This window comes from Pseudomonas sp. NPDC086112 (assembly GCF_044746425.1).
GTDB lineage: Bacteria > Pseudomonadota > Gammaproteobacteria > Pseudomonadales > Pseudomonadaceae > Aquipseudomonas.
This window is the reverse complement of record NZ_JBIVCD010000004.1, coordinates 113761-171299: the sequence shown is the minus strand read 5'-3', so window position 1 is coordinate 171299 and position 57539 is coordinate 113761. Positions and strand designations below refer to the sequence as shown.

Here is a 57539-nt window from a genome sequence, read left to right as displayed (position 1 = left end):
CGACACTTCTTCGAATTGCCGAAAGAAGCACTCCAGGCGCTGGGCATCCTTGGCCGTCGCGCGCTGCAGCATCACCGGTGCAGGGCACTCAGCGATGTGCAACATGGGGTCTAGCTGTTCAGCGAACAATGTCAAAAGCGGTCCCGGGCCGCGAGAAGGAAATGGCCAGAATCTGCCGATAGGCCATTTCGTGAGCGTGGGTGTTGCGTGCCGGTGTCACGTAGTGACGCATGTCGCGATCGAGGAAGTAGGTGGTGTCGAGGATTTCCAGATAGGTCGTCGCCGCCAATTGTTCCTCTTGGGGCGAATACAAACGGCTCTCCGCCCCATCCACGTTATTGCGACCCCAGAAATGCACACCGCTGAACGGATAACCGTCGCAATGAATACCTTCAGGGGTAATTTCCAGTTGCTTGCCTGGCTTGATTTCGATGCGGATCTGATGGATCTGGCATTGCCAGATTTCGTCGTGCAACTCCGGCGGCAATACGTTCTTGTACACCTCGAAATCCGCATCGATGAGGCTGCGCATCACCGGCGAATTGATGACTTCGTTGGAGAAATCCTGGAAGTGCCGCTCCAGTCCGCCGACGTAGCTGTTGTTGGCCTTCGATTGCACGTAGGCGCGGTGTTCCAGCTGCGTCAAGTCACGGGTGACCGGGTTGTATTCGAAATCGCTGTAACGACGGAAACGCATGCCCGCATCGGCCTGGCCGTAATAACTGTCCGGCTCCATGCTTTCCCAACTTTTGGTCAATCTGACGAAGTCGGAAAAATGACCGAACAGATTAAAGTCAGCTCCCTGGACGTTGACATATTTGTCGCGCCGTAGCGATTCGCCAACTTCTCTGTTTAAAACGATCATTACTAGGTCTCCGCTGCATTTAGCGGCTTAATCTAGTAGGTGCAGGATTTGCGGCCCATGAGAAAGAATTTCAGGCATATCAAGCGTTGATTGAAACGCAGTATGAAGTTGCTTTAATTCGACTTTCCGCGATCGAAAACAGCCATTTTTTGTATTTCCCTACGGTCATGAGGCGAAAAAAACCCTGAACCAGTCAGGGTTTTTATCGAGTCTGAACAACTCAGCCAATCATCAGAAGATGTTGATCGGGTAATCCACGAATACGCGCAGTTCGTTGCCGCTGACGTTGTACTCGCTGGATTTGTGCGACACGCGCAGGATCGAGCTGCGTACCTTCACGCTCAGGTCTTTGGCCGGGCCACTTTGCACGACGTACTTGAACTGGTTGAAGATCTCGCGCTCGGTGCCGCCTTCGCTGGTGGAGGTGGTGATGTTGTCACCGCGCACGTAGGCAACGTTGTAGCTCAGGCCAGGAACGCCGAATGCGCTGAAGTCCAGACCGTAGCCCAACTGCCAGCTGCGTTCGTCTTCAGCGTTGAAGTCAGACCAGTAGGAATTCGCCAGATAGATGGTGTTGCCACCGTCGCCGACGCGACCTTGATCCTTCTGGTAGCCACCGTAGGCGTAACCCAGGTTGCTGTCGCCGGTACTGCGCTGGTGAGCGAGAGTGAACGAATGCGGGCCGGTGGCGAAGGTCGCTGCCAGGCTCCAGATCTTGTTGTCGTCGCCGGTAGCACCGCTTTCACGGACGTAGGAATCGTCCAGCTTGGTGCGGTAGCCGTTGAAGTCCAGCGTCAGGGACTGATCCTTGTCGATCGGGAACACGTAGTTGGCGTTCACGTACTGTTTCTTCAGCACGTCTTCGACGTCGGACGCGTACAGCGCGGCCTTGAACTGTTCGGTGAACTGGTAACTACCGCCCAACACGTTGATCGACTTCAAGCCACCGCTGTCACGGCCTTCAGCACTTTTGCGCGATTCGGCGGTGAAGCGACCGGCGTTCAGTTCCAGGCCTTTGATCTCCTTGGAGGTGATCAAAGTGCCGGTGTAGCTTTCTGGCAGCAGGCGCGAGTTGTCGTAGTTCAGCACCGGCAGGGCCGGCATCTGGTCGCCATAGGTCAGCGTGGTGCTGGAGAGACGGAACTTGACGGCCGCGCCACCCTTCGACAGGTCGTCAGCCGCGTTGCCGCTGTCGCCCTGTTTGAAAAAGTCGATACCACCGGCGCCGCTGCGGCCTTTGCCGCCATCCAGACGCAGTGCGTACAGACCGAAAGCATCCACACCCACACCAACGGTGCCTTGGGTGAAGCCGGACGAGAAAGTACCGATCGCCGCTTGGCCCCACTCGGCTTTGTCCTGTCGGCCGTCCTTGTAGTCACGATTGATGTAGGCGTTGCGCAGCAGCACTTTGAGGCTGCTGTCTTCAACAAAACCCTTGGATTCGGCCTGGTCGTTAGCCATAGCCTGAGTGGCGCTCAACATCCCCAATGCGATCAGGCTGATTCGCTTGTTCAACATGTTATTTTCCTTATTACGGGTTGATACGCGCTGTGTCGAACCACTGAAATGGCGCTATCGCGCTCTTTTTTCACCCAAAAACAAAAAGGCCCGCCCACGAAAATTCGCGGCGGGCCTTTTATTGTTTTGTGAGTCATGGCGGTTAGCCACAGGCGTGGGGCGCATCCTATCTGCGCCCTTAATAAGGTGTCAATTTCAGGAATCGTCTGTGAATAGGCGAAAATCGTCTAAGAAATCACTTGTCAGCGATAGCCAATTGCACGGTGTGGCTGTCGACGAATTGTTCGAAATGCGTGACTTTGCCCTCGGCCAGGGTCCACAAGTGAGCGACCCGAGCATTCATCGGGCGCCCGGTGGCTTTGTAGATTCCGCTGTAATTGCCGTAGGCAAACACCTTGTCGCCCTGTGCGACGTAGTGCTCGACCTTGAACTGAAAATCTTCCCACTCGGTGGCCAGGCGCTTGAACACGTTTTCGACGATAGCGTCGAAACCGACATAGGTCCCGGCGTACGGGAAACCTGCGGCCTCAGTCCAGCGAGCGTCATCGGCCAGTGCCGCGGCGGTATTGCGAGCGTTCTCCTGGGAGTTGGCGCCTTCGTAGGTGCTTTTAATCAGGCTCAGGTTATCCATGGTGACTCCAGGTGAATTCAATGGGCGCAGCCGTCGAGGCCACAGGTTTGAAACGCGGATGAAGACTCTTTCGCCGCAAACGACTGACCCAGCCATTGGGCGAAGGCTTGCGGCTTGCCGAGCCAAGGGCCGATGTCGACCAGGGTGAGCTGGCCATCCTGTTCCAGCGCAAAAGTCGGAAAACCCTGTCCACCGACCTTGGCCAGGAGTGCGCGGCTGTCCTTGATATGGCGCTCGGTGTCAGCTTCATTAAATGCCTGTTGGAACGCCTCGGGTTCAAGGCCGGTCTGTGTGGCGAGTTCCAGCAGCACGGCGTTATCAGCGATACGTCGACCTTCCACGTAATGAGCCGTCTGCAAACGCCCCAGCAATGCTAGCCCGCGGCCAGCGATCTGCTCGGCTGCCAGCACAGCGGCAATCGGCGGCGCGGAATCGAACACTGCCGTCTCATCGCGCAGCAAACCTTCAAAATACGCCTCACCAAACGGCTGGCCGGTGTACTCGGCGATGCGTCGGTCATGGGGCATGACGTAATTGCGCAGTTGTGACGAAACGGTCTGGCGGTTGGCGCCGGTCATCATGCCGCCACCGTGGGCGATTACCGGCAGAACACTTTGGGCGGCCTGCACCAGTGGCTTGGCGCCGTAACACCAGCCGCACAATGGGTCGTAAATGTAGTGAAGGATCATGGGAAGACTCCGGCAACAAAGTAGGAAAACTCAATGCCGGCAGGTTAATCCCCAGACAGTTTCGGAAAAACGCTGGAATGGCTTTCAGTCTGTTTCATGAATCGGTCGAATACTTTCTGTTTCCGCCAGGTTATGGCCGATGTGATCGGAACCTATATCTTCTAAACAATGCAAAACCTTGTGGGAGCGGGCTTGCTCGCGAAGGGGCCATCATGTTCAACATCTTCATTGACTGGCATATCGCTTTCGCGAGCAAGCCCGCTCCCACATTTGATCTCCAGTGTTCATAAAAATCTTCGCCCATAAAAAAGCGCCGCCTTCCCGGCAGCGCTTTTATCAATCCGTTGTTTTTCTTCTTATCCTTCCATCACATCCCACAGTGCGTCCAGTTCCGCCTCGCTGAATAAACCAGCAGGGTAGCGCTCGATCATCATCCGGCGCGGATCAGGTTCTCTGATCTGACGCGTTCCATTGGACTTCAACCATTGCGCCAAGACCTGGAGCGATTCGCTGTTAACTGCCAGGGGATGCATTGCCCGCTCGCTCACGACGTTCATTTCGGCGTTCATCTCAGCGCTCTCTCCTGGTTTGTGAGCGGCTAACTTATCCAAGGTTTATGACAGAACATCGAAGTTCTCTCCCTCCCCATGTTGCGCCATCGAAGATACAAGAGCTGTGCCAATGTTTTCGAAGTGTCGACAAGTGGATACAAAAAAGCCCGCAGTCCTGATGGGCTGCGGGCTTTCTGTGAAATAACGAGGCTAAAACGTTGCTCAATCGATTCTTCAATCAACTCAAGCTGTTACGACCTCACTCACTCCTTGTGCGGGGCGGGCTGTTGTTGGGTAAGGCAGTGGATGTTACCGCCCCCCAGTAACAGTTCGCGACCCGGCACCATGACCACTTCATGCTGCGGGAACAAAGTCTGCAAAATCTCTTTGGCCGGACCGTCCAATGGGTCGTCGAAGCTCGGCGCGATAATGCCGCCATTAACGATCAGGAAGTTCACGTAAGAGCCGGCCAGACGAACAGTCGGATTGCGTTCCTGAGTGCCATCCACCGGATCGACACCTGCGCACTCTTCTTCGGTGGCATACAGCGGCCCCGGAATCGGCATCTTGTGCACCGTGAACGGGCGCCCCTTGGCATCGGTGCTGTTTTGCAGCACGTTCATTGCCGCCTGGCAGCGCGGGTAGTTCGGGTCCTGCGGATCGTCGGTCCAGGCCAGCAGTACTTCGCCCGGACGCACGTAGCAGCAGAAGTTATCCACATGGCCGTCGGTTTCGTCGTTGAACAAACCGTCCGGCAGCCAAATGATTTTATCCACAGCCAGATTAGCGCTGAGCACCGCTTCGATTTGCGCACGGTCCATGTGCGGGTTGCGATTGCGGTTGAGCAGGCACTCTTCGGTGGTAATCAGGGTGCCTTCACCATCGACATGGATCGAGCCGCCTTCGAGCACAAAACCTTCGGTGCGGTAGCGCGGGCTGCGCTCGATTTCGAGGATCTTGCCCGCCACTTGCGAGTCACGGTTCCACGGCGAATAAAGACCACCGTCAAAACCGCCCCAGGCATTGAAGTCCCAATCCACACCACGGACTTCGCCGCGATTGTTGATGACGAACGTCGGGCCAGTATCCCGAACCCAGGCGTCATCGCTGGACATCTCTACCAAACGAATATTCGGCACGTCGAGACGGGCGCGAGCATTTTCGTACTGGCCGGCGGAAACCGCCACGGTCACCGGTTCGAAACGCGCGATGGCCTTGGCCACCGCCACGTGCGCGGCTTGCGCCGGTTTGCCGCCCAGGCGCCAGTTGTCCGGGCGCTCGGGCCAGACCATCCAGGTCTGGGTCTGTGGTGCCCATTCGGCGGGCATGTAAAAGCCGTCGGTGCGAGGGGTACTGTTCAAAGTGGTCATGGTTCAGGACTCCAGGGAACCGTCGAGGGTTTTGATCGCGCCGTACAAGTTCGGACGACGGTCGCGGAATGAGCCCCATGCGCTGCGGATATGCTCCAGCTCATTGAGGTCAAAACTGTGAACCAGAATGCCTTCTTCTGTTTCGTTCAGCTCCTGGACTTTCTCGCCAAACTGGTTGGCAATGAACGACGAGCCGTAGAAGGTAATGTCGTAACCGTCCTGCTCTTCGTTGCCGATGCGGTTGCTGGCAATCAGCGGCATCAGGTTGGCACCGGCATGGCCTTGTTGCACGCGCTGCCAATGGTCGCGGGACGAAATGGTCTTGTCGTGTGGCTCGCTGCCGATGGCGGTCGGGTAGAACAGGATTTCCGCGCCTTGCAGCGCCATGCTGCGGGCGCACTCAGGGAACCACTGATCCCAGCAGATGCCCACGCCGATTTTCGCGTAGCGGGTATTCCAGACTTTGAAGCCGGTATCGCCCGGGTTGAAGTAGTACTTTTCGTGGTAGCCAGGACCATCCGGGATATGGCTTTTACGATAAATCCCGAGGTTGCTGCCGTCGGCATCGATGATCGCGATGCTATTGAAGCGTGCGCGGCCGGCCAGCTCGTAGAAGCTGATTGGCAGAACAACCTGCAATTCTTTGGCGACCTTCTGGAAATGCTTGATGGCGACGTTGTCTTCTACCGTCGTGGCCAGCTGCAGGTAATCAGGGTTCGGTTTCTGGCAGAAGTACGGTGCCTCGAACAGCTCCTGGATCAGGATGATTTGCGCGCCTTTCGCCGCAGCCTCACGGACCAGCTTCTCAGCGGTCTCGATGTTGGCTTCAAGGTCCCAGGAACAGGCCATCTGGGTAGCGGCGACGGTAACGATACGGCTCATGAATCATCTCCTGGGCAAGTGTGAAGGTCGAGGGTGGCATCGACCGATGACAGAAAGAGGCAGCACCGGGCGTGGTTCATCCACACCGTGGGCAGTGGCGACTTTATAGCCGATAAAAATCGGCTTTTAAAGCGATAAATATTCTCTCCGTCGAAAAAACCTCACGCAAACCCGATAACAATCGAATTTCAGGTATGTCTTTATGACGCTTTCGCGGGCAAGCCTCGCTCCTACAGGTTCGTGTCGTGCGCATATTCCGCGAACGACATAGATCCGTAGGAGCGAGCGGTGCGGCGATCCGACTTGCCCGCGAAAGCGATATCGAGTCTTACAACCCCTCGTCCAACACCTTCGACAGCATGTCGACAAAGAAATCCACGCTCTGACGCGACGTAACCATCGGCGGCTTGATCTTGAGAATGTTCAGGTAATCGCCCGTCGGCTGCATGAAGATCCCCAGCTCACGAAGGCGATCGCACAACGCTGTGGTTTCTTCGGTCGCGGGCTCCAGGGTTTCTCGATTGCGGATCAACTCCACGCCCAGATAGAAGCCGGAACCATGCACCGCGCCCACCAACGGATGCTGGTCAATCAACGCTTCAAGGCGTTCTTTGAAATACCCGCCCACAACCTGCGCGTTCTCCCAGAGTTTTTCTTCTTCCATCACATCCAGCACCGCCATGCCGATTTGGCAACTGACCGGGCTGCCACCGGCCGACGAGAAGAAGTAACCCTCGGCCTCCAGCGCTTCAGCAATTTCCCGTCGGGTAATGACTGCGCCCAACGGTTGGCCGTTACCCATGCCTTTGGCCATGGTGATGATGTCCGGCACTACGCCCTGCTCTTCGAAGCCCCAGAAGAATTTGCCCATGCGGCCGTAACCGACTTGCACTTCATCGGCGATGCACACCCCGCCCTGAGCGCGGACCAGCGCATAGACCTGCTTCAAATAGCCCGGCGGCAGCGAGATACCGCCGGCATTGCCGTACACCGGCTCGCAGATGAAACCGGCCAGTTGGCGTTTCTGTTCGGCAATTTTCGCCAGGTTATGTTCGACGCTGCGCACGTAGTCCGGTGCGCTGTCGATGCCACGAAATTCACCGCGATAGGTGTTCGGCGCGGTCACTGGATGCACCCAGTCCGGACGGCTGCTCAAGGCCTTGGGGTTGTCGGCAATCGAGGTCGAAACCGCGTCCGCCGCGACTGACCAACCGTGATACGCCTCCAGCACGCTGAGCATGTCGCGACCGCCGCTGTAGGCCCAGGCCAGACGGATCGCCAAGTCATTGGCCTCGGTGCCGCTGTTGACCAGAAATACGCGATCCATGTTATCCGGCGCCAGCTTGAGCAAACGCTCGGAAAACTCGGCAATCGCCGCGTAGTGAAAACGCGAGTTGGTGTTGAGCAACGACCACTGCCGGCTGGCGACAGCAGCCATGCGCGGATGGCCATGACCCAGGACCGCGACGTTGTTGAGCATGTCGAGGTAAGAACGGCCCTGCATGTCGATCAGGTGATTGCGCCAGCCGCGCTCGATGCGCGGCGGGTCAACGTAATAGTGCTTCTGGGAGCGAGCGAAACTCGCGTCACGGCGGGCGAGCAATGTCTGCGGGTCGAGCTCTTCTTGCGCATCACAGGCCAGGCCCAGCAACACGGCAGGTGAAGGACATAACGCCTGCCAGGCTGCGGCGCGCGAAGGTGTGCAAAACAACGGCGCATCTAGCTGAGCGCTTCGGCACAACTGCACGATCAACGGCCCGCTGACTGAGCCCAGCACCTGGCCTTTGACCAGCGCCGCGCTACTGCGTACCGATGGAGCCACACCCCACAATCGGACGCTGAGCTCCGGGCCGTCCAGTTGCAGCAAGTTCTCCCCTTCGATATGGATAACGCCGGCGAACGGCGCTTCGACCGTCGTGCCGTCGGGCACTCGCAATGCAACATGTAACGGGAAAGTATCCGGTTCACTGGCGCTATCCGGCCGAGTGCGGGACAGACGATACTGGCCATATCGACTGGCCGCCAGACCGTGAGCCTCGGCGGCCTCAGTCAGCAGACGCTGGTCGATCCCCTCTTGCTCCCAGTTACCCGCCTCGAAATGCGGACTGAGCACGCCCAGATCGATCAACGCAAATTCACGCCCCACCAGACTCGGCAACAATGGCGCGAAGCTTTCACTGCCGATGCTCGGCAGGCTTTGACCGACGGCGGTAAGAATCGCCGCCTCCATCAACTCCAACGGCACCGACGTGGCAACACGGAAAATTTCCCACTCATGGGTCAGGTTGTCGCGACTGTACTCATTGCCCGGATCAATGCTGACCTGCTGCTCGCCACTCAGCACCAGCACTGCCGAGCGGGCGACGATCAGCGGCCAGAGTGCCAGCAACTCTTCATGCTGCAACGGATTGACCGCGTGATAAGCCCGAACCGCCGGCAAAATGCAGAACGGATCGCCATCGGCATGGTGCAGCAGCGCGGCGCAGGTCACCGACAGATCGGTGATCCGCCAGGTACGGACCAGGTCGCCGAAATCGATGACGCCCTGCAACTGCCATTGGTGCTGCGAATCCCGCTGCCAGACTACGTTGTCGTCGGTGATGTCCATGTGAATCGCCTGCACCGGCAGCTTGTCCACCAAGGGCTGCAAATGGCGCTCGGCCTGTTCGGCAGCTTCAGCAATCAACCTTTGTTGTTGCTCATCCTTGATCACCGGCAGCAGATGCGCGATTAACGCATTGGCGTGGCGAGCGTCCCATTGCAGGGTGCGCTCAAGGCCTGGGTGATTGAAACCGGCCAGCGCCAGGTCCATTTCGCCGCAGAGCCGACCAAAACCGGCGACCACTGAATGGCTCAGGTGATCGAGGTGCGTCAGGGACTGGCCGTCGATGTAATCAAGCAGGCGCACGTGCACCGCTTGGCCGCCGACCTCAAGTGAGAGCAAGTCTGCGCCATTTTTGGCAGCGATCACTCCAGGCACCGGCACGCCGGAATGTTCAGCCAGATGCTTGAGCCCTGCGTGTTGGGCTTGCAGCTCCAGCGCCGAGTAATCACCACGGCAGATTTTCAGGACGAAACGCCCCTGCTCGCTGTCGACGCGGAAATTGAGATCCTGCTGACTCCCAAGGGCCTGCAACCGCCCGCTCAGCCCGTAATGCTCTTTCAGCAGCTCTATCGCTTGCGCCGCAGACACCTGCGGGCTGGGCAGACTGGCGCGGTGAATCAACGTGGCGAGCGGCATACAACGACCCCTGAAATTTTATTAGGCGCTTATATCGCCACTGCTTGGGGCGATACGCAACCCCCTTCCTGGTTGGCGCAAATCAAATGCCCGCGCAACTCTCTTCATCGCCCCACTCGCACCCGCCGCCACTTTGCGTAAGAATGTCGGCCATTAACGCCTAATGCTGGAGAAACACCATGAATGTAGTCACCACCAACCTGCCCGGTGTTCTGATCATCGAACCCAAGGTATTTGGTGACGAGCGCGGTTTCTTCTATGAGAGCTTCAACGCCAAGGCTTTCGAAGAAGCGACTGGCCTGAACACCCAATTCGTTCAGGACAACCATTCCCGCTCGCAAAAAGGTGTACTGCGCGGCTTGCATTACCAGTTGGAGAACACTCAGGGCAAACTGGTCCGTGTCACCGCCGGTGAAGTGCTGGACGTGGCGGTGGATATTCGCCGCAGCTCGCCGCATTTCGGCAAATGGGTCGCTGTGCGTCTGTCCGCCGACAATCATCGCCAACTCTGGGTGCCGGAAGGTTTTGCCCATGGTTTCGTGGTGTTGAGTGATTTCGCCGAGTTCCTCTACAAGACCACCGACTACTACACTCCGTCGGCCGAGCGCAGCATTCGCTGGGACGATCCGGACCTGGGCATCGACTGGCAGCTGGACGAAGCACCGAAACTGTCAGCCAAGGATCAGTCCGCCGCGTTCCTCAAGGACGCTGAAGTTTTTTCCTGAATTCCTGTGTGAATGTTCACCGCCAGCGCGCACTTGATCCCAGGTGCGCAGACTGCGCCCGCAAGCCTAGGCATAATGCGTCTATACCCATAGGCGCTTGATGCTCATGACACCAACTCTCCCCCGCAGACCCCGCTGGCGCAGCCTGGCGCTACTCGCGTTGTGCCTGGCGCCCTTGCTGTGGCCGCTGGAGCATCTGGCCGAGCGTTACTACCGCAGCGAACTGGCCGGGCAGAACCGTCAAACCCTCGACCTCTACGTCGCCAACCTGCTGGGCACTCTGCATCGGTATGAAGTGTTACCGCAGATTCTCGGCGAGTTGCCCGCCCTGCGCGCGACATTGGCTGCACCCGACGAGGGCGTGATTCAGGGCAATGCCAATCGCCTGCTGAAAAACATCAGTGCCCAGACCGGCGCCGAAGTCATGTACCTGATGGACACCACCGGCAAGACGCTGGCGGCCTCCAATTGGGACAAACACGACAGCTTCGTTGGCCGCAATTTCGCTTTCCGTCCTTATTTCAGCGAAGCCATGGCCGGGCGTCTGGGGCGCTTCTTCGGCCTGGGCACCACCTCGGCCAAGCGCGGTTACTTCTTCGCGGCGGCGATACGTGATCGCGAAAAAATCATCGGCGTACTAGTGATCAAGGTCGACCTCGACCACACCGAAAGCCTCTGGGGTAAAACCCCGGAACAACTGTTGGTGACCGACCACAATGGCGTGGTCATCCTCACGTCACGGCCCGAGTGGCGTTTCCGCTCGACCCGTCCATTGAGCGACGCAGAACGCGAGGCCATCACCGCGATTCAACCCTACCCGACCCGCGATCCCAAGCCATTGAATCTCGACGCCAACGCCTGGCTGACCCAAACCCGGCAGATCGAAGAAACCGGCTGGAGCGTCAGTATCCTTGCGCCGCGCACCCTGATCGATCGTCCGGTACGCACCGTCGTGGCCATTGGCGGCGCAACGCTGCTGGTATTGATGCTGCTGCTCGGTCTGATGATGCAACGCCGGCGCCATTACCTGGAGCGGATCGCCTTCGAAGGCAAGGCCCGCCACGAACTGGAGGGCCGGGTCGCCGAACGGACCAGCGACCTCGAAGGCCTCAACCGTCGACTCAAGCAGGAAGTGCTGGAGCGCGAACACGCTCAGCAGGAACTGGTGCGCGCGCAGGATGACCTGGTGCAGGCCGGCAAGCTCTCGGCGCTGGGGACGATGTCGGCGAGCATCAGCCATGAGCTCAACCAACCGCTGGCGGCAATCCGCAGCTACGCGGAAAACGCCGAAGTGCTGCTCGATCATCAGCGCACCGAGGATGCTCGCGGCAACCTCAAGCTGATCAGCGAATTGACCGGGCGCATGGCCTCGATCATCGCTCACCTGCGCGCCTTCGCCCGGCGTGATCGCCACGCCCCGGAAAGTGTTGCCCTGCAACCGGCACTGGACGACGCGCTGGCGTTACTGGCCAAGCGTCGGCGCAGCATGGAAGTCGAGCTGATCCGTGATCTGCCGGCTGCCACCCTATGGGTCGAGGCCGGGGAAACGCGTCTGCGCCAGGTACTCGGCAACCTGCTGGCCAATGCCCTCGATGCCCTGACGGAAAAAGGCCCGCCGCGTAAACTCTGGTTGAGTGCCGAGTCCACCGCCGACGGCGTCAATCTGTACATTCGCGACAACGGCCCCGGGTTCTGCCTGGAAGCGCTGGGTCGTGCCGGCGAGCCCTTCTACACCACCAAGACTCGCACTCAGGGGCTTGGCTTGGGGCTGGCGATTTGCGACACCCTGATGCGCGCCTTCGGTGGTGAATTGTCATTCTCCAACCACAAGGAAGGTGGCGCCCTGATTACCCTGAAATTGCGCGCAGGCGCACCGGGCGTGAGCCTGCAACCGTCCGAGGACCGAAGTGCATGACCATCGACAACCGCATCCAGGTCGTGTTGATCGACGACGATCCCCACCTGCGTCAGGCCCTGAGCCAGACCCTGGACCTGGCCGGCCTGAAAATCCTGCCGCTGGCTGAAGCCAAAGGCCTGGCCGGGCAGCTGCAGCGTGACTGGCCGGGCGTGGTGGTCAGTGACATCCGCATGCCAGGCATGGACGGCCTCGAACTGCTGACCGAACTCCACGCCCAGGACCCGGAGCTACCCGTGCTGCTGATCACCGGCCACGGCGATGTGCCGCTGGCCGTTCAAGCCATGCGTGCCGGAGCCTATGATTTTCTGGAAAAACCTTTCGCCAGCGACGCGCTGCTCGACAGCGTACGTCGTGCCCTGGACCTGCGCCGGCTGGTGCTGGACAACCGCAGCCTGCGTCTGGCCCTGAGCGATCGCAACGAACTGAGCGCTCGGCTCGTCGGGCAATCAGCGCCGATGCTGCGCCTGCGTGAGCAGATCGGTGCACTGGCGGCGACCAAGGCCGACGTGCTGATCCTCGGCGAAACCGGTGCGGGCAAGGAAGTGGTGGCGCGCGCGCTGCACGACCTGTCGAGTCGGCGTAACGGTCCATTCGTGGCGATCAACGCCGGGGCTCTGGCCGAGTCGGTGGTGGAAAGCGAGCTGTTCGGTCACGAGCCCGGTGCGTTTACCGGCGCGCAGAAGCGTCGCATCGGCAAGTTCGAATTTGCCAATGGCGGCACGTTGTTCCTCGATGAAATCGAAAGCATGAGCCTGGACGTGCAGGTGAAATTGCTGCGCTTGCTGCAAGAGCGGGTCGTCGAGCGTTTGGGCGGCAACCAGCTGATCCCGCTCGACATCCGCATTATCGCTGCGACCAAGGAGGACCTGCGTCAATCCGCTGATCAGGGCCGATTCCGTGCCGACTTGTATTACCGCCTGAACGTCGCGCCGCTGCGCATTCCGCCGCTGCGTGAGCGGGGCGAAGATGCGCTGATGCTGTTCCAGCATTTCGCCGATGAAGCCAGCGCCCGCCACGGTTTGCCACCCCACGAATTGCAACCGGGACACCGGGCGCTACTGCTGCGCCATACCTGGCCAGGCAACGTGCGAGAACTGCAGAACGCCGCCGAACGCTTTGCCTTGGGTCTGGAACTGGCGCTGGACAACAGTGCGCCGGATGGCGGCGTCGGCAGCACGATTGAAGTGGTCAGCGGCGGCCTGAGCGAGCAAGTGGAGAACTTTGAGAAGAGCCTGATTGCCGCCGAACTGGCGCGCTCACACAGCTCCGTGCGCAGTCTCGCCGAAGCGCTCGGCATTCCGCGCAAAACCTTGCACGACAAACTGCGCAAGCATGGTCTGAACTTCGCCGATGCCGGCGCCGGCAGCCACACTGACGACCTTGATTGAGCTACCGTAAAATCATCCCCTTCACACAAAAGGCCCGTGAATGAACCGCGACAGTCGTCACCTGGAATCGATCCTCCATTCTGACATCCCCCTCACGCGGGACATGGGCCTCAAAGTGCTCGACTGGCACGACCAACAACTGCGCCTGCACCTGCCGCTTGCGGCCAACGTCAATCACAAGAGCACCATGTTCGGTGGCAGTCTGTATTGCGGCGCAGTGCTGGCCGGCTGGGGCTGGCTGCATTTGCGTTTGCGTGAAGAAGGCATCATCGAAGACGGTCACATCGTGATTCAGGAAGGGCAGATCAGCTACCCGCTGCCGGTCACCATGGACGCGACGGCGATTTGCCAGGCACCGAGTGCGGCAGTCTGGAAGAAGTTTCTGGCAATGTATGAGCGGTATGGGCGGGCGCGGTTGACGCTGCATTCGCGGATCGTGAATACCGGGAGTGAAGAGGATGCGGTGCGGTTTACCGGGCAGTACGTCCTCCACCGGTAAAGCAAAAGATCGCAGCCTCGTTTCACTCGACAGCTCCTACAGAAAAACGTGTCCCCCGTAGGAGCTGTGTAGGAGCTGTGTAGGAGCTGTCGAGTGAAACGAGGCTGCGATCTTTTGATCTTTGATCTTTGATCTTCAACCCCGAGCCAAAGCCAACAATTTCTCCCGCCAAGCCGCTTTAGCCGGCAGCGCCAGGAAAAACTCATTCAGCAACGACTCCCGCGCCGGATAGCAGAACGGCTCACCGTTCAAATCCAGCACCTCTCCACCTGCGCCTTCCAGCACACCTTGCGCAGCCGCCGTGTCCCACTGCGAAGTTGGCGCCAACCGCGGATAACAATCCGCCGCGCCTTCCGCCAGCAGGCAAAATTTCAGCGAGCTGCCGATGTTCGCCAGTTGCAACTCACCCAGGCTATCGCTCAATCCCGCGAGTAACCGTTCCTGCTCAGGGCTCGAATGCCGACGACTGGCGACCACCGTGAAAAGCTCACCCGCAGCCGGAACCTCGCGAACCTGAATCGGCAACGGCTCGGCGCCTTTATCACCACGCCAGGCACCCAACCCTGCACCGCCGACATAAAAGCGCCCGTTGGTCGGCATCGACACCACACCAAACACCACCCGCCCCTGCTCGATCAGCGCAATGTTGACGGTGAACTCTTCGCTGCCGGAAATAAACTCCTTGGTCCCGTCCAACGGATCGACCAGCCACCAGCGCTGCCACCCGGCGCGCACGCTCTGAGGGATATTGGCGTCCTCTTCGGACAGCACCGGAATGCTCGGATCCAGCGCTGTCAGCCCGGCCAGAATCACGTGATGAGCGGCCATGTCGGCGGCTGTAACCGGGGAATCATCGGGCTTTGCAGTGACAGCAACGTTGACGCGCCAGAACGGCAGGATCGCCTCGCCAGCCTTCAAAGCCAGTTCAACGACTGGCGCCATCAACGGATGGGAAAAATTCAAGCTCACGGTAAAAACACCCCACGTTGAGTCAGTAAGTCACGGGCCAGATACAGCGCCGCCAAGGCACGGCCCTCGGTGAATCGTGGATTCTGCGCCAAAGACGACAATTCACGCAGGTTGATCTTTTCCACCCCCATCGGCTCGGGCTCGTCACCCTCCAGGCGTTCTTCGTACAGCTCAGTGGCCAGCACCACCTGGATCCTCTGGCTCATGTAGCCCGGTGACAATGACAACTCGGTCAAATGCTCAAGCTGTCGCGCGCCATACCCGGCCTCTTCCATGAGCTCCCGCTCGGCCGCCGCCAACACGTCTTCGCCCGGCTCGATCAAACCTTTGGGCAGGGACAATTCGTATGCATCGGTGCCGCCGCAGTATTCCTCCACCAACACCGCGTGCTCCGCGTCGAGCATCGCCACAATCATCACTGCGCCATGGCCGGTGCCTTTGCTGACCAGACGCTCGTAAGTACGCTCCACGCCATTGGAAAAGCGCAACTTCAGCTCTTCGACACAGAACAAACGGCTGGTGGCGACAATGTCGCGGGCGAGTACGGTGGGTTTCTGGCGCATGAGAGGCTCCTTGGCGTAAGCGGGTTACTATACAGGCTGTTTGAAAGCTGCTGCGCTCGAGATTGCTGCGTCAAAAACAGGCTCGGACGGGTCATTTACAACTCGTAAACTCCCCGTCCTCGCCTGTTTTTTCCTTGCACTCCCTTCGCTCGCGACGCTTTCCACCCAGCCTGTACCCGGCCTATCCTGATTGTTTATCTCAGATATCTTTTTACCGCTGGAGAAGTTTTATGTCCCTGCTGCCCTGGCATGACATCGATACCGTTTTGCTGGATATGGACGGCACGCTGCTGGACCTGCACTACGACAACCATTTCTGGATGGAGCACCTGCCCCAGCGTTATGCCGAGCTGCACGGGGTGAGCCGGGCCATGGCGGAGCTGGAATTGCAGCCGCTGTTCGAACGCAATGCCGGTCAGTTGCAGTGGTACTGCCTGGATTTCTGGAGCGCCGAGCTGAAGCTGTCGGTGCGCGAACTGAAACTGGAAACTGCGCACCTGATCGCCCTGCGTGCGGATGCGGACACTTTTCTGGCGGCGATCAAACAGGCCGGCAAACGCGTGGTACTGATCACCAACGCCCACCGCGACTCGCTGTCATTGAAGCTGGAACGAATTGAATTGGCGCCGTATTTCGAGCGCTTGATCAGCTCTCACGATTACGGTTTCCCCAAGGAAAACCCGCAGTTCTGGGATGCCTTGCAAGCCGACATCGGCTTCGATCCGGCGCGCAGTCTGTTTATCGACGATACGTTGCCGATTCTGCGCAGTGCGCGCAATTTTGGCGTGGCGCATCTGCTGGCCGTGAGCGAGCCAGATAGCCGAAAAGGGCCGAAGGACACGGCCGAGTTTGCGGCGGTGGGGGATTATCGGGAGTTGATTGCCGGGCTCTGATACCGAGTCGTCTGCTTCGCGGGCAAGCCTCGCTCCTACAGGTCCCTGTCGTTCGCGGAGTATGCGCACGACAGGAACCTGTAGGAGCGAGGCTTGCCCGCGAAAGCCATCACACAGTCTCGAACCTTACTCAGGAATCCGCAACACCTGCCCCGGATAGATCTTGTCCGGGTGCGAAAGCATTGGCTTGTTGGCCTCGAAAATCTTGTTGTACTTGTTCGCGTCGCCGTATTCGGCCTTGGAAATCGCGCTGAGGGTGTCGCCCTTTTTCACCGTAACGAAGCGAGCGGCCTTCGCCACCGGCCCGGTCACCGTGATCTGGTCATCCACGCTACCGACCCCGGCAATATTACCCAAGGCCAACAGAATTTTTTCCTTCTCTTCCTGACTCGCCACTTCACCAGTGACGATGACTTTGTCGCCCTCGATTGTCGCCTGAACATTCGGATTACCCAGGCCGACCTTGCTGATGTGTTCCTTCAACTGCTCGCTGGCATTCGCATTGCCAGGTGTCAGCAGATCAATAAGTTTTTCGCCTGCTTCTTTCACAAAGCTAAAAATACTCATGGTGCACTCTCCTTGGGGTTTAGGTTCCAGACGCCAAAGACTAGACCAGCCTTGCAAAGCCCGGTTCCCAGCCGACCAATGACCCAACCCCGCGCAGGCGGTAGAATCGCAAACCTTGCCCGCGCCCTGGAGCGAAGATGGACATCAAGCAGCTCAAATTCCTCATCGCCCTCGACGAAACCCGGCATTTTGGCCAGGCCGCCGCGCGTTGCCACATCACCCAACCGACCCTGTCCATGCGCCTGCGCAGCCTCGAAGAAGAACTCGAACTGCCACTGGTCAACCGCGGCCAGCGCTTCGAAGGTTTCACCGCGCCGGGCGAGCGCGTGCTGGCGTGGGCGCGTACGGTGCTGGCGGCCTACGACGGCTTACAGGCCGAAGCGGCAGCCTGTCGCGGCAACCTCGTGGGTACGTTGCGTCTGGGCGTGGTGCCGCTGTCGAGTTTCGACCCGGTACCGCTGATGCAGCGCCTGCACGCCGAGCACCCGAACCTGCGCTTCGAACTCTCGGCCCTGAGTTCCGAGCAGATCCTCGAGCAGCTGGCGAACAACCGTCTCGACCTCGGTGTGTCCTATCTGGAGCGTCTGGACGGTGAGCGTTTCGACTCCCTGGCTTTCAGCGAAACCCACATGGGCTTGCTCTACGATCAGCGTTTCTTCAGTTTCGGCGACGCGCCCTTGAGTTGGAAATCGTTGATTGAACTGCCGTTGGGCATGCTCACCAGCGGCATGCATTTTCGCCAGTCCATCGACCATAACTTCCACAGCCGTGGCTTGGCCCCCCAACCGTTGCTGCAAACCGATGCGGTCCACCAATTGTTACAAGCGGTACACGGCGGTCTGTGCTGCGCCGTGATGCCATTGGAAGGTGGACTGGAAAACCTCACCGATCACTTGCGCCTGCAGCCTATAGAAAGTGCCCAGACCCTCGCCCGGCTGGGGCTGATCATGCGTCGGAGCGCTCCGCGTTCGGCGCTTGCAGAAGCCTGTTTCGCGATCTATCAGCAATCAGTGGCCGGTTCTTGATCGACGTCATCTATCAGCAGATCAGTAATAGCAATTAGACACGACCCGCTGACCCGCCTAGGCTTAAAACTGACCAACCCATCGGTGATACCTGATGAACGCCAAGCGCCCTGCCCGCGCGGCGCCTGCTGTTGAAACGCCCGCGACCGTCGCCAGTCAGACATACAGTTACTGCAACCTCGAATACACCGAGTCGGCCAGCACCGCGCTGGCCGAGGAAGTCGCGTTGGCGATTGCCTATAACGGCATCAGCCAGGCCGTCATGTTGGTCACACCAACGGATCTTGAAGACTTCATCGTCGGCTTCAGCCTCGGCAGCGGAATCATCGAAGACGCCTGCGATATCTACGACTTGCAACTCAGCGGCACGGGCTCGGCGCAATACGCGCAAGTGACCATCGCCAATCGCGCCTTCTGGAACCTCAAGCAGCAGCGTCGGCAACTGGCCGGCACCAGTGGTTGCGGGCTCTGTGGCGTGGAAGCGGTTGAGCAAGCACTGCCCGATCTCAAAGTCTTGCCCGGCGCCCCACTGCCCCCGACCGAATGGCTGGACGGCCTGCGCCAGCGCATCGGCGAATTCCAGCCGCTGGGCCAACATTGCGGCGCGGTACATGCGGCGGTGTTCATGAACGGCAACGGCGAATTGTTGCTGGGCCGTGAAGACATCGGTCGACACAACGCCCTCGACAAGCTGATCGGTGGGTTGATCCGCCAGAAGATCCCGATCACTGGCGGCCTGGCGATTGTCACCAGCCGTTGCAGCCTCGAATTGATCCAGAAAATTTTACGCGCCGGCATTCAGACCCTCGTCAGTTTATCGTCGCCCACGGGCCTTGCCGTGCAATGGGCCCGTCGACACAACCTCAACCTCATCCACCTGCCGCAGAAAAGTGCGCCGCGGGTCTACAGCCCCGCGACGGAGAATCAAGCGTGAGTCAACATCGTCAAGCCGACCAGAAACCCGTCCCCCGCTACAAGCCCTACAAAGGCCCAGCCGGTGGCTGGGGTGCGCTGATCAGCGTCGCCCAGGCCTGGTTGACCAGCGATAACGCGCTGAAAAACCTGCGCATAATGCTCAAGACCAACCAGAACGGCGGCTTCGACTGCCCCGGTTGCGCGTGGGGCGATTCTCCGGAAAAGGGCATGGTGATGTTCTGCGAGAACGGCGCTAAAGCGGTGAACTGGGAAGCGACCAAACGCCGTGTCGACGCTGCATTCTTTGCCAAACATAGCGTCACCTCGCTGCTGGAACAGAGCGACTACTGGCTTGAATATCAGGGCCGCCTGACCGAGCCGATGAGCTACAACGCCGAAACCGATCGCTACCAACCCATCAGCTGGGATGATGCCTTCACCCTGATCGCCAAACATCTGCGCGGCCTGTCGAGCCCGAATCAGGCCGAGTTCTACACCTCGGGCCGCGCCAGCAACGAAGCGGCGTTCCTCTATCAATTGTTCGTGCGCGCCTATGGCACCAACAATTTCCCCGATTGCTCAAACATGTGTCACGAAGCCAGTGGTGTTGCGTTGGCGCAGAGCGTTGGCGTCGGCAAAGGCACCGTGACCTTCGATGATTTCGAACACGCTGATGCGATTTTCGTCTGGGGCCAGAACCCCGGCACCAACCACCCGCGGATGCTCGAACCCCTGCGCGAAGCGGTGAAACGCGGCGCTCAGGTGGTGTGCATCAACCCGCTGAAAGAACGCGGTCTGGAACGTTTCCAGCATCCACAGCACCCACTGGAAATGCTCACCAACGGCGACAAGCCGACCAACACCGCGTACTTCCGCCCGGCACTGGGCGGCGACATGGCGATCATGCGCGGCATGGCCAAGTTCCTGCTGCAATGGGAGCGCGATGCGCAGAAGGCTGGTGAGCCTGCGGTGTTCGACCACGACTTCCTCAATGAACACAGCGTCAACGTTCTGGAATACCTCGGCATCGTCGACGACACCCCGTGGGAGCAGATCGTCGAACAGTCCGGCCTGACCCTGGTGGAAATCGAGCAAGCGGCGCGCATGTACGCCAAGGGCAAGAACGTGATCATGTGCTGGGCGATGGGCATCACCCAGCATCGTCATTCGGTGGCGACCATCCAGGAAATCGCCAACCTGATGCTGTTGCGCGGCAACATCGGCCGGCCGGGTGCCGGTCTGTGCCCGGTGCGCGGCCACAGCAATGTGCAGGGCGACCGGACAATGGGCATCAACGAACGTCCGCCGGTGGCGTTCCTCGACGCTCTGGAGCGGCGCTTCCAGTTCAAGGTTCCCCGTGAAAACGGCCACAACGTGGTCGAGGCGATTCACGCCATGGCCGACGGTCGCTCGAAAGTCTTCATCGGCCTGGGCGGCAATTTCGCCCAAGCCACCCCGGACAGCACGCGTACCTTCCAGGCTCTGGCCAACTGCGACCTGACCGTGCAGATCAGCACCAAGCTCAACCGTAGCCATTTGGCCCACGGTAAAGACGCGCTGATCCTGCCGTGCCTGGGCCGTACCGACATCGATATCCAGACCGAAGGCGCCCAAGCGGTGACCGTGGAAGACTCGTTCAGCATGGTCCACGCCTCCAACGGTCAGCTGCAGCCACTGTCGAACCAGATGCGCTCGGAGCCTGCAATCATCGCCGGCATCGCCGCCGCAACCCTGGGCAGCAAACCGGTGGACTGGAACTGGCTGGTGGCCGATTACAGCCGCATCCGCGACCTGATCGCCGACACCATCCCGGGCTTCCGGGACTTCAACGAAAAAATCCAGAACCCGGGTGGTTTCTACCTGGGTAACAGCGCCAGTGCACGTCGCTGGAATACCCCATCGGGTCGGGCCAACTTCCGTGCGAACAGGCTGCCCAAACATCTGGTGCATGAGCGCACCCGCGCCACCGGCGTGCTGCCGGACCTGATCATGCAGTCGATGCGCTCCCACGATCAGTACAACACCACGATTTATGGTCTTGATGACCGTTATCGCGGGGTGAAAGGTCAGCGCGATGTGCTGTTCGTCAATGAAGCCGACATCATTCGCCTCGGGTTCAAACCCGGGCAAAAGGCTGACATTGTTTCGATTTGGGATGATGGCCGTGAGCGTCGGGTGAAGGGTTTCACGCTGCTGGCGTTTGATATTCCTGCCGGGCAAGCGGCCGCTTACTATCCGGAAGTGAACCCGCTGGTGCCGCTGGAAAGCACTGGAGATGGCAGCCATACGCCGACATCGAAGTTTGTGGCGATTCGCTTGGAAGCGGCGAGTGAGACTGGGTTGATTTTGGCCAAGTCGGCTTAACGCGGCGTCTGAGCTGACGCCATCGCGAGCAGGCTCGCTCCCACAGACCTGCCAATACATCCGTCAGGAAGATGTTTGCTAGCATTGCGTCTGAATCAATCCAGATCAGACACGAGTGCTCAGCATGCAACTCCCGGACATGAACCTGTTGGTCGCCCTCGACGCCTTGCTCGATGAAGGCAGTGTGGTAGGCGCTGCACGGCGGATGAACCTCAGCCCGGCGGCGATGAGCCGGACGCTGACGCGGATTCGCGAGGCCATTGGCGATCCGATTCTGGTGCGCGCCGGTCGAGGCTTGGTGCCGACGCCCAAGGCACTGGAGTTGCGCGAGCAGGTGCGGGATCTGGTGGAGCAGGCCGCTTTGCTGTTCCGCTCCGCCGATGAGGTGGATCTGGGCAGTTTGCGCCGGCGGTTCAGCATTCGCGCCAATGATTTCTTTGTTGGCGTTTACGGCGGCAAGCTATTTGACACGATGGAACGCCAGGCCCCGCATTGCGAATTGCGCTTCGTTCCTGAGGGCGATGGAGACGACGAAGCCTTGCGTGAAGGACGTATCGATTTAAGCGTCAGCAACAATCGTCCGCTGATGCCGGAAGTGAAGGTTCAGAACCTGTTTTCCACGCACTTTGTCGGGCTGGTGCGTGAAGATCACCCGTTGTTCGACGAAGAAATCACCGCCGAACGTTACGCCGGATTTTCCCATATCAGCATGTCCCGTCGCGGGATCGCCCGCGGGCCGATCGACACGGCGCTCAACGCCTTGGGGCTGGAGCGGCGGGTGGCGGTGATTGCACCGAGTTTCCATGCGGCGATGTTCGCCTTGCCGGATTCCGATCTGATTCTGCCGGTGCCCAAGGAGGCGCTGCTGAGCGTGCGACGCCTGGGCTTGAAACTGCGCTCGTTCACCCTGCCAATTCCGTTACCGACCCTGATGCTGACCCAGGCCTGGCACCCGCGTTTCGACAAAGACCCGGCCCATCGCTGGATGCGTGAAACCCTCAAGACCTGTTGCGATGAGACGTGGCTGGCCGCACAACCTACCTGAGTTGACGCAACCCCTTGTGGGAGCGGGCTTGCTCGCGAAAGCGGTATTTCAGTCAATATCAATGCTGAATGACACACCGCCTTCGCGAGCAAGCCCGCTCCCACAGGGGATCTGTGTCGTTTCAAAAATTTGCCAGCCATCCGATTTGATTGCTGCATGGAACGCACTTATAAGCTGCCAACAAGTCAATTTTCGTAACCTTCCACGCTCCCTAAAATGCTTCGGTATTCCCCTTCCGGAGCTTGCAGTACATGACTTCCCTCACGGTCACGGCGCCTCTCGCTGCGGCCAAACCAACGGCCGCCGTCGCGCCACCGGTCTTCGGCCCGCGAATCATCATCGGCCTGGTGGGCGTGTTACTGGCGGTGCTGGTGTCGGGCCTGAACGAGATGGTGACCAAGGTCGCGCTGGCCGATATCCGCGGCGCGTTGGCCATTGGTTACGACGAAGGCACCTGGCTGGTCGCCAGTTACACCGCGACCTCGGTGGCCGCCATGGCGTTTGCCCCTTGGTGTGCGGTGACGTTCTCGTTGCGGCGCTTCACTCTGTGCGCGATCAGCGCGTTCACCCTGCTGGGTGTGTTGTGCCCGTTCGCTCCGAATTACGAAAGCCTGCTGGTCATGCGCACCTTGCAAGGTCTTGCCGGCGGCGCGCTGCCGCCGATGCTGATGACCGTTGCACTGCGATTCCTGCCGGCCAACGTGAAACTCTATGGCCTGGCCGGTTATGCCCTGACGGCAACCTTCGGTCCCGGTCTCGGTACACCGCTGGCCGGGTTGTGGACCGAGTACGTCGGCTGGCAATGGACCTTCTGGCAAATCGTCGTGCCGTGCCTGATTGCAATGGCGGCGGTGGCCTACGGTTTGCCCCAGGATCCGCTGCGGCTGGAACGCTTCAAGTCATTCAACTGGCGTGGCTTGCTGCTGGGGTTCCCGGCGATCTGCATGCTGGTGATCGGCATTCTGCAAGGCAATCGGCTGGACTGGTTCGAGTCGAGCCTGATCTGTGGACTGCTCGGCGGCGGGCTGCTGTTGCTGGTGCTGTTTCTGATCAATGAGTGGTCGCAACCGATTCCATTCTTCAAATTGCAAATGCTCGGCATCCGCAACCTGTCGTTCGCGCTGTTGACGCTGGCCGGCGTGCTTGTGGTGTTGCTCGCGGTGGTCCTCATTCCCTCCAGTTACCTGGCTCAGGTCCAGGGTTATCGGCCGGTGCAGACCGCGCCGATCATGCTGCTGGCGGCGCTGCCTCAGTTGATCGCGCTGCCGTTGGTGGCGGCGCTGTGCAACCTGCGCTGGGTCGATTGCCGCTGGGTGCTGGGGATCGGCCTGAGCATGCTGGCGCTGTCTTGCCTCGGTGGTTCGCAGCTGACATCGGCATGGATTCGCGACGATTTCTATGCCCTGCAATGGCTGCAGATTTTCGGTCAGCCCATGGCCGTGCTGCCGCTGTTGATGCTCTCCACCGGCAGCATCACTCCGATGGAAGGGCCGTTCGCCTCGGCCTGGTTCAATACCGTGAAAGGCCTGGCGGCGGTGATTGCTACGGGTGTGATCGAGGCACTGACCACCGCAAGGCTGCATTTCCACTCGACCATGTTGGTAGACAATCTCGGTAACTCGCCCCTGGTCCAAAGCGACAACGCAAGCCTGGCTCACCGACTGCATCAACAAGCCCAGGTGCTGACTTCCTCCGATCTTTATCTGTGCATGGCCAGTGTCGCCGTGGTGCTGATCCTGCTGATTTTCTGGCTGCCGACGCGGATCTATCCACCGCGCGCGCCGACTTGAATGCTTCACTGAAACAGAAGGTTTTTATGACGACTCAATCAAAGCAAAAAGTCGCTGTCGGCATTGCCGCAGCGATGGCGCTCGGCGTGTTGATTTACCTGCTGGCGCCGGGCTTGTTCGGCAAGCGTACACAGCAGAGCACCAACGATGCTTTCGTCTCGGCGGACTTCACCCGGGTGGCGCCGCGCGTGGCGGGGTTCATCAAAGACGTGCTCGTGGAAGACAACCAGCTGGTCAAGGCCGGACAGCTACTGGCGTTGATCGACGACCGCGATCTACGCGCTGCCGCTGAGGCCGCTGACGCTGAAACCCTGGTGGCCAGGGCGCAGTTGCAAAACGCTCGGGCTACCCTTGAGCGCCAGACATCGGTGATCGCTCAGGCCCAGGCTACGGTGGTTTCAGCAAAGGCTGAAATGGCCTTCGCCGAGCATGAACTGAACCGCTACAACCATCTCGCCGGGGTCGGCGCCGGTACGGTGCAGAATGCTCAGCAAGCACGCACGCGCATCGATCAGGCCTCCGCCCGTTTGGCCAATGCCACGGCGGTGCTCGCGGCGGAACGTAAGCAGGTGGAGATCCTGACCGCCCAGCGTGATGCGGCCGAAGGCGGGCTGAAAAGAGCGCAAGCGGCGCTGGAAATGGCCAGCTATGAGCTGTCCTACACGCGCATCGTTGCGCCTCAGGACGGCATGGTCGGCGAGCGCGCGGTGCGGGTCGGCGCCTATGTCACACCGGGTAGCAAGATTCTGGCCGTGGTGCCGTTGGAGCGGGCTTATGTGGTCGCCAACTTTCAGGAAACCCAACTGACTGACGTACAGCCGGGGCAGAGCGTGCAAGTGCACGTCGACAGCCTCGGCGGCGAAGCCCTGCGCGGTCGCGTTGAAAGCATCGCACTGGCTACCGGCGTGACCTTCGCCGCGGTCAAGCCGGACAACGCCACTGGCAACTTCACCAAGGTTGTGCAACGGATTGCGGTGAAAATCCTCCTCGATCCGGGCCAGCCATTGGCCGAGCGTTTGCGGGTGGGGATGTCGGTGGAGGCGAGGATTGATACTGCAAGCGCCAGCGAGCATGAGGTTGCGCAACGATGAAGATTTTTGTTGATAGGGCTGACGTCTTCGCGAGCAAGCCCGCTCCCACATTTGATCTGCTGGGTGCCCAAACTTCATGCATAAAAGGAGATCCAGCGTGGGAGCGGGCTTGCTCGCGAAGAGGCCAGTGGCCTCACATCCCCCTTTATGCCTTGCTGGTCATGAGCCTTTCGGCTTGCACCGTCGGCCCGGACTTCCAAAAGCCTCAGCCGCAACAAGTGGCCGAATGGTCCAAACCAACTAAAGCCGCCGCCAGTCAGATCATTCCCAGCGAAATGGACGAACGCTGGTGGGAAGTATTCCACGACCCGAAACTCTCGGCCCTGACCCAACGCGCCTTGACCGACAACCTCGACCTGAAACTCGCCAGCAGCCGCTTGCAGCAAAGCCGAGCCGCGCGTCAGGTGATCACCGCCGACCGCTATCCCACTACCGCCGCCAACGGCAGCTACGGGCGTAAACGCAACAGCGGTGAAGGCCTGAACGATCCGTCGGGCAACGACGGCGACTCGGCGTTCAACCTGTGGGACGCCGGCTTTTCCGCCTCCTGGGAGCTGGATTTCTGGGGCCGTGTGCGCCGCGAAACCGAAGCCGCCGATGCCGCTCTGGAAGTGGCGGAAAACGATCGCCGTGGTGTGCTGCTGTCAGTGCTCGCCGAAACCGCTCAGGACTACATTCAGCTGCGCGGTGTGCAAAGCACGCGGGCCGTCACCGAGCAAAACCTCGACGTCGCCCGGCATAGTTTGAAACTCTCGCAACTGCGCCTGGCCGACGGTGTTGCCACAGATCTGGACGTCGCCGAAGCCGCTGCGCAAGTCGCGGCCATCGAATCACGTTTGCCGGCGCTGGAGCAGCGTCAGTCGCAACTGATCAACGCCTTGAGCCTGTTGATGGGCGAACCGCCGCAAACGCTGTCCGCCGAGTTATCCACCGACGCCCCGGTGCCGCAAACCCCGCATCAGGTCGCCATCGGCTTTCCGTCGCAATTGGCCGAGCGCCGCCCGGACATACGTCAGGCAGAAGCCCGTCTGCATGCCGCGACCGCCAGCATCGGCGTAGCCAAGGGCGACTTTTATCCGCGGATAACCCTGTCGGGCAACATCGGCTCGCAAGCCATGCAATTGAGCGATTTCGGCTCCTGGGGCTCGCGCTCGTTCGGCATGGGCCCGCAGTTCAGCCTGCCGCTGTTCGACGGCGGTCGCCTGCGCGGCGTGTTGCACCTGCGCGAAGCCCAGCAACAGGAAGCGGCGCTGGCCTACCAGCAAACCGTGCTGCGGGCCTGGCATGAAATCGACGATCAACTCACCGCCTACAACGCCAGCCAACTGCGCCGCGACAGCCTCGCCGAAGCCGTGCGCCAGAACCAGATCGCCCTGCGCACCGCGCAACAGCAGTACGTCGAAGGGGTAGTGGATTTCGTCAACGTCCTCACCGCGCAAGGCGAATTGCTGGCGACCCAGCAACAGTGGGTCGAGAGCTCGACCGGGGTGTCGTTGGCGATGGTTGGGTTATACAAGGCGTTAGGTGGGGGATGGGAATCGGTGTATCCGCTGATGGAGACGGCGCAGCGCTGATCTGCGCGCAGAAAAACGAAAAAACCGGCCGGAGCCGGTTTCTTCACCCTGACTGCCAGCGAATTTAATCGCTGCGTGTAGGGTTCAGTGGTGCAGAGAGATTAAAGTCGCATGTCGAAGGCTGCAATGGCTGATTGATGGGGAATCGCGTAGGACGCGTCCTGATAATTTGTAAGGTATTACATACTCCCTTGACCAATCAATGATGCCCATCCGCTTGACGCTCACCCCCGCTGTCATAGACTCCGCTCATCCGTCAGGGAGTTACGGTTATGCGGCGTTTTCGTGTTTGGGTTGCAGGATTGACCTTTGTAACGTGCGTAGTACAGGCGCAAACGCCTGCGCCAGACGATCCGTTGCTGGAAAGCAGCGCGGTTGGCGGGAATGCGTCGGCCAGCAGTGAAGCCCGTGGTGTGCTGCGGGCCCGGGATCAGGCGGTGCTTGCCAGCGAGTTGTCGGGGCGGATTGTCGAGTTGCCGTTCAGTGAGGGCGAGTCGTTCAAAAAGGGCGACACCCTGGCGCGGTTTGACTGTTCGGCTTATCAGGCTCAGCTCAACGCGGCTCAGGCCGCCAGCCGTGGTGCTGGTGAAGAACTGGCGCACAACAAACAACTGGCGGCGTTAAATTCAGTCGGGCGCTTTGAAGTGGCGCGGGCCGAGGCCAAGGTCAGCGAGATTCAGGCGCAGTCGCAGGTCTATCAGGTTCAGGTCAAACGCTGCAGCGTGGTTGCGCCGTTTGATGGCCAGGTCGTCGAACGTAAGGTCAAGCGCTACGAAAGCGTTGCCGCCGGCGCGCCGTTACTGGACGTGGTCGATAACCGCACCCTGGAAATTCACCTGTTGGTCCCGTCGCGCTGGATGGGCAAGCTCAAGCCCGGCCAGACATTCAGTTTTGTCCCCGATGAAACCGGTCAGCCGCTGGATGCCACGGTCAAACGCCTCGGTGCGCGAATTGATGAAGGCAGCCAGACTTTGCTGCTGGTGGCGGCGCTGCCCAACGCCAACGGTCTGTTGGCCGGCATGAGCGGAACGGCGCATTTCGCGGAGCTCAAATGAACGCCCCGGTGACCGGCGGCGCCGAGCAGGTGTTCGCCAGGTTTCTCGACCTCGAACGCCAGACCCGCGCCGCGCGCACGCCTTCGCAACTGGCTTACAGCCTGGTCAATGACGGTCAGGCGCTGTTCGGTTTCCGCCATGCCGCGCTGTTGATCGCCGGCAAGGTGCAGGCGGTTACCGGTGTTAGTGCTGTGGAACCGAATGCGCCGTTCGTGGCGTTTGTCGAGCAGGCGGTCGCACAGCTGTTCAAGCTTGAGGTGCTGAAACAGGCGCGGGTGATTGCGCCTGATCTCCTTAGCGAATCGATTCTGGCCGACTGGCAAAGTCTGTCAGCCGCTCAGGTGTTTTGGCTGCCGCTGATCGATCATCAGGGCGAGGTGTTCGGCGGTCTGTGGCTGGCGCGGGATGTGCCGTGGAACCCTTCCGAACAAGTGCTGCTGTCGCAACTGGGCGACACCTACAGCCATGCCTGGCTCGCGCAGCAACCGCGCAAACCCTGGCGACTGCGCTGGACGCGCAAGCGTCAGGTGGCGCTGGTTGCCGTGTTGTTGCTCGGGCTACTGATTCCGGTGCGCCAATCGGTGCTGGCGCCGGCCGAAGTCGTCCCGTTGGGCGGTCGGGTGATCGCCGCGCCGCTGGACGGAGTGATCGCCGAGTTTCTGGTCAAACCCAATCAGGCGGTGAAAACCGGCGACCTGCTGCTGCGCTTCGAAAGCACCACGCTCAAGGCTCAGGCCGATGTGGCCGAGCGCGCCCTGGGCGTTGCCGAAGCGGAACTCAAGGCCAATTCCCAACGTTCCTTCGCCGATGCCGAGTCCAGTTCGAAAATCGATCTGCTGGCGGCGCGAGTGGAGCAGAAGCGCGCCGAACGGGATTACGCCCGTGAACTGCTCAAACGCAGCGAAGTACGCGCCGAGCGGGACGGTATCGCGGTGTTCGCCGACGCCGAACGCTGGACCGGCAAACCGGTGCAAACCGGCGAGCGGCTGATGGAAATCGCCGACCCGAACCAGGCCGAATTGCGCATCGAGTTGGCCGTGGGCGATGCGATTGCCCTGGAGCCGGGCGCACAAGTCGCGCTGTTTCTCGACAGCGATCCGCTGCATCGGCACCTGGCCAAACTCGAACGTTCGGCCTACGAAGCGCAGCCCACCGCTGCCGGGCAACTGGCTTATCGACTGGATGCGACGTTCGACGCCGCGCCGCCGCGCATCGGTTTGCGCGGCACTGCGAAAGTCTTCGGCGACCGTGCGCCGCTGGCGTTGTACCTGTTGCGCCGACCGCTGGCCGGGTTGCGTCAGAGCGTGGGCCTGTAGATGAACCTGCCGAGCCTGCGGGCAGACCTGCAATTGTCGGCGGCGGCCCCGGCCCTCGACGGGTCGCCGCGCTGGACCCTGGCCGACCCGGTGCGCGGGCGCTATTTCAAACTCGGTGCGGCGGCGATGCGCTTGCTGCGCCATTGGTCCCTGGGAGATCCGGAGCACGTGCTGCGTGCCGCCAACCGCGAACCGGGGCTGCCGCTGGATGGTGCGGCGCTTGAGCAATTGCTGGAGTTTTTGCGCGGCCACGATCTGATCTGCGCCCTCGACCCGTCGCAGCGCGCCAGTTATAGCCTGAAGGCCGCGGCCCAGCGCCAAAGCCTGTGGCAAATCCTGCTGCATCAATACCTGTTTTTCCGGATTCCGCTGTGGCGCCCGGACGCCTTTCTCAATCGCGCCTGGCCGTGGCTGGAGCGTTTCGGCCCGCGCGCATTGCGCTACGGATTGCCCGCGACGCTGGGGCTCGGGGTGTTTCTGGTGTCACGGGACTGGCAGCGGTTTATCGCGACCTTTCCGCACCTGTTCAGCCTCGGCGGTGCCCTGGCGTTTGCTGTGGCGCTGTTTTTCGCCAAGCTGTGCCACGAGTTCGGCCACGCCTTCATGGCCAAGCGCGCCGGTTGTCGGGTGCAGAGCATGGGCGTGGCATTCATGGTGCTGCTGCCGATGTTTTACACGGACGTCAGCGACGCCTGGCGAGTCAATGATCGTCGGGCGCGGTTGCTGATTGGCGCCGGCGGGGTGCTGGCGGAACTGGTGCTGGCGTGTATCGCGCTGCTCGCCTGGTCACTGCTGCCTGACGGCCCCGGGCGCACGGCGGCGTTCATGCTCGCCAGTGCGACCTGGATCACCACGCTGGTGATCAACCTCAACCCGTTCATGCGTTTTGATGGCTACTTCTTGCTCAGTGATTTCTGGGAAGTGGACAACCTTCAAGGGCGGGCCTTTGCCTTGTGTCGCTGGCGGCTGCGCGAGTTTTTGTTTGGCTACGCGGCCCCGGCGCCGGAGCCGTGGTCGCCGAAGATGCAGCGGCGTTTGTTGATCTGGGGGTATGGCGCGTGGTTGTGGCGCGCGGCGTTGTTTTTCGGGATTGCGCTGGCGGTCTATCACCTGTTCTTCAAGGTGTTGGGGATTTTCCTGATGCTGGTGGAACTGGTGTGGTTCATTTTCCTGCCGATCCTGAGCGAGTGGCGGCAATGGTGGAGCCGTCGCGAACAGGCGCATGCGCCTCGGGTACTGCTCAGCGGTCTGGTGTTGCTTGGGTTGTTGTTGCTGCTGGCGTTGCCTTGGCGTAGCGCGGTGGAGTTGCCGACGATGCTTGAGGCCGGACGCGCCAGCGCCCTGCACGCGCCGGTGGCGGCGCGGGTCAAAACGGTGAATGTGCACGACGGCCAGGTCGTCGCTCAAGGTGAGGTGCTGATCGAGCTGGAATCCCCGGATCTGGATTCACGCCAGGCCATCGTCCGTCGCGAAATCCAGATCCAGCAATTACAGATGCGTCGTCAGGCCGGTCGTAGCGAAACCGCGGCCGACGCCGGAATCGTCGAGCAGCGCCTGGCCGAAGCCGTGGCCGAATATCGCGGCCTGGCCGCTCAGCGCGAACGTCTGCTGCTGCGCGCGCCCCACGGTGGCAAGGTGCGCGATCTGTTGCCACAGTTAACGGTCGGCCGCTGGCTTTCGACCAAAGATCCTTTGGCACGGGTGGTCGAAGACGGCGCGCGGTTGCGCGGTTATCTGGCCGAAGCCGAACTCTGGCGTGTCGCCCCGGGAGCCAGTGGGAGGTTCATCGCCGATGACCCGATGCACCCGGCGATCACCGTGCAATTGAGCGAAATCGACACCAACGGCGTGGCTTATGTCGATCAGGAAGCGCTGACTTCCGATCACCACGGGCCGATCGCCGTGCGCCGCGATCAGCATCAGCGCGCCGAGCCGGTGCAGGCGCAGTACGGCGCGCGGTTGAGCATCCTCGAAAATACCCCGACGCCGGTGCAGCCGTTGCGCGGCATTGTGGTGTTGCAGGGCAGTGGCGAGTCGTTATTGGGCGTTGCCTGGCGACGCATGGCGGCGCTGGGGGTCAGGGAAAGCGGTTTCTAAGGAGGAACAGCGATGGCGAAAACCGATTCAATGGCAGCGGACGGCTTGGTGGTCAGGCCTTCGCGGACCAGTGATGGACCTTTTCTGCACAGCCTTTACCAGGCGGCGCGGCCGGATCTGCAATGGATCGACGGTGAGCAGGAAGTGGTTGAGCAAGTGGTTGCCCAGCAATTCAAGGTGCAGGAACAAGGGCTGGGGGAGAACTTCCCCAACGCCATGCATTATGTGATCGAGAAACTCGACACGGCCATCGGCGCACTGACCACCGACTTCGGCCCCAATGAAATTCGCGTGCTGTACCTGGCGTTTATCCCCCAGGCCCGCGGCAAGGGTTACGGTCGGACGGTGCTGCAAGGCGTGCAAAAAGCTGCGCAGCAAATTCGCTGCCCCGTGGCGACGGTGGTCTGGGCCAATAACCTCCATGCTCGCCAGCATTACCTGGCGCTGGGGTTTCAGGTTGAAGAACGCAACCCGGCGGCAGAGCGGTTGGTGTGGTACCCACAGGGTTGAGCCCGGGGCAAGGCCCCCTCGCCACAGGCTCGCTCCCACATAAGCTCGATACAGAAATTCGAAGAGAACCACCATGAGTAACCTGACAATTATCCCTCTCAGCTCCGCCCTCGGCGCGCAAATCAGCGGCATCGATATCAGCCAGCCGCTGAACGTTGAGCAACGCGATGCCATCGAGCAGGCGCTGCTCAAGCATCAAGTGCTGTTCTTCCGCGACCAGCCGATCGAGCCGCAGCAGCAAGCGCGATTCGCCGCCTATTTCGGTGAGCTGCATATTCATCCGATCTACCCGAACGTGCCGGAGCAGCCGCAAGTGCTGATCCTCGACACCGCCGTCACCGACGTGCGGGACAACGCGATCTGGCACACCGACGTGACCTTCCTGCCGACCCCGGCCATGGGCGCAGTGCTCAGCGCCAAACTGCTGCCCGAATTTGGCGGCGACACGCTGTGGGCCAGTGGTATTGCGGCGTATGAAGCACTGTCCGCACCGATGAAAACCCTGCTAGAAGGGCTGACCGCTACTCACGATTTCACCCGTTCGTTCCCGCTGGAACGTTATGGCAACACACCCGAAGCCCTGGCCCAGTGGGAAGAAGCCCGGCGCAAGAACCCGCCGCTATCGCACCCGGTGATTCGCACGCACCCGGTGAGCGGGCGCCGGTCGCTATTCGTCAATGAAGGGTTCACGTCGAAGATCAATGAGCTGTCGGAAACGGAAAGCGAGGTGATTCTGAAATTCTTGTTCGCCCACACCACACGACCGGAATTCACCATCCGCTGGCGCTGGCAGAAAGACGACATCGCGTTCTGGGACAATCGCGTGACCCAGCATCACGCGGTGGATGATTACCGCCCGGCACGGCGGGTGATGCAGCGGGCGACGGTGTTGGGGGATGTGCCTTTCTTTCGGTGAGCACTCAGCTTCTTCAGTGGCTATGAGGGCCTCTTCGCGAGCAAGCCCGCTCCCACCGGTGATCGCATTCTTATCTAAGGACTCGGTCTAATGTGGGAGCGGGCTTGCTCGCGAAAGCTATGTGACAGGCGCCAGAAGACCCGGCGCCGAACACTTATTCAGCCGTCGAAGGCTTCTCCCAAAGATTGACCCCACCCTCCTGGGCAAACCGGTCAATCTCCGCCAGTTCTTCCACGCTGAAACTCAGGTTCTTCAACGCCCCGACATTCTCGATAATCTGCTCCGGCCGGCTCGCGCCGATCAGCGCCGAGGTCACCCGTGGATCGCGCAGGGTCCAGGCCAGCGCCAGTTGCGCCAGGCTCTGACCACGGCGCTTGGCGATTTCATTGAGCGCCCGCACATGGGCGATGTTGGCTTCGGACAGGTGAGACGCCTGCAGCGAACCACCGCCCGGACGATTGACCCGTGCATCCGCTGGCACGCCATTGAGGTACTTGTCGGTCAACAGCCCCTGAGCCAATGGCGTGAAGGCGATCACGCCGGTGCCGAGTTCATCGGTGGTGTCCAGCAGGTCCTTTTCCACCCAGCGGTTGAGCAGGTTGTAGGCCGGTTGATGGATCAGCAACGGTACTTTCCACTCCTTCAGCAACCCGGCGATTTCACGGGTTTTCACCCCGGAATAGGACGAGATGCCGATGTACAGTGCCTTGCCCTGCTGCACGGCAGTGGCCAGTGCGCTGGCGGTTTCTTCAAGCGGCGTGTCCGGGTCAAAGCGGTGGGAATAGAAGATGTCTACGTAATCGAGGCCCAGACGTTGCAGGCTCTGGTCGAGGCTGGCCAGCACGTATTTACGCGAACCACCGCCCTGACCGTAAGGGCCGGGCCACATGTCCCAACCGGCCTTGCTGGAGATGATCAACTCGTCGCGATACTGCTTGAAGTCTTCACGCAGCAAACGGCCGAAGTTGATCTCGGCGCTGCCATACGGCGGGCCGTAGTTGTTGGCCAGGTCGAAATGGTTGATGCCCAGATCGAATGCCGTGCGCAGCAACGAACGCTGGGTGTCGATCGGCGTGCTGTCGCCGAAGTTGTGCCACAAGCCCAGGGACAACGCCGGCAGCACCAGCCCGCTGCGCCCCACGCGGCGGTAAGGGATGCAATCGTAGCGGTTTTCGGCAGCGGTGTAGGTCATCGAATCCTCTCTTGTCGGTCTTGAATGGGGTATCGACTGCTTTGCAAGTTGCCCAGCATACGCTTGGACAAACGCCGATAAACCTCGGACTCGAGAAAATGCTGAAACGTTTCACATATTATTAAATCTGACCCACCGCATAGCGCCGATATCCACTCCCAACGTTTACGCCGACAACTCACGCAACGCGGCAGCCGCCAAAAAACCAGATCTTGAGCTGTATCGCTGATCTCGTCTGACCGTCTGGTCGATACGCTCAAGCAATTGCTCAGGGAGCGTGGCATTGAAGCGCACCGACTTGCCGAAGTAAGGCGTGATATCGAAGTCGACAACCCCCCACACACCGCCAGCGTAATCAGGGTTATCAAGATGATCGTCAATCTCACGCACCTGCGGCAGTGGATCACCATCGGCGACCAAGCCTTCATAGTGCAAAGCCAACGCTTCTTTCACGTTTTCAAATGCCTGCGCCACAGTAGCGCCCGCGGAGAAGCAACCCGGCACGTCCGGGATAATCACTCCGTATTCTGAGTCGGCATCCTTGTGCAGAACGACCGGAAATTTCATTTCGATGAGTCCTTCCTGTGATGTGGCCCCTTCGAGGCTCTCGTTTCCGATGTCGGGCCTCATTTCAGACCCGCCTGTTTCAATATGCTGTTGATCGTTCCTTTTGGAAGATCCGAATCAGGGTGTTTTATCGTCACCCTGCCTGACTTGCACGAATGCTTGTACTGATGATGGCTACCTTTCACGGCCACCAGATACCAGCCATCCTCCTCGATCATCCTGATCATTTCCCGACTTCGCATCACCTTCGTCCTTGTGGGCAGCATCTGCTGAGCACATTACGCGATGATCACATCTCAATACACACGATACACACTCTGATAAATATTAGCCGAACTCAAGCAAGCCAGATTGCCCGCGGACCATCGGTTATCGGGCCTGCGCAAACACCTCCCCCAACCAATCCACAAACACCCGAACCCGTGGCGACATGTGTTTGTTATGGGGATACAACACGGAAACCGGCATCGGCGGCGGTGGTGTGTCGACCAGGATTTCCTGCACAAGCCCTTGGGAAATCAGGGCTTCCATTCGGTAATGCGGGCACTGGATCAGGCCCAATCCGGCAATCGCCGAGGCCGCGTAAATCTCTGCACCGAACACAGACAGCGCGCCTTCGATGGCCACTTCCTTGAGTTCGCCATCGACCACGAATTCAAACGGGAACAGCTTGGCGGTGGTACGTGAAACGTAGTTCACCGCACGATGGCGGCTCAGGTCCTCGAGGTTTTTCGGTTCGCCATATTTGCGCAGGTAGGCAGGGCTGGCGCAGGTGATCTGTCGCAAGTTGGCGACACGTTTACCGATCAGTGCCGAGTCGCCCAAGGTGCCGGCGCGCAACACGCAATCAACGCCTTCTGCGATCAGGTCGACGAAGCGGTCGGCTTCGCTGATGGACAGGTCGATGTCCGGGTAGCGCGCCATGAATTGCGGCAACGCCGGGATCACGAAGTGCTTAGCCAAGGTGCCGTGCAGATCCACTCGCAACCGCCCTTTCGGCGCTACGCTGCGAAATGCCAGTTCGGCCTCTTCCAGTTCCGCCAGCAACTGCACGCAACGCAGGTAATACGCCTCTCCGTCCAGCGTCGGACGGACCTTGCGGGTGCTGCGCTCCAGTAAACGAGTACCGAGCCAGGCTTCGAACTGATTCAGCGTGTGGGTCAGCGTCGCCCGCGGCAGATTCAGGTCATCGGCCGCCAGGGTGAAGCTGCTGCGCTCGTAGATCCGCACGAACACCTTCATCGCTTTGACTTGATCCACGGGTCACTCCTGGCACTCGATTGTTGGTGATTATTGAACAGTCAAGGCAACTCTCATGCATTTATCGGCCTGAGTAAACATGTGAGTCTGGCTCCACTTCAAACCACTCCAAGGACTCAACGCCATGACTGCTCAAACTTCGAAAGTTGCCATCGTGACCGGCGCCTCCCGCGGCATCGGCGCTGTGATCGCCAGGCAACTGGCCAGCGAAGGTTTCGCCGTCGCCATCAACTACGCCAGCAGCGCCACTGAAGCCTCAAAACTGGTGGTGGAGTTGCGTCAGGCCGGGCATCAGGCCATAGCGGTCAAGGCTGACGTGGCCAATGCCGATGACGTGCGCCGGTTGTTCGACGAGACCGAAGCGCAACTGGGCAAGGTCGATGCGCTGATCAACAACGCCGGCATCCTCAACGTGATGCCGCTGGCGCAGTACACCGACGAACTGTTCGACCAGACTTTCAACATCCACGCCCGCGGCACCTTCAACACCTTGCGTGAAGCGGCGACGCGTCTGAACAGCGGCGGCCGGATCATCAACTTCTCCAGCAGCACCGTTGGCCTTAACTTGCCGGGCTATGCGGTGTACATCGCCAGCAAAGCGGCTGTGGAATCCCTGACCCAGGTGTTCGCCAAGGAAATGCGCGGGCGCAACATCACCGTCAACGCGGTGGCGCCTGGCCCGGTGGCGACTGAGCTGTTTCTGCACGGCAAGAGCGAAGAGCAAATCCAGACTTTCGCCAAGATGCCTCCACTGGAGCGTTTGGGTCATCCGGAGGATATTGCTCGCGTTGTGTCGTTTCTGGTGGGGCCGGATTCGGCTTGGGTCAATGGGCAGATTTTGCGGGTGAATGGTGGGTTGGTTTAACTATGCTCGATGTATTGGGGTGAATCAGCAATGTCGCCTTCGCGGGCAAGCCTCGCTCCTACAAACGCAGTGTCGTTCGACACAAAAACCTGTAGGAGCGAGGCTTGCCCGCGAAGACGACCTCAAAGACACCACACATCTGAAGGAGGGGAATGCATCATGCACACCACCATCATCATCTTCTTCGGCCTGGTCCTGCTGGCGCTGATGCTGTTCATCGGCGAGAAAATCGGTTTCTCCCGTCAGACCCTGGCCTACAGTTTTGTCGTGCTATGGCTGGCGTTGACCTTGATCAACGGCGCGGTCGGCATGGTCAATGCCGGCCAGCCGTTGAGCACGGAACTGGTGGTGGGTAGCGCAGTATTCGGCGTACCGGTGGCGGCGCTGGTGTTGTTCATGACGATGAGCACTGACGCCTGACAAGACGTCAGCGCCACCCTTCTCAATCAACGCACCAGGTGCAGGAACTGCATGTGCCGCTCGTACTGGTCAAGGATGTCGTTGATGACCTGCTCCTTGGTGTAGCCCACCAGATCGTAATCCTGACTGCCCTCGCGCAAATGCACTTCGGCGCGGTGGTAACGGCGGTTGTTGAGTTGCTTGGAACCCATGCCGCCACGGGCGAACGATGGCGTGAAGTACCCGCGCATCTGCACCTGATAGATGAACGGATGCAGTTCGCCGTGACCGATCTCCAGGCTGACGTTGTCATTGGCCGGATCGGGCTGAGTGACCACGTGCAAGCCCTTCTCGACGAACACTGCCGTCACTTCTTCAATCGCCGGGCGCACCGTCGCATCGAGGAAGCGATAGACCTCATCGCGCGACGGGAAATGCACCGCCTGACTCAAGCGCTGACGCCAACCTCCGCGTCGCGAGCCGGACACCGGCGCGAGGGAATGCAGTTGCGCGATCTGCTTCTGCGATTCCAGATAAAACGCCTTGTGCAGCCCCCACATCATCAGCAGCAAAATCAACGAGAACGGCAACGAGGTCAGCACCACCGCTGACTTCAAGGCGTCGATGCTGCCGGAGAACAACAGCGCGCTGGTCACCAACGCCGTCATCGCGCCCCAGAATACTCGCAGCCATTTCGGCCCGTCTTCATCCGGGTTGCCACCCTTGGCGGACAACGTCGACAACACCACAGTGCCGGAGTCGGCGGAGGTCACGAAGAACACGAAGCTGATGAACACCGTGACCGCAATCACGGTTTTGCTCCACGGGTAGGTTTCCAGCAGCAGGTACAGGGTCATCGACGGGTTGTCGATGGCCGACATACCGAGCGCGCTCATGCCGTGGTTGAGGACCTGATCGATGGCGCTGTTGCCGAAGATCGACATCCACGCCAGGGTGAAACCAAGCGGAATCAACAGCACGCCGAAGACGAATTCACGGATGGTCCGGCCCCGGGAAATCCGTGCGATGAACAGGCCCACGAACGGCGACCATGCAATCCACCAGGCCCAGTAGAACACCGTCCAGCCACCCAGCCAGTCGCTCGGTTTGTCATAGGCGTAGAGGTCGAAACTCTTCATCGGCAAGGCGCCGAGGTAATCGCCGATGTTCTGGATCAACGTGTTGAGCAAGTGCTGGGTGGGGCCGGCGAACAACACGAACAGCAGCAGCGCACAGGCCAGCAGCATGTTGATGTCGGACATCACCCGCACGCCTTTATCGACGCCGGACACCGCAACGATGATCGCCGCGCCCATCATCAGCGTGATCAACCCAACCTGAATCCACTGGGTGTGGGCGATGCCGAACAGGTAATCGAGCCCTGAGTTGAGGTGCAAAACACCAAAGCCCATATCGGCGCCGAGGCCGAACACCGTGGCGATGATGCCGAAGCCATCCACCGCGTAACCGATGGGGCCGTTGATGCGCTTGCCGATCAACGGATACAGCGCCGAACGCAGAGCCAGCGGCAGGTTATGTCGATAGGCGAAATAAGCCAGCGCCATGCCGACGAAGGCGAACACGCCCCAACCGTGCAGGCCCCAGTGCAGAAACAGAATCTGCATCGCCTGACGCGCCGCATCCGCCGTACCAGCCTCACCTTGCGGCGGTTGTGCCAGGTGCGTCAGCGGTTCGGACACGCAAAAGAAAAACAGCGTGATGCTGATCCCGGCGGCAAACAGCATGCCGGCCCAGGACAGGTAGCTGAATTCGGGCTCGTCGTGGTCGGCACCGAGCTTGATCTTGCCGTAGCCAGACAAGGCGGTGACCACCACGAAGACCAGATACAGCGTCATCGCGAGCATGTAGTACCAGCCGACCGTATTGGCCGCCCAGTTTTGCGCTTCCAGAAGCCAGGCACCGGCCTGTTCGGGTATCGCCATGACCACAACGGCGAACAACAAAATAAAGGTCGCCGCGAAATAAAACACCGGCGGATTCATGCGGACCTGGCCGCTTGCGGGGGTGGACGATGCACTCATCAAAAGTGCACCTCAAGGGGGTGAAACAGGGCAATCAAAAACGGACTCGGCAAAGGCAAGCCTCCTGTTGTGAGCGGGCAGCAAACCGACGGTTTAACTTGAATGAGCGTTCAAGTTAAACATGGATAGGGGGCTAAGGACTAATCGCAGGGCTCGGCGGTACTTTTCGTACGCTAGCTCAAGGATGGGTATTACGCGGGGTTTGGGGGATTCGTTCAGCGGGAAATTAGCTAAATGCCATTATCCTGGTTCGGCTTGAAACCATTCGCGAGCAAGCCCGCTCCCACATTAGACCGAGGCGCGGGACAGGTACGCGATCTAATGTGGGAGCGGGCTTGCTCGCGAAGGCGGCCGATCAGACAGCGAACATTTTCACAGGCTTACTTTTGTGTCCCATCATCATGCTGCAAATTCGCCTGGCTGAGGTTGCACCCCGCCGGCACACTGCGGGTCAGCCAGACGTTGCCGCCGATGGTCGAGCCCTTGCCGATGGTGATGCGCCCCAGAATCGTCGCGCCGGCATAGATCACCACATCGTCCTCGACGATCGGATGCCGCGGATGGCCCTTTTGCAACTGGCCGTCTTCATCCGCCGGGAAGCGCTTGGCGCCCAGGGTCACCGCTTGATAAATCCGCACGCGCTCGCCAATGATCGCGGTCTCGCCGATCACCACGCCCGTCCCGTGATCGATAAAGAAACTGCGACCGATCTGCGCACCCGGATGGATGTCGATGCCGGTGGCCGAGTGGGCGATTTCCGCGCTGATCCGCGCCAGTAGCGGCAAGCCGGCGCGATACAAATGATGGGCCAGACGATGGTGAATCACCGCCAGAATTCCCGGATAGCAGAGCAACACTTCGTCGACACTGCGAGCCGCCGGGTCGCCGTGATAGGCCGCCAGTACGTCGGTGTCCAGCAGAGTGCGCAGCCCCGGCAAAGCCAGGGCGAAATCCTGAATGATCTGGATGGTTTTGGCCTCGACTTCAGTGTCTGCCTGGGCACTGTGGCGCGCGGCGTAACGCAGTTCGAGCCGCGCCTGAGCCAACAACGCGTTCAATGCCACGTCGAGTGTGTGACCGACGTAGAAGTCTTCACTCTCCTCGCGCAAATCCACCGGGCCCAGACGCATCGGGAACAACGCACCGCACAAGGCTTCGAGAATATCCGCCATGGCCGCTCGGGACGGCAACTCGCGACCGCCCTGCTCGCCGCTGGCACGGCCGTTTTGTGCGCGCCACTGCTCACGCGCCGTACGCAGTTGGCTGACTATGGTCTGCAATTGCCAATGGCTGGAACGCTCGCTCACGGTAAAAACTCCTCACGGGCGGCCGGACTGTCTGGCCGCGATAACCGCGATTACTTTACGGCAACGGCTTGCAGCCGAATTAAGAACCAATAGTGCTGTGCTCAATACTTTTGGCTATAAGCGATTGGCAGTTGCCCCACTAAATACCCGTGCCTATAGTCCTGACATCTTCCTCCGCCAGTACGGACCCATGATCAAACAACAGCTTGCCCGCTTTAACCGCCTCGACCTGCTCGGTCATCCTACGCCCCTGGAAAAACTCGAACGCCTGTCGACCTGGCTGGGCCGCGATGTGTACGTCAAACGCGATGACCTGACGCCATTGGCACTGGGTGGCAACAAGCTACGCAAACTCGAATACCTGGCTGCCGATGCCCTGGCCCAGGGCGCTGATACATTGATCACTGCAGGCGCGATCCAGTCCAACCACGTGCGCCAGACCGCTGCCATTGCGGCCAAGCTTGGCCTGGGCTGCGTGGCCCTGCTGGAAAATCCGCTGGGCACTGACGACAGCAACTATATCGGCAACGGCAATCGGCTGTTGCTGGACCTGTTCGATGCCAAGGTCGAGCTGGTGGAAAACCTCGACAACGCCGACGAGCAATTGGAAGCGCTGGCCGGGCGTCTGCGCAGTAACGGCAAGAAGCCGTATCTGGTGCCGATTGGTGGCTCGAATGCATTGGGCGCTTTGGGTTATGTCCGTGCAGGCCTGGAACTGGCCGAACAGATCAAGGACACCGGGCTGCAATTCGCCGCCGTGGTGCTGGCGTCCGGCAGTGCCGGCACCCACAGCGGCCTGGCGCTGGCTTTGAGCGAAGCACTGCCGGATTTGCCAGTGATCGGCGTGACTGTTTCCCGTAGCGATGAAGATCAACGACCGAAAGTCCAGGGCCTCGCCGAGCGCACGGCCGAGCTGCTGGGCGTGGGCCTGCCGGCGAATTTCAAAATCGATTTGTGGGACGAATATTTCGGCCCGCGTTATGGCGAGCCGAATGCCGGGACACTGTCGGCGCTGAAGCTGCTGGCGAGCCAGGAAGGGTTGTTGCTGGATCCGGTGTACACCGGCAAGGCCATGGCCGGTTTGCTCGACGGCATTGGGCGCCAGCGCTTCAATGACGGCCCGATCATCTTCCTGCACACCGGTGGGGCGCCGGCGTTGTTTGCCTATACCTCGGTGTTCTGAGAGCGCATCGCGCTCTTCGCGGGCAAGCCTCGCTCCTACGGTTTAACCGCACCCTCCTGTAGGAGCGAGGCTTGCCCGCGAAAGCGATCTCAAATTAATATGCAATTAAGAAATAACAAACTTGATATTTAGTATTTTCGTATCTAAAGGCAACATCATATAGTCGCGCCGCAGGCGAATTTGCAGCAAGACGCATAAGCTGCTTTAGGGCAGGATATCGCAGTCGTTCAAATCCCGAATTTGCCAACTTTCCATAAGCGTCTTCCATAAGAAAACACAGGGGCTTGTCATGAATTTTTCCGCATTACGTCGAAATCTGCTGGTGGGTTCGCTGGGCCTGGCGCTGAGCGCCGGCCTGCTCGGGCAGGCAGTTGCCGGTGAGCAACTGCAAAAAATCAAGGACGCAGGCGTGATCAACGTCGGTCTGGAAGGCACTTATCCACCGTTCAGCTTCGTCGACGAGGCCGGCAAACTGAGCGGCTTCGAAGTCGAGTTCTCCGAAGCCTTGGCCAAAGAGCTGGGCGTGAAGGTCAAACTGCAGCCGACCAAATGGGAAGGCATCCTCGCAGCCCTGGAATCCAAGCGTCTGGACGCGGTGATCAACCAGGTGACCATCACCGAAGAGCGCAAGAAGAAGTACGACTTCTCCACGCCTTACACCGTTTCCGGGATTCAGGCGCTGACCCTGACCAAAAACAAAGACACCATCAAGACCGCCGCCGATCTGGCCGGCAAGAAAGTCGGCGTAGGTCTGGGTACCAACTACGAGCAGTGGGTGAAAGAGAATGTGCCTAAGGCTGAGATCCGCACCTACGAAGATGATCCGACCAAGTTCCAGGATCTGCGCGTCGGCCGCATCGACGCCATTCTGATCGACCGCCTGGCCGCGCTGGAATATGCCAGGAAGGCCAAGGACACTGCCGCCGCCGGCGAAGCGTTCTCCCGCCAGGAAGCCGGTATTGCCCTGCGCAAAGGCGAGCCTGAGCTGCTGGCCGCGGTGAACAAAGCCATCGACAAGCTGCGTGCCGACGGTACGCTGAAAAAGCTGTCGGAAAAATACTTCAGCGCTGACGTCACTCAATAATGGGAGAAGCTTTCCAACTTGCGCTGGACTCCGCGCCCTTTCTGCTCAAGGGCGCGTACTACACGGTCATCCTGAGCCTGGGCGGAATGTTCTTCGGCTTGCTCATGGGCTTCGGCCTGGCGTTGATGCGGCTGTCGCGCTTCAAACTGGTGAGCTGGATCGCCCGCATCTACGTGTCGTTCTTTCGCGGCACGCCGTTGCTGGTGCAACTGTTCGTGATCTATTACGGCTTGCCGCAATTGGGCATCGAACTTGATCCATTGCCAGCGGCCCTGATCGGCTTCTCGCTGAACATGGCCGCCTACGCCTGCGAAATCCTGCGTGCCGCCATCAGCTCCATCGAGCGCGGCCAGTGGGAAGCCGCCGCCAGTATCGGCATGACCCGCGCGCAAACCCTGCGCCGGGCCATCCTGCCGCAAGCGGCTCGCACGGCCTTGCCACCGTTGGGCAACAGCTTTATCTCGCTGGTCAAGGACACGGCGCTGGCAGCCACCATTCAGGTGCCGGAGCTGTTCCGTCAGGCACAGCTGATCACCGCTCGCACCTTCGAAATTTTCACCATGTATCTTGCCGCTGCGCTGATCTACTGGGTTCTGGCGACTGTACTGTCGCACCTGCAGAACCAGTTGGAAGCGCGGGTCAATCGGCACGACCAGGAGTCCTGACCCAATGATTGTCGTGGAAAAACTGACAAAGCAGTTCAAGGGTCAGGTGGTGCTCAACGGCATCGATCTGCAGGTGAAGGAAGGCGAGGTGGTGGCGATCATCGGCCCCAGTGGCTCGGGCAAGACCACCTTCCTGCGTTGCCTGAACTTTCTCGAGGAGCCTAGCAGCGGCCGGATCAAGGTCGGCGACATCGAGATCGATGGCAGCCGTCCCCTGAACCAGCAGCAGAGCCTGGTACGGCGCTTGCGCCAGCACGTGGGTTTTGTGTTCCAGAACTTCAACCTGTTCCCCCATCGCACGGCCCTGGAAAACGTGATCGAAGGCCCGTTGGTGGTGAAAAAGATCCCGCGCGCCGAAGCCGTTGCCCTGGGTAAAAAGCTGTTGGCCAAGGTCGGCCTGGCGGGCAAGGAAGACGCTTACCCGCGACGCCTCTCCGGCGGTCAGCAACAACGTGTGGCGATTGCCCGAGCGTTGGCGATGGAACCGGAAGTGATCCTGTTCGATGAACCGACCTCGGCGCTGGACCCGGAACTGGTGGGTGAAGTGCTGGCGACCATCCGCGGCCTGGCCGAGGAGAAACGCACCATGGTGATCGTTACCCACGAAATGGGCTTTGCCCGGGACGTGGCCAACCGTGTGGTGTTTTTCGACAAGGGTGTGATCGTCGAACAAGGCGAAGCCAAGGCACTGTTCGCCAACCCGAAAGAGGAACGGACGAAGCAGTTTCTCAGCAAGTTTCTTAATAACGCTTAGTGCTGCCCCACTCGAAAACTGTCAACTTCCATGGATGGAAGTGGCATTAACTCCGCTTTATAAAAGCAAATAGCATCTTTCAACGACTTACACCCTTCGCCCCACCCTAAATAACTTCCCGGCCTCCCATGCGGTACATATATATGTCCTGCAACAGATTCATATCGCCTAAAATTTATAAAATACCCTGCTACCCACGCTCAGAGGGTTGCTGCCTCAGAGGCATAAAACCCACCAAATACCCCACTTTATTCGACAGAGTGATGCGGTTTATTAACCCTACTGCGTAGGAGCTTTCTGAATCACGCAAGAACTAACCTTTAACCAACCCACGCTATTGACACCTATTCAAACGCACTCTTATCTAGTTCCCAACAGGCAACAGCCATCACACTCATTATTATTTAATCGCGCCAATAGCGAATCGTTTTGTTGCTTGGTAATTCACGCCTTTCGATCTTTCAGAAATGGACTTCGCGGCAAAGCCTCAAGGAGAGAAACCCATGACCAGCACTTCCAACAAACCTGAACTTGCAGCCCCGACCCTGGCGCAAAGCCACAAGGCCGGTATCAACATCACCTCGGCCGCTCATCTTATGATCGACGTGCCACCCTACCCCGGCATGGATGAAGGCGATCTGATCGAGCTGTTTTGGGACAACTGCTATGTCGCCTCCAGCGTGTTGGGGGCCGACCATGACAGTAAAGCCGTGAGCCTGCGGGTGCCGGAAAGCTTCATTGCCAATGGTTCTGCCCGCGTCCATTACAAGGTCATGCAGGTGGGGCAAGGGCCAGCGGTATCACCGGCGGCGCACGTCCAGATCAAACTCGATTGCCCGGGCGGCCTGCCCTCGCCCCTTTGCGATGAGGAAAACCAGAGCCTGGCGCCGGTGTTTATCCCCGAGACTATTCGCCGTCAGGGGGTCAATCCGAACCAGGTCAAGCGCGGTGTCCCGTTGACCATCGAACCGTACCTGAACATGGCCGCCGAAGACGAAATCACCTTGCGCTGGGGCGACGTGCGCATGGACCTGCCCAAGCTCAAGGCTTGCGATGTGGGTCAGCCGATTCAGGTGTGGGTGCCCCCAGCGATCATTGTCGAGGCCGGCGAAGACCTTCGACTGGAAGTGACCTACTGCATTCTTGATCGGGTGGGTAACAACTCGCGGTGGGCACCACCGCGCAGATTGAAGATCGGTTGCGCCAATCCCTATTTGAAGGCCCGGCCAAAGGAGTTACTCATGGCCGCCGAACCCCGCAAACACTGAGATCCATGTAGCAGCTGGCGAAGCCTGCGTTCGGCTGCGTAGCAGTCGTGAAATCAGACACTGCGGTCATTCAGTTAAACCGCGAGCTCAGGTTTGACGACTGCTACGCAGCCGAACGCAGGCTTCGCCAGCTGCTACAAGGGGCGTGCCAACTCATCTATCGGGTGAGTAACGTACCTTCTATGCATATTCCTAAAAGTTAGTTCATTAATTATTTATACACGTTTAGGGTATATACACCGGACCACCGGACATTCGTGTTTTTCGTTCGCCGCAACCCATGCGGCGCTTTCATGAGATGTGAGGTAGGTATGGTCCGGAACACAATCACCCCAGTGCAAATCGCCAGGGCATTGCGTGCAGCCAAGGAGCGGCACTGATGTCCAGTCTGGCAGACGCAGTAATCCAGAGTGATCTGGACATCGCCCCATTGTTGTTGCCCGCGCAGGTCTTGCGCAACGACGCACAAGCCATCAAGGCGGCCCATGAGCTGGCGCAAGTCGCCCGCCTGCAAGCAGCCAAACGTGACCAGCAACGCAAGTTGCCGTGGTCGGAAATCGAGCAGTTCACCCGCAGCGGTCTGGGCAGTATTTCCATCCCGCGAGAATACGGTGGCCCGCAGGTTTCATTCGTCACCCTGGCCTCGGTGTTCGCGATCATTTCCGCGGCCGACCCGGCGTTGGGGCAGATCCCGCAGAACCAGTTCGGGATTCTCAACCTGATCCTCGGCGCCGCCACCGAGTCGCAGAAAAAACAGCTGTTCAAAAGCGTGCTCGAAGGCTGGCGGATCGGTAACGCGGGACCGGAGCGCGGGACCAAAAATACCCTGGAGCTCAAGGCGCGGATCAGCGCCGACGGCGATGGCTTCGTCATCAACGGGCAGAAGTTCTATTCCACCGGCGCGTTGTTCGCCCACTGGGTGGCCGTCAAGGCGCTGAACGACGACGGCAAGCAAGTGCTGGCCTTCGTCCGTCGCGGTACACCCGGGCTGCGCATCGTTGATGACTGGTCGGGTTTCGGCCAGCGCACCACCGCCAGCGGCACCCTTTTGCTCAACAACGTGCGGGTCGACGCCGAGCTGGTGGTGGATAACTGGAAGATCAACGACAGCCCGAATACTCAAGGCGCCGTGTCGCAGTTGATTCAAGCAGCCATCGACGCCGGCATTGCCCGGGGCGCCATCGATGACGCCATCGAATTCGTGCAAAAACGCGCACGGCCGTGGATCGACGCCAAGGTCGACCGGGCCAGCGACGACCTCTATGTGATCGCCGACATCGGCAAGCTGAAAATCGAACTGCACGCCGCCGAAGCACTGCTGCGCAAGGCAGGCCAAGTACTCGATCAGGTCAACGCCGCGCCGCTCACCGCCGAGTCCGCTGCGCGCGCCTCGATTGCCGTGGCGGAAGCCAAAGTACTGACCACCGAGATCTCGCTGCTGGCCAGCGAAAAACTCTTCGAACTGGCCGGCAGCCGCGCCACCCTCGCCGAATTCAACCTCGACCGCCACTGGCGCAATGCCCGGGTGCACACGCTGCACGACCCGGTGCGCTGGAAGTATCACGCGGTCGGCGCTTACCACCTCAATGGAACCTTGCCTGCGCGGCATTCCTGGATCTGACGACCAGAACCTTTTGACCAGATCCCTGGAGAAACACATGACTCTTTCTCACCACGTCGCGGTCATCACCAGCGATGAGCAAGCCCTGATTGTCGCCAGTGACCTGGCCGATGATTTCAAACGCGACAGCGCCCTGCGCGACCGCGAGCGTCGTTTGCCGTACCCGGAACTGGAAGTGTTTTCCCGTTCGGGTCTTTGGGGCATCAGCGTGCCAAAGGAATACGGTGGCGCCGGGGTTTCCAACGTCACCCTGGCCAAGGTCATCGCGTTGATCGCCCAGGCCGACGGCTCCCTCGGGCAAATCCCGCAGAACCATTTCTATGCCCTTGAAGTGCTGCGCGTAAACGGCACCGATGAGCAGAAAAAACGCCTGTACGCAGAAGTGTTGGCCGGCCAGCGCTTCGGCAATGCACTCGCGGAACTGGGCACCAAAACCGCCCATGATCGCGTCACCAGCCTGACTCGCGATGGCAACGGCTACCGCATCAACGGCCGCAAGTTCTACGCCACCGGCGCGATTTATGCCCAGCGCATCCCCACGTCAGTGGTGGACGAAAACGGCGTGCAGCAATTGGCCTTCGTCCCGCGCAATAGCAAAGGGCTGACGGTGATCGACGACTGGAGCGGTTTCGGCCAGCGCACCACCGGCAGCGGTTCGGTGGTGTTCGAGGATGTCTACGTCGCCGCCGAGGACGTGATCCCGTTTCAAAGCGCTTTCGAGCGCCCGACCACCGTCGGCCCGTTGGCGCAGATTCTCCATGCCGCCATCGACACTGGCATCGCCCGCGCCGCGTATGAAGATGCGCTGCATTTTGTGCGCACCAAGACCCGGCCGTGGATCGACGCCACTCATGAAAAAGCCACCGAAGACCCGCTGACCATCAAGAGCTTCGGCCACTTGAGTATCCGCCTGCACGCCACCGAAGCCCTGCTGGAACGCTCCGGCGAATTCCTCGATCAGGCCCAGGCCGACACCAATGCCGAGACCGTCGCCGCCGCGTCGATTGCCGTTGCCGAAGCCCGGGCCATCAGCACCGAAATCTCCCTCGCCGCCGGCAGCACACTGTTCGAACTGGCCGGCAGCCAGGCGACCCTGGCCGAACACGGCCTGGATCGCCACTGGCGCAATGCCCGGGTGCATACCCTGCACGACCCGGTGCGCTGGAAATATCACGCCATCGGCAACTACTACCTCAACGATGAAAACCCTCCATTGCGAGGGACCATTTGATGGCTGATGCCAAAAAGAAAATCCTGCTCAACGCGTTCAACATGAACTGCATCGGGCACATCAACCATGGCCTGTGGACCCATCCACGGGACACCTCGACCCAATACAAAACCATCGAATACTGGACTGAACTGGCTCAGTTGCTGGAACGCGGACTGTTCGACGGTTTGTTCATCGCCGACATCGTCGGCGTGTACGACGTCTATCAAAACTCGGTGGACGTGCCGCTCAAAGAGTCGATCCAGTTGCCGGTCAACGACCCGCTGCTGCTGGTCTCGGCCATGGCCGCCGTCACCAAAAACCTCGGCTTCGGCCTGACCGCCAACCTGACCTACGAGCCGCCATATCTGTTCGCCCGGCGTATGTCGACGCTTGATCATTTGAGCCGTGGACGGGTCGGCTGGAACATCGTCACCGGCTACCTCGACAGCGCCGCCAAGGCCATGGGCCTGAGCGAACAGGTGGAACACGACCGCCGCTACGACCAGGCCGACGAGTACCTGCAAGTGCTCTACAAACTCTGGGAAGGCAGCTGGGAAAACGGCGCGGTGCTCAACGACCGCGAACAGCGGATCTACGCCTTACCTGCGAAAGTGCACAAGATCGAGCACAAGGGCGAGTTCTATCAGGTCGAGGGCTATCACCTCTGCGAACCGTCGCCGCAACGCACGCCGGTGCTGTTCCAGGCCGGCAGCTCCGATCGCGGTTTGCTGTTCGCCGGTCGGCATGCCGAGTGCGTGTTCATCAGCGGTCAGAACAAACCGGCGACCCGGGTTCAGGTGGACAAGGTTCGCGCCAGCGCCGTCGAAGCCGGGCGCAATCCCTGGGACATCAAGGTGTTCATGGGCTTAAACGTGATCGTCGGTGAGACAGAAGAGCTGGCCTGGGCCAAGCACGCCGAGTACCTGAGCTACGCCAGTGCCGAGGCCGGCGTGGCGCACTTTTCGGCGTCCACCGGGATCGATTTTTCCGAGTACGAACTCGACGAACCGATCCAGTACGTGAAGAGCAACGCCATCCAGTCCGCCACCAAGAACCTGCAAAACAACGACTGGACCCGCCGCAAACTGCTGGAACAACACGCCCTCGGTGGCCGCTACATCACCGTGGTCGGCTCGCCTGAGCAGGTGGCGGATGAGCTGGAGTCGTGGATCGCCGAAACCGGTCTGGACGGCTTCAACCTGACACGGATTGTCACCCCGGAAAGCTATGTGGATTTCATTGAACTGGTGATTCCGGAGTTGCAGCGCAGAGGGTCGTACAAGACCGCTTACGACGACGGCAGCCTGCGGGAAAAGCTGTTTCACGGCCAAGCGCATTTGCCTGAGCAACACACAGGCGCCGGTTACCGGCGCTAAAAGCTTCGCGAGCAAGCCCGCTCCCACATTAGATCTGTGGTGAACACAAAATTTGTGCCCGACTCGATCCACTGTGGGAGCGGGCTTGCTCGCGAAGAGGCCCACCCAAACACCACACATTCAATGCCCTGACTGGAAAACCATCATGACAAAAAAACTCTTAACCCACCCAGTCAAAGCACTGGCCCTGGCCCTCGGCCTCTTCAGTTCCGTCACCTTCGCCGCCGACGCACCGCTGAAGGTCGGCACCACCGCCGCCTTCGCCATTCCCCTGGAAGCCGCCGTAGAAGAAGCCTCTAAACAAGGCCTGAAAGTCGAACTGGTGGAGTTCAGCGACTGGATCGCCCCCAACGTCAGCCTCGCCTCGGGCGACATCGACGTGAACTATTTCCAGCACATCCCGTTCCTGGAAAACGCCAAGGCCGCCGCCGGTTTTGACCTGGTGCCGTTCGCCCCGGGCATCATCAACAACGTCGGCCTCTACTCGAAGAAATACAAAAGCTTCGACGATTTGCCCGAAGGTGCCAGCGTGGCCATCGCCAACGACCCGATCAACAGTGGTCGCGGCCTGCAACTGCTGGCCAAGGCCGGGCTGATCACCCTCAAACCGGGCGTCGGCTACAAGGCCACCGAAGAAGACATCATCGCCAACCCGAAGAAAATCAAAATCCTTCAGGTCGAGGCCGTGCAACTGGTGCGCGCCTACGACGACGCCGATCTGGTCCAGGGCTACCCGGCCTACATCCGTCTGTCGAAGACCTTCGATGCCAGTTCCGCCCTGCTGTTCGATGGCCTCGATCACAAGGAATACGTGATCCAGTTCGTGATCCAGCCGAAAAGCAAAACCGACCCGCGGCTGATCAAGTTCGTCGACATCTACCAGCATTCGCCAGCCGTTCGTGCGGCGCTGGATAAAGCCCACGGCAAGCTCTATCAAGCCGGCTGGGAAAGCTGAGCATGACAGCCGCGATCCAACGGCGACTGGAACTTCCGGAGCCACATAACGCCACACAAACCGAACTGCACCCAGACCTCAATCGCGCCCACGTGCGCTTTATCGGCCTGGGCAAAACCTACAACGGTCAGCAAGGTCCGGTGGCGGCCTTGCACGGCATCGACCTGGCGATCCAGCGCGGTGAAGTGTTCGGCATCATCGGTCGCAGCGGTGCCGGCAAGTCATCGCTGATCCGCACCATCAACCGCCTCGAACAACCGAGCAGCGGGCGGGTGCTGATCGATCAGGTGGACATCGGCGAGTTCGACGAAGACCGCCTGGTGGCGCTAAGGCGACGGATCGGCATGATCTTCCAGCACTTCAATTTGATGTCGGCCAAGACGGTTTGGCAGAACGTCGAATTGCCGCTGAAAGTCGCCGGTGTGCCCAAGGAGACGCGCGAGCAGAAAGTTCGCGAGCTGCTGGAACTGGTGGGCCTGCAAGAGAAACACAAAGCCTACCCGGCGCAGCTGTCCGGCGGGCAGAAACAACGCGTCGGCATCGCCCGCGCACTGGTCCATGATCCCGAGATTCTGCTGTGTGACGAGGCGACGTCGGCGCTGGATCCGGAGACCACGCAATCGATCCTCGGCCTGCTGCGCGAGATCAATCAACGGCTGGGTTTGACCATCGTGCTGATCACCCACGAGATGGCGGTAATCCGCGATATCTGTGATCGGGTGGTGGTGCTGGAACATGGGCGAATCGTCGAGCAAGGGCCGGTCTGGGAAGTTTTTGGCAACCCGCAACATGAGGTCAGCAAGACCTTGCTCGCGCCGCTGCAACACGGCCTGCCGGAAGAACTGCAAAGCCGCTTGCGTCCACAGCCGCAGTCTTCGGACGCCGCTGTGGTGCTGCGTTTGCAATTCACCGGCAGCACGAGCGAGGAGCCAGACCTGGCGGCGCTGTTCAGCGCTCTCGGTGGTCGCGTGCGCTTGCTGCAAGGGGGCGTGGAACGGATTCAGGGCCATGCACTCGGGCAATTGTTGCTGGCGGTGACCGGTTCGTCCCTCGGCACCGAGGAATTGCGTCAGCGCGCCGGCAACTGGGCGCAACAGGTGGAGGTGCTGGGTTATGTGGTTTGATCGGTTGCTTCAGGGTTTTATCGACACGTTTTTGATGGTGGGTGTGTCGTCGCTGATCGCGCTGCTGGCGGGCATTCCGTTGGCGGTGATTCTGGTCACCAGCACCAAAGGCGGGATCTACGAAGCACCGGCGCTGAATCGTGCGTTGGGCGCGTTCGTGAACCTGTTCCGCTCGATTCCGTTTCTGATTTTGATGGTGGCGCTGATTCCGTTTACCCGCCTGATCGTCGGCACCACGTATGGCGTTTGGGCAGCCGTGGTGCCGCTGACCATTGCGGCCACGCCGTTCTTTGCACGCATCGCCGAGGTCAGTTTGCACGAGGTCGACCATGGGTTGATTGAAGCGGCGCAGGCGATGGGCTGCCGACGCTGGCATATCGTCTGGCATGTGCTGTTGCCCGAGGCGCTGCCGGGGATTGTCGGTGGTTTCACCATTACGTTGGTGACGATGATCAACTCGTCAGCCATGGCCGGGGCGATTGGGGCCGGTGGGTTGGGGGACATTGCTTATCGGTATGGGTATCAGCGCTTTGATAGCCAGATCATGTTGACGGTAATTGTGTTGCTGGTGGTGTTGGTGGCGGTGATTCAGTTGGGTGGGGATCGGTTGGCGCGTGGACTCAACAAGCGCTGATCGAGATAGCAGCCGCGATGCTCACCTTGTAGCAGCTGGCGAAGCCTGCGTTCGGCTGCGAAGCAGTCGCAAATCCTGCTTTCACAGTCTTCCTGAAACACCGTGAACTCTGATTTCACGACTGCTTCGCAGCCGAACGCAGGCTTCGCCAGCTGCTACAGACCGCGTTACGTCTTAACTGACTGGCATTAAGACAATCCCCTCGCCGAAGCGTAAGTTTTCTCACAAGAAAATCAGAGTGCCAGCAGGCCCGATCCCTTTCATTTGCAGGACGTTTCCTAGATCATTCCGCTCGCTTGCGCCGACAGAATCTGGTGGCTAGTCTCGGTTCGTCACTGCTCATCAGTGATCGGGTTTAGTCGCCCGGATCTTTCCAGGCGCACAGCGCCACCTCATGTCAGGTGTTTTTCATTGCCTGAAAGTTATGGTGGCTGTGCGCAGGGCACCCTCGGGTGCGCCGGTATTGCCTGGAGACCGGTCGACTAACCTGCGTGCAGCCGCCACCCCTATTCGTTTAGTCGCGATAACGGTTGGCTCCAATTAATTCCAGGAGTTTTACCAATGAAAAAATCCGTACCCGATCCACCTCCCGAAAACCCCACCAACGAAACCGCCACCGACGACCTGCTCAGGGATCGATCGGCGCTCTACCGTGCGATCGATTTCCACCTCACCGGCAAGCAGCCGACGGCGCCCGATGAATTACGCTTCTACAACGTCAGCAAAGACGTGAGCTTCGAAGACGCCCAGCTTTATGTGGCGGATCTGTTGCGCTGCGCCTCGGTCACGGCGTATCAGTGCGGCGATCAACTCAAGGGCGCCGATCGGGCATTGGTGTTCTCCGTCTGGCATTTGCTGGAGATTGCCAAGGCGATGGTTGATCGGTCCATTGAATGTCTGGGGATGAAACAGAGTTGAGTCTGGCTGAAGTCATTGGTCGCCAGTGATACCGCTTTCGCGAGCAAGCCCGCTCCCACATTCGATCTTCGGTGAACATGGAATTTGTGTTCGACGCGATCCATTGTGGGAGCGGGCTTGCTCGCGAATGGCTGCGCAGCAGCCCCCGGCGTCATGGCGTATATTCAGCTAATCCCAATTACCTGCGCAGCCAACCATGAAACAGACTCCCGACGACCTGGAGCAGATCACTTCCACCACCCTGGGCCATTACAACGCGGTGGCCGAGGACTTCCGTGAAGGCACTCGCGATCACGATGTCAGCCAGAACATCGATGCCCTGTTGCGGCATATCCAGGGTGAGGCGCCGTTCAGCATTCTCGATTTTGGCTGCGGCCCTGGCCGCGATCTGAAAACCTTCACCCGCCTGGGCCACAGCGCCGTCGGGCTCGACGGTTCTGAAAAGCTTGCACAGATGGCCCGGGAGGACAGTGGTTGTGAAGTCTGGCAGCAAGACTTTCTGAAACTTGACCTGCCGACCGAGCGGTTTGACGGGATATTCGCCAATGCCGTGCTGTTTCACATTCCGAGTCAGGAGTTGCCTCGGGTGCTGAAGGAACTGCGTGGGGCGTTGAAACCGGGCGGTGTGTTGTTCAGCTCTAATCCGCGTGGCGAGAATCAGGAAGGCTGGAACGGGCCGCGTTATGGGGCTTATTACGATCTTCAGGTGTGGCAGCAAATGCTGACTGAAGCGGGGTTTGTGGAGCTTGAGCATTACTACCGGCCAACGGGGCTGCCGCGGGAGCAGCAGCCTTGGTTGGCGAGTGTTTGGCGTAAGGTGTAAGCAGCTCAAGTCTGAGGTGTCGGTACTGACGCTTTCGCGAGCAAGCCCGCTCCCACATTCGACCGAGTTGTCCAGACGGACGCGATCGAATGTGGGAGCGGGCTTGCTCGCGAATAGAGCGCGCAGCGCTCGCCTCTATGCCTCTTTCTTCGGCTCGCGAACCTTGTACCAGGCCACGTACAGCGCCGGCAAAAACAGCAGCGTCAGCAACGTCGCGATGATGATCCCGCCAATCATCGCGTAGGCCATCGGCCCCCAGAACACTTCCCGCGCAATCGGGATCATCCCCAGGCTCGCTGCCGCCGCCGTCAACAATATCGGGCGGCGCCGATGTTCCGTGGCTTGCACCACCGCGTCCCACGGCGTGTAGCCACTCCTCTCGAAAGAGTCGATCTGGGTCACCAGAATCACCGAGTTGCGGATGATGATGCCGATCAGCGCCAGAATCCCCAGGATCGCCACGAAGCCCATCGGCGTACCGGTCGGGATCAGCGCCAGCACCACGCCGATCAGGCCCAGCGGCGCGACGCTGGCCACCAGGAACAGCTTCTGCACGCTGTGCAACTGGATCATCAGGAAGGTCGCCATCAAAAACAGCATCAACGGCACCACCTTGGCGATTGGCCCCTGGGCCTTGCCGCTTTCCTCCACCGTACCGCCAGTGGCGACTTTGTAGCCCACCGGCAAACTGGCGGCGAACTTGTCAATGTCCGGCTTTAGCTGTTGCACCAGGTCGGTCGGCTGAATCTCGTCGCGCACCGCGGCCTTGATGGTGATGGTCGGTTTGCGATCACGACGCCACACCAGTGGCTGCTCGAGTTCATACCGCACCGTGGCAAACGCCAGCAGCGGAATCGACGTGCCGCTCGGGGTGACGATCTGCAAGTTCTCCAGGGTTTTCGGACTGCCGCGTTCGGCATCCTCGGCACGACCCACCACGTTGATCAGGTAAATATCATCATCGACCTGCGTGACCGGCAAGCCGACGACGATGCTGTTCATCAGGTTCGCCACATCCTCCGATGACAACCCCAGTTGCCGTGCCCGGTCTTGGGCGATGTCGATGCGCAAGACTTTGCCCGGCTCGTTCCAGTCGTAAATGATTTCGCCGATGTGCGAGTTCTTATCCAGCTCGGTGGCCAAGGCAATCGCATGTTTGCGCACCTGATCGATGTCTTTGCCGCTGACCCGGTACTGAATCGGCCGCCCCACCGGCGGGCCCATTTCCAGCGCCTGGACGTAACTGCCGACACCGACGAATTCTTCGCGCAGGCGCTTTTGCAAACGCTCGGTCAGGGCCGTGCGCGATTCCAGGCCTTTGCTGACGATCACCAGTTGCGCGTAGTACGGGTTCTGCAATTGCTGGTCGAGAGGCAGGTAGAAACGGATCGCCCCCTCGCCGATGTAAGTGCTCCAGCGCACGATGTCCGGGTCGTCCTTGAACGTCGCTTCAAGCTTGTCCACCACCTTGCGGGTTTCGGCGATCGAGGCGTTTTGCGGCAGGTTCAGGTCGACGAGAATTTCCGGGCGGTCCGAGGACGGGAAGAACTGGTTCTGCACGAACTGCATGGAAAACACCGAGAGCACAAACAGCGCCACGGTAATGCCGATGGCCCACCAGCGATTGCGCATGGCCCAGAGCAGGCCGCCATTGAACGCCCGACCGATGCGCCCAGGCTCTGCGTCGTGAGGTTTCACATTGGCGCTCAGAATATGCACACCGAGTACCGGGGCGAACAGCACGGCGACGATCCACGACACCAGCATCGCCACTGCGATCACCGCGAACAGCGTGAAGGTGTACTCACCGGCCGAGCTTGCGTTCAAGCCGATCGGCACAAAACCGGCGACGGTGACCAAGGTGCCGGTGAGCATCGGGAATGCGGTCGAGGTGTAGGCGAAGGTCGCCGCCTGCTCTTTGGTTTCGCCCATTTCCAGGCGCGTGACCATCATTTCCACGGTGATCATCGCGTCGTCCACCAGCAGGCCGAGGGCGATGATCAGCGCACCGAGGGAGATCCGCTGCATGGTGATACCGCTGTATTCCATGAAGAGGAAGACCATCGCCAGCACCAATGGAATCGAACACGCCACCACCAGCCCGGCACGCACGCCAAGACTGACGAAGCTGACGATCAGCACGATCACCACGGCTTCGAACAACGCACTGGTGAAACCGCCGACGGCTTCTTCCACCACTACAGCCTGGTCGGAAACGGTGTGTACACCGACGCCCACCGGCAGGTCCGCCGTCAGCTCAACCATGCGCAGGTGCAGCGCCTTGCCGAAGTCCTGAATGTTGCCGCCCTTCTTCATGGCGATCGCCAGGCCAATGGCCGGCTGGCCGTTGAAGCGAAACTCCGGGGTCGACGGATCGACGTATCCACGGCTGATGTTGGCGATATCGGCCAGTCGATAGAAGCGATCGTTGAGCTTCAGGTTGACGTTGGCCAGGTCTTTCTCAGAGGCAAATTGCCCCGAAGTCCGCACCGAAATCCGCTCCGGACCGGCCTCGATCACCCCGGCCGGGGTCACGGCGTTCTGTGATTGCAGGCTCTGCACCACCTGACGCTGATCGATGCCGAGGGCGGCGAGTTTGCGGGTGGAGAAGTTCAGGTACAGCACTTCATCCTGCTCGCCGACCATCTCGACCTTGCCCAACCCCGGGACTTCACGAATTTCGGCACGCACCTGTTCCACGTAATCGCGCAACTGGCGCATCGACAGGCCATCGGCGGTAAAGGCATACACCGAACCGAACACGTCGCCGAACTCGTCGTTGAAACCCGGCCCTTGCAGGCCCTTCGGGAAGTCACCGCGAATGTCGTTGATCTTCTTGCGCACCTGGTACCAGATTTGCGGAATGTCCTTGGCACTGGTGGTGTCGAGCAGGTTAACGAACACCGTAGATTCGCCGGGGCGGGTGTAGCTTTTCACGTAGTCGAGCGAGTCGAGTTCTTCGAGTTTTTTCTCGATCCGGTCGGTGACCTGCTTGAGGGTCTGTTCCTGGGTCGCGCCGGGCCAGCGAGTCTGGATCACCATGGTTTTGATGGTGAACGAGGGGTCTTCTTCGCGACCGAGGTTCAGGTACGAAAACACGCCCATCAGTAGCGCGACGAACATCAAATACCAGACGAACGACTGATGTTTGAGGGCCCACTCGGATAAGTTGAAACTCCCTTTCATTGCGGGCTGTCCTCGTCAATTTTCACTTTCTGCCCCGGTTTGAGGCTGTTCACACCCGCGCTGACCACCCGCTCGCCAGTTTTCACGCCGTTGGCCAGGACCACCGTGGCATCGGTCCGGCTGATCAGGCTGACCT

Annotated in this window: 52 protein-coding genes (2 of these 52 only partly in view); 32 read left to right on the top strand and 20 right to left on the bottom strand. The window is 60.0% G+C overall.

The genetic code is table 11. The annotated features are described in order from the left end of the window. The 9 genes from ACIPLA_RS04975 to ACIPLA_RS04935 all read right to left on the bottom strand — a co-directional run. Positions 1 to 72, bottom strand: partial view of a GNAT family N-acetyltransferase gene (locus ACIPLA_RS04975; RefSeq protein WP_192346624.1) — the 5' portion only. The gene continues 342 nt to the left of window position 1, outside the view; only the first 72 of its 414 coding nucleotides appear in the window; its start codon is at positions 70 to 72; the stop codon falls past the left edge of the window. 46 nt (positions 73 to 118) lie between these two features. Continuing rightward, on the bottom strand, positions 119 to 865 hold the full coding sequence (locus ACIPLA_RS04970; RefSeq protein WP_192346604.1) for a 2OG-Fe dioxygenase family protein: 747 nt from the start codon (positions 863 to 865) through the stop codon (positions 119 to 121). 231 nt (positions 866 to 1096) lie between these two features. Beyond that, the gene (locus tag ACIPLA_RS04965; protein WP_401171988.1) at positions 1097 to 2383 is read right to left on the bottom strand and encodes an OprD family porin; all 1287 of its coding nucleotides are present in this window, start codon (positions 2381 to 2383) and stop codon (positions 1097 to 1099) included. 235 nt (positions 2384 to 2618) lie between these two features. Next, the gene (locus ACIPLA_RS04960) at positions 2619 to 3014 is read right to left on the bottom strand and encodes a nuclear transport factor 2 family protein (protein ID WP_401171985.1); all 396 of its coding nucleotides are present in this window, start codon (positions 3012 to 3014) and stop codon (positions 2619 to 2621) included. 17 nt (positions 3015 to 3031) lie between these two features. Then, positions 3032 to 3703, bottom strand: coding sequence for a DsbA family protein (locus tag ACIPLA_RS04955; RefSeq protein WP_401171983.1), 672 nt, complete (start codon positions 3701 to 3703; stop codon positions 3032 to 3034). A gap of 356 nt (positions 3704 to 4059) precedes the next feature. Beyond that, positions 4060 to 4272, bottom strand: coding sequence for a hypothetical protein (locus tag ACIPLA_RS04950; RefSeq protein ID WP_192346598.1), 213 nt, complete (start codon positions 4270 to 4272; stop codon positions 4060 to 4062). Positions 4273 to 4517: 245 nt separating this feature from the next. Then, the gene (gene aguA / locus ACIPLA_RS04945) at positions 4518 to 5624 is read right to left on the bottom strand and encodes an agmatine deiminase (protein ID WP_401171980.1); all 1107 of its coding nucleotides are present in this window, start codon (positions 5622 to 5624) and stop codon (positions 4518 to 4520) included. Positions 5625 to 5627: 3 nt separating this feature from the next. Next, positions 5628 to 6506, bottom strand: coding sequence for an N-carbamoylputrescine amidase (aguB, locus tag ACIPLA_RS04940; protein ID WP_401171978.1), 879 nt, complete (start codon positions 6504 to 6506; stop codon positions 5628 to 5630). Between the two features lie 328 nt (positions 6507 to 6834). Continuing rightward, complete coding sequence (locus ACIPLA_RS04935; protein ID WP_401171976.1) at positions 6835 to 9747, bottom strand: aminotransferase; 2913 nt, start codon at positions 9745 to 9747, stop codon at positions 6835 to 6837. A 179-nt stretch (positions 9748 to 9926) separates the two neighbouring features. Between ACIPLA_RS04935 and rfbC the strand changes: the two genes are divergently transcribed. From rfbC to ACIPLA_RS04915, 4 genes are all read left to right on the top strand, one after another. Next, positions 9927 to 10472, top strand: a complete 546-nt coding sequence (gene rfbC / locus ACIPLA_RS04930; RefSeq protein ID WP_401171974.1) for a dTDP-4-dehydrorhamnose 3,5-epimerase — start codon at positions 9927 to 9929, stop codon at positions 10470 to 10472. A 106-nt stretch (positions 10473 to 10578) separates the two neighbouring features. Further along, positions 10579 to 12387 carry an ATP-binding protein gene (locus ACIPLA_RS04925; RefSeq protein ID WP_218396903.1) on the top strand — a complete coding sequence of 603 codons (1809 nt, stop codon included), beginning with the start codon at positions 10579 to 10581 and terminating at the stop codon, positions 12385 to 12387. Next, the gene (locus tag ACIPLA_RS04920) at positions 12384 to 13778 is read left to right on the top strand and encodes a sigma-54-dependent transcriptional regulator (RefSeq protein ID WP_401171971.1); all 1395 of its coding nucleotides are present in this window, start codon (positions 12384 to 12386) and stop codon (positions 13776 to 13778) included. Before ACIPLA_RS04925 ends, ACIPLA_RS04920 begins: the two co-directional genes overlap by 4 nt. A 40-nt stretch (positions 13779 to 13818) precedes the next feature. Continuing rightward, a complete protein-coding gene (locus ACIPLA_RS04915) occupies positions 13819 to 14277 on the top strand; it encodes a thioesterase domain-containing protein (protein ID WP_192346587.1) in 459 nt (152 codons plus the stop codon). A 135-nt stretch (positions 14278 to 14412) separates the two neighbouring features. On the opposite strand, the gene cysQ is transcribed toward ACIPLA_RS04915, so the two are convergent. Both cysQ and nudE read right to left on the bottom strand, forming a co-directional pair. Further along, on the bottom strand, positions 14413 to 15246 hold the full coding sequence (cysQ, locus tag ACIPLA_RS04910; RefSeq protein ID WP_401171968.1) for a 3'(2'),5'-bisphosphate nucleotidase CysQ: 834 nt from the start codon (positions 15244 to 15246) through the stop codon (positions 14413 to 14415). Beyond that, positions 15243 to 15809, bottom strand: coding sequence for an ADP compounds hydrolase NudE (gene nudE / locus ACIPLA_RS04905; RefSeq protein WP_123498360.1), 567 nt, complete (start codon positions 15807 to 15809; stop codon positions 15243 to 15245). The genes cysQ and nudE overlap by 4 nt, the downstream gene beginning before the upstream one ends. A gap of 230 nt (positions 15810 to 16039) precedes the next feature. Between nudE and yrfG the strand changes: the two genes are divergently transcribed. After that, complete coding sequence (yrfG, locus tag ACIPLA_RS04900; RefSeq protein WP_401171965.1) at positions 16040 to 16702, top strand: GMP/IMP nucleotidase; 663 nt, start codon at positions 16040 to 16042, stop codon at positions 16700 to 16702. Between the two features lie 126 nt (positions 16703 to 16828). Here yrfG and lysM read toward each other — a convergent pair whose 3' ends face one another. Then, a complete protein-coding gene (gene lysM, locus ACIPLA_RS04895) occupies positions 16829 to 17269 on the bottom strand; it encodes a peptidoglycan-binding protein LysM (RefSeq protein WP_218396898.1) in 441 nt (146 codons plus the stop codon). A gap of 137 nt (positions 17270 to 17406) precedes the next feature. On the opposite strand from lysM, the gene ACIPLA_RS04890 reads away from it, so the two are divergent. The 12 genes from ACIPLA_RS04890 to tauD all read left to right on the top strand — a co-directional run bounded on the left by ACIPLA_RS04890 (position 17407) and on the right by tauD (position 32967). Then, positions 17407 to 18294: a LysR family transcriptional regulator gene (locus ACIPLA_RS04890; RefSeq protein ID WP_401171961.1), complete on the top strand. Its 888-nt coding sequence runs from the start codon at positions 17407 to 17409 to the stop codon at positions 18292 to 18294. Positions 18295 to 18388: 94 nt separating this feature from the next. Next, positions 18389 to 19228 (top strand): formate dehydrogenase accessory sulfurtransferase FdhD, encoded by an 840-nt coding sequence (gene fdhD, locus ACIPLA_RS04885; protein WP_401171958.1) that lies wholly within the window; start codon positions 18389 to 18391, stop codon positions 19226 to 19228. Then, on the top strand, positions 19225 to 21573 hold the full coding sequence (locus ACIPLA_RS04880; protein ID WP_401171955.1) for an FdhF/YdeP family oxidoreductase: 2349 nt from the start codon (positions 19225 to 19227) through the stop codon (positions 21571 to 21573). Before fdhD ends, ACIPLA_RS04880 begins: the two co-directional genes overlap by 4 nt. 124 nt (positions 21574 to 21697) lie before the next feature. Next, positions 21698 to 22618 (top strand): LysR family transcriptional regulator, encoded by a 921-nt coding sequence (locus tag ACIPLA_RS04875; protein WP_008014076.1) that lies wholly within the window; start codon positions 21698 to 21700, stop codon positions 22616 to 22618. Between the two features lie 251 nt (positions 22619 to 22869). Next, positions 22870 to 24408, top strand: a complete 1539-nt coding sequence (locus ACIPLA_RS04870; protein ID WP_401171951.1) for an MFS transporter — start codon at positions 22870 to 22872, stop codon at positions 24406 to 24408. Positions 24409 to 24434: 26 nt separating this feature from the next. Next, positions 24435 to 25499, top strand: coding sequence for an HlyD family secretion protein (locus ACIPLA_RS04865; RefSeq protein WP_401171948.1), 1065 nt, complete (start codon positions 24435 to 24437; stop codon positions 25497 to 25499). Beyond that, positions 25496 to 27073, top strand: coding sequence for an efflux transporter outer membrane subunit (locus ACIPLA_RS04860; protein WP_401171945.1), 1578 nt, complete (start codon positions 25496 to 25498; stop codon positions 27071 to 27073). Before ACIPLA_RS04865 ends, ACIPLA_RS04860 begins: the two co-directional genes overlap by 4 nt. 272 nt (positions 27074 to 27345) lie before the next feature. Further along, the gene (locus ACIPLA_RS04855) at positions 27346 to 28128 is read left to right on the top strand and encodes an efflux RND transporter periplasmic adaptor subunit (RefSeq protein WP_401171942.1); all 783 of its coding nucleotides are present in this window, start codon (positions 27346 to 27348) and stop codon (positions 28126 to 28128) included. After that, positions 28125 to 29444: an efflux RND transporter periplasmic adaptor subunit gene (locus tag ACIPLA_RS04850; RefSeq protein WP_401171939.1), complete on the top strand. Its 1320-nt coding sequence runs from the start codon at positions 28125 to 28127 to the stop codon at positions 29442 to 29444. The genes ACIPLA_RS04855 and ACIPLA_RS04850 overlap by 4 nt, the downstream gene beginning before the upstream one ends. Continuing rightward, positions 29445 to 31541, top strand: coding sequence for a biotin/lipoyl-binding protein (locus ACIPLA_RS04845; RefSeq protein ID WP_401171936.1), 2097 nt, complete (start codon positions 29445 to 29447; stop codon positions 31539 to 31541). It abuts the gene before it with no gap. 12 nt (positions 31542 to 31553) lie between these two features. Beyond that, on the top strand, positions 31554 to 32051 hold the full coding sequence (locus tag ACIPLA_RS04840) for a GNAT family N-acetyltransferase (protein ID WP_401171933.1): 498 nt from the start codon (positions 31554 to 31556) through the stop codon (positions 32049 to 32051). 73 nt (positions 32052 to 32124) lie between these two features. Further along, positions 32125 to 32967 carry a taurine dioxygenase gene (gene tauD, locus ACIPLA_RS04835; protein WP_218396877.1) on the top strand — a complete coding sequence of 281 codons (843 nt, stop codon included), beginning with the start codon at positions 32125 to 32127 and terminating at the stop codon, positions 32965 to 32967. A 154-nt stretch (positions 32968 to 33121) separates the two neighbouring features. On the opposite strand, the gene mgrA is transcribed toward tauD, so the two are convergent. From mgrA to ACIPLA_RS04815, 4 genes are all read right to left on the bottom strand, one after another. Continuing rightward, the gene (mgrA, locus tag ACIPLA_RS04830; protein ID WP_401171929.1) at positions 33122 to 34159 is read right to left on the bottom strand and encodes an L-glyceraldehyde 3-phosphate reductase; all 1038 of its coding nucleotides are present in this window, start codon (positions 34157 to 34159) and stop codon (positions 33122 to 33124) included. Between the two features lie 165 nt (positions 34160 to 34324). Then, positions 34325 to 34789 carry a type II toxin-antitoxin system HicB family antitoxin gene (locus ACIPLA_RS04825; RefSeq protein WP_192346554.1) on the bottom strand — a complete coding sequence of 155 codons (465 nt, stop codon included), beginning with the start codon at positions 34787 to 34789 and terminating at the stop codon, positions 34325 to 34327. Then, a complete protein-coding gene (locus tag ACIPLA_RS04820; RefSeq protein ID WP_008005171.1) occupies positions 34786 to 34968 on the bottom strand; it encodes a type II toxin-antitoxin system HicA family toxin in 183 nt (60 codons plus the stop codon). Before ACIPLA_RS04820 ends, ACIPLA_RS04825 begins: the two co-directional genes overlap by 4 nt. Before the next feature lie 127 nt (positions 34969 to 35095). Next, complete coding sequence (locus ACIPLA_RS04815) at positions 35096 to 35986, bottom strand: LysR family transcriptional regulator (RefSeq protein WP_401171924.1); 891 nt, start codon at positions 35984 to 35986, stop codon at positions 35096 to 35098. A gap of 124 nt (positions 35987 to 36110) precedes the next feature. On the opposite strand from ACIPLA_RS04815, the gene ACIPLA_RS04810 reads away from it, so the two are divergent. Continuing rightward, positions 36111 to 36851, top strand: a complete 741-nt coding sequence (locus ACIPLA_RS04810) for an SDR family oxidoreductase (RefSeq protein ID WP_401171921.1) — start codon at positions 36111 to 36113, stop codon at positions 36849 to 36851. A gap of 159 nt (positions 36852 to 37010) precedes the next feature. Next, positions 37011 to 37271 carry a hypothetical protein gene (locus tag ACIPLA_RS04805; RefSeq protein ID WP_401171918.1) on the top strand — a complete coding sequence of 87 codons (261 nt, stop codon included), beginning with the start codon at positions 37011 to 37013 and terminating at the stop codon, positions 37269 to 37271. Positions 37272 to 37297: 26 nt separating this feature from the next. Here the strand turns inward: ACIPLA_RS04805 and betT are convergent, their stop codons facing one another. Next, entirely contained in the window at positions 37298 to 39253 is a 1956-nt protein-coding gene (gene betT, locus ACIPLA_RS04800) for a choline transporter BetT (protein WP_218397391.1), read from the bottom strand. 419 nt (positions 39254 to 39672) lie between these two features. Then, positions 39673 to 40599, bottom strand: coding sequence for a serine O-acetyltransferase EpsC (gene epsC / locus ACIPLA_RS04795; protein ID WP_192346547.1), 927 nt, complete (start codon positions 40597 to 40599; stop codon positions 39673 to 39675). 190 nt (positions 40600 to 40789) lie between these two features. Between epsC and ACIPLA_RS04790 the strand changes: the two genes are divergently transcribed. The 13 genes from ACIPLA_RS04790 to ACIPLA_RS04730 all read left to right on the top strand — a co-directional run bounded on the left by ACIPLA_RS04790 (position 40790) and on the right by ACIPLA_RS04730 (position 54217). Continuing rightward, complete coding sequence (locus ACIPLA_RS04790) at positions 40790 to 41782, top strand: D-cysteine desulfhydrase (protein ID WP_401171914.1); 993 nt, start codon at positions 40790 to 40792, stop codon at positions 41780 to 41782. A gap of 289 nt (positions 41783 to 42071) precedes the next feature. Next, positions 42072 to 42866 carry a cystine ABC transporter substrate-binding protein gene (tcyJ, locus tag ACIPLA_RS04785; RefSeq protein WP_218396865.1) on the top strand — a complete coding sequence of 265 codons (795 nt, stop codon included), beginning with the start codon at positions 42072 to 42074 and terminating at the stop codon, positions 42864 to 42866. Then, positions 42866 to 43531, top strand: a complete 666-nt coding sequence (gene tcyL / locus ACIPLA_RS04780; protein ID WP_007903115.1) for a cystine ABC transporter permease — start codon at positions 42866 to 42868, stop codon at positions 43529 to 43531. Before tcyJ ends, tcyL begins: the two co-directional genes overlap by 1 nt. Before the next feature lie 4 nt (positions 43532 to 43535). Then, a complete protein-coding gene (gene tcyN, locus ACIPLA_RS04775; protein WP_008068688.1) occupies positions 43536 to 44285 on the top strand; it encodes an L-cystine ABC transporter ATP-binding protein TcyN in 750 nt (249 codons plus the stop codon). Positions 44286 to 44788: 503 nt separating this feature from the next. Further along, complete coding sequence (locus tag ACIPLA_RS04770; RefSeq protein WP_218396863.1) at positions 44789 to 45553, top strand: hypothetical protein; 765 nt, start codon at positions 44789 to 44791, stop codon at positions 45551 to 45553. Between the two features lie 379 nt (positions 45554 to 45932). Next, the gene (locus ACIPLA_RS04765) at positions 45933 to 47174 is read left to right on the top strand and encodes an SfnB family sulfur acquisition oxidoreductase (RefSeq protein ID WP_218396861.1); all 1242 of its coding nucleotides are present in this window, start codon (positions 45933 to 45935) and stop codon (positions 47172 to 47174) included. Between the two features lie 37 nt (positions 47175 to 47211). Then, positions 47212 to 48405, top strand: a complete 1194-nt coding sequence (locus tag ACIPLA_RS04760) for an SfnB family sulfur acquisition oxidoreductase (RefSeq protein WP_401171908.1) — start codon at positions 47212 to 47214, stop codon at positions 48403 to 48405. After that, complete coding sequence (locus tag ACIPLA_RS04755; RefSeq protein ID WP_401171905.1) at positions 48405 to 49763, top strand: LLM class flavin-dependent oxidoreductase; 1359 nt, start codon at positions 48405 to 48407, stop codon at positions 49761 to 49763. Before ACIPLA_RS04760 ends, ACIPLA_RS04755 begins: the two co-directional genes overlap by 1 nt. Positions 49764 to 49908: 145 nt before the next feature. Further along, positions 49909 to 50718: a MetQ/NlpA family ABC transporter substrate-binding protein gene (locus ACIPLA_RS04750; RefSeq protein ID WP_401171902.1), complete on the top strand. Its 810-nt coding sequence runs from the start codon at positions 49909 to 49911 to the stop codon at positions 50716 to 50718. 2 nt (positions 50719 to 50720) lie between these two features. Then, complete coding sequence (locus ACIPLA_RS04745; protein WP_218396853.1) at positions 50721 to 51842, top strand: methionine ABC transporter ATP-binding protein; 1122 nt, start codon at positions 50721 to 50723, stop codon at positions 51840 to 51842. Further along, on the top strand, positions 51832 to 52476 hold the full coding sequence (locus ACIPLA_RS04740; protein ID WP_401171897.1) for a methionine ABC transporter permease: 645 nt from the start codon (positions 51832 to 51834) through the stop codon (positions 52474 to 52476). The genes ACIPLA_RS04745 and ACIPLA_RS04740 overlap by 11 nt, the downstream gene beginning before the upstream one ends. Before the next feature lie 561 nt (positions 52477 to 53037). Then, positions 53038 to 53394 (top strand): DUF6124 family protein, encoded by a 357-nt coding sequence (locus ACIPLA_RS04735; protein ID WP_218396851.1) that lies wholly within the window; start codon positions 53038 to 53040, stop codon positions 53392 to 53394. 196 nt (positions 53395 to 53590) lie between these two features. Beyond that, on the top strand, positions 53591 to 54217 hold the full coding sequence (locus ACIPLA_RS04730; protein WP_218396849.1) for a bifunctional 2-polyprenyl-6-hydroxyphenol methylase/3-demethylubiquinol 3-O-methyltransferase UbiG: 627 nt from the start codon (positions 53591 to 53593) through the stop codon (positions 54215 to 54217). 135 nt (positions 54218 to 54352) lie between these two features. Here ACIPLA_RS04730 and ACIPLA_RS04725 read toward each other — a convergent pair whose 3' ends face one another. Further along, positions 54353 to 57403 (bottom strand): efflux RND transporter permease subunit, encoded by a 3051-nt coding sequence (locus tag ACIPLA_RS04725; RefSeq protein ID WP_401171892.1) that lies wholly within the window; start codon positions 57401 to 57403, stop codon positions 54353 to 54355. Then, on the bottom strand, positions 57400 to 57539 hold the 3' end of the coding sequence (locus ACIPLA_RS04720) for an efflux RND transporter periplasmic adaptor subunit (RefSeq protein WP_218396845.1). Its footprint extends 928 nt past the window's final position; 140 of the gene's 1068 nt are visible here — the last part of the coding sequence; its start codon lies beyond the right edge, outside the window; it ends in the stop codon at positions 57400 to 57402. The genes ACIPLA_RS04725 and ACIPLA_RS04720 overlap by 4 nt, the downstream gene beginning before the upstream one ends.

Excerpts from the sequence above, each read along its gene's own strand:
- ACIPLA_RS04970 (WP_192346604.1), bottom strand. The coding sequence starts at position 865 with ATGATCGTTTTAAACAGAGAAGTTGGCGAATCGCTACGGCGCGACAAA.
- ACIPLA_RS04965 (WP_401171988.1), bottom strand. The coding sequence starts at position 2,383 with ATGTTGAACAAGCGAATCAGCCTGATCGCATTGGGGATGTTGAGCGCC.
- ACIPLA_RS04960 (WP_401171985.1), bottom strand. The coding sequence starts at position 3,014 with ATGGATAACCTGAGCCTGATTAAAAGCACCTACGAAGGCGCCAACTCC.
- ACIPLA_RS04955 (WP_401171983.1), bottom strand. The coding sequence starts at position 3,703 with ATGATCCTTCACTACATTTACGACCCATTGTGCGGCTGGTGTTACGGC.
- ACIPLA_RS04950 (WP_192346598.1), bottom strand. The coding sequence starts at position 4,272 with ATGAACGCCGAAATGAACGTCGTGAGCGAGCGGGCAATGCATCCCCTG.
- aguA (WP_401171980.1), bottom strand. The coding sequence starts at position 5,624 with ATGACCACTTTGAACAGTACCCCTCGCACCGACGGCTTTTACATGCCC.
- aguB (WP_401171978.1), bottom strand. The coding sequence starts at position 6,506 with ATGAGCCGTATCGTTACCGTCGCCGCTACCCAGATGGCCTGTTCCTGG.
- ACIPLA_RS04935 (WP_401171976.1), bottom strand. The coding sequence starts at position 9,747 with ATGCCGCTCGCCACGTTGATTCACCGCGCCAGTCTGCCCAGCCCGCAG.
- rfbC (WP_401171974.1), top strand. The coding sequence starts at position 9,927 with ATGAATGTAGTCACCACCAACCTGCCCGGTGTTCTGATCATCGAACCC.
- ACIPLA_RS04925 (WP_218396903.1), top strand. The coding sequence starts at position 10,579 with ATGACACCAACTCTCCCCCGCAGACCCCGCTGGCGCAGCCTGGCGCTA.
- ACIPLA_RS04920 (WP_401171971.1), top strand. The coding sequence starts at position 12,384 with ATGACCATCGACAACCGCATCCAGGTCGTGTTGATCGACGACGATCCC.
- ACIPLA_RS04915 (WP_192346587.1), top strand. The coding sequence starts at position 13,819 with ATGAACCGCGACAGTCGTCACCTGGAATCGATCCTCCATTCTGACATC.
- nudE (WP_123498360.1), bottom strand. The coding sequence starts at position 15,809 with ATGCGCCAGAAACCCACCGTACTCGCCCGCGACATTGTCGCCACCAGC.
- yrfG (WP_401171965.1), top strand. The coding sequence starts at position 16,040 with ATGTCCCTGCTGCCCTGGCATGACATCGATACCGTTTTGCTGGATATG.
- lysM (WP_218396898.1), bottom strand. The coding sequence starts at position 17,269 with ATGAGTATTTTTAGCTTTGTGAAAGAAGCAGGCGAAAAACTTATTGAT.
- ACIPLA_RS04890 (WP_401171961.1), top strand. The coding sequence starts at position 17,407 with ATGGACATCAAGCAGCTCAAATTCCTCATCGCCCTCGACGAAACCCGG.
- fdhD (WP_401171958.1), top strand. The coding sequence starts at position 18,389 with ATGAACGCCAAGCGCCCTGCCCGCGCGGCGCCTGCTGTTGAAACGCCC.
- ACIPLA_RS04875 (WP_008014076.1), top strand. The coding sequence starts at position 21,698 with ATGCAACTCCCGGACATGAACCTGTTGGTCGCCCTCGACGCCTTGCTC.
- ACIPLA_RS04870 (WP_401171951.1), top strand. The coding sequence starts at position 22,870 with ATGACTTCCCTCACGGTCACGGCGCCTCTCGCTGCGGCCAAACCAACG.
- ACIPLA_RS04865 (WP_401171948.1), top strand. The coding sequence starts at position 24,435 with ATGACGACTCAATCAAAGCAAAAAGTCGCTGTCGGCATTGCCGCAGCG.
- ACIPLA_RS04860 (WP_401171945.1), top strand. The coding sequence starts at position 25,496 with ATGAAGATTTTTGTTGATAGGGCTGACGTCTTCGCGAGCAAGCCCGCT.
- ACIPLA_RS04855 (WP_401171942.1), top strand. The coding sequence starts at position 27,346 with ATGCGGCGTTTTCGTGTTTGGGTTGCAGGATTGACCTTTGTAACGTGC.
- ACIPLA_RS04850 (WP_401171939.1), top strand. The coding sequence starts at position 28,125 with ATGAACGCCCCGGTGACCGGCGGCGCCGAGCAGGTGTTCGCCAGGTTT.
- ACIPLA_RS04845 (WP_401171936.1), top strand. The coding sequence starts at position 29,445 with ATGAACCTGCCGAGCCTGCGGGCAGACCTGCAATTGTCGGCGGCGGCC.
- ACIPLA_RS04840 (WP_401171933.1), top strand. The coding sequence starts at position 31,554 with ATGGCGAAAACCGATTCAATGGCAGCGGACGGCTTGGTGGTCAGGCCT.
- tauD (WP_218396877.1), top strand. The coding sequence starts at position 32,125 with ATGAGTAACCTGACAATTATCCCTCTCAGCTCCGCCCTCGGCGCGCAA.
- mgrA (WP_401171929.1), bottom strand. The coding sequence starts at position 34,159 with ATGACCTACACCGCTGCCGAAAACCGCTACGATTGCATCCCTTACCGC.
- ACIPLA_RS04825 (WP_192346554.1), bottom strand. The coding sequence starts at position 34,789 with ATGAGGCCCGACATCGGAAACGAGAGCCTCGAAGGGGCCACATCACAG.
- ACIPLA_RS04820 (WP_008005171.1), bottom strand. The coding sequence starts at position 34,968 with ATGCGAAGTCGGGAAATGATCAGGATGATCGAGGAGGATGGCTGGTAT.
- ACIPLA_RS04810 (WP_401171921.1), top strand. The coding sequence starts at position 36,111 with ATGACTGCTCAAACTTCGAAAGTTGCCATCGTGACCGGCGCCTCCCGC.
- ACIPLA_RS04805 (WP_401171918.1), top strand. The coding sequence starts at position 37,011 with ATGCACACCACCATCATCATCTTCTTCGGCCTGGTCCTGCTGGCGCTG.
- betT (WP_218397391.1), bottom strand. The coding sequence starts at position 39,253 with ATGAATCCGCCGGTGTTTTATTTCGCGGCGACCTTTATTTTGTTGTTC.
- ACIPLA_RS04790 (WP_401171914.1), top strand. The coding sequence starts at position 40,790 with ATGATCAAACAACAGCTTGCCCGCTTTAACCGCCTCGACCTGCTCGGT.
- tcyJ (WP_218396865.1), top strand. The coding sequence starts at position 42,072 with ATGAATTTTTCCGCATTACGTCGAAATCTGCTGGTGGGTTCGCTGGGC.
- tcyL (WP_007903115.1), top strand. The coding sequence starts at position 42,866 with ATGGGAGAAGCTTTCCAACTTGCGCTGGACTCCGCGCCCTTTCTGCTC.
- tcyN (WP_008068688.1), top strand. The coding sequence starts at position 43,536 with ATGATTGTCGTGGAAAAACTGACAAAGCAGTTCAAGGGTCAGGTGGTG.
- ACIPLA_RS04770 (WP_218396863.1), top strand. The coding sequence starts at position 44,789 with ATGACCAGCACTTCCAACAAACCTGAACTTGCAGCCCCGACCCTGGCG.
- ACIPLA_RS04765 (WP_218396861.1), top strand. The coding sequence starts at position 45,933 with ATGTCCAGTCTGGCAGACGCAGTAATCCAGAGTGATCTGGACATCGCC.
- ACIPLA_RS04760 (WP_401171908.1), top strand. The coding sequence starts at position 47,212 with ATGACTCTTTCTCACCACGTCGCGGTCATCACCAGCGATGAGCAAGCC.
- ACIPLA_RS04755 (WP_401171905.1), top strand. The coding sequence starts at position 48,405 with ATGGCTGATGCCAAAAAGAAAATCCTGCTCAACGCGTTCAACATGAAC.
- ACIPLA_RS04750 (WP_401171902.1), top strand. The coding sequence starts at position 49,909 with ATGACAAAAAAACTCTTAACCCACCCAGTCAAAGCACTGGCCCTGGCC.
- ACIPLA_RS04745 (WP_218396853.1), top strand. The coding sequence starts at position 50,721 with ATGACAGCCGCGATCCAACGGCGACTGGAACTTCCGGAGCCACATAAC.
- ACIPLA_RS04740 (WP_401171897.1), top strand. The coding sequence starts at position 51,832 with ATGTGGTTTGATCGGTTGCTTCAGGGTTTTATCGACACGTTTTTGATG.
- ACIPLA_RS04735 (WP_218396851.1), top strand. The coding sequence starts at position 53,038 with ATGAAAAAATCCGTACCCGATCCACCTCCCGAAAACCCCACCAACGAA.
- ACIPLA_RS04730 (WP_218396849.1), top strand. The coding sequence starts at position 53,591 with ATGAAACAGACTCCCGACGACCTGGAGCAGATCACTTCCACCACCCTG.
- ACIPLA_RS04725 (WP_401171892.1), bottom strand. The coding sequence starts at position 57,403 with ATGAAAGGGAGTTTCAACTTATCCGAGTGGGCCCTCAAACATCAGTCG.